Below are 57,139 nucleotides of genomic sequence, written 5' to 3'. Positions count from 1 at the left end.
GCAACTACAACATTATCTCCAATTGTAACACCTGGATTAATAATTGCTCGACCACCTAACCAAACATTATCACCAATTGTTACAGGTTTACCAAACTCTACTCCACTTGCACGTTCAATTGGATCTAGAGGATGAGTTGCAGTATAAATATGTACACCAGGTGCCATAAAACAATTTTCACCTATATTAACTGGACAAACATCTAAAATAACGCAATCGAAGTTAGCATAAAAATTTTGGCCAACATGAATATTGTATCCATAATCACAACGGAAAGTAGGTTCAATATACAAGCTTTCACCTGTTGATCCGAATAATTGTTTCAAGATTGACTCTCTCTTCCTGCTTTCAGTCTCAGTAGTCGTATTAAACTCACGTGTTAAACGCCTTGCGATTTCACGCTCTTTTACTAGCTCTGCATCACCAGCAAGATACAATTCACCATTTATCATTTTTTCTTTTTCAGTCATTACAGTAACTCCCTTCATTAAACAATATGTATACTATCACCAAAGTTTACTACTTCTTATTTCTAATTCACAACAGATAACATAAGATAATAAAAGATTTCTCTAACTATCTACTCAAGTTGCTTGCTTGTATAATTATGATCATTGAAGGAAGTTAAAGAATGAAGTAGAATAAAAAAATCTATCAATCTATTTCTTAAGGAGGTTTCATATTGGATTTAACTATTTATCTATCTTTTATTGGCGTATCTTTATTACTCATCATCGCACCAGGACCTGACAACATATTCGTTATGGCACAAAGTATTTCATATGGAAAAAAAGAAGGTATAGCCACAGCATTCGGACTCTGTTCTGGTGTGACAATTCATACATTGGCCGCTTCAATTGGACTTTCTGCTATTTTATATCAATCCAATATCGCCTTTTCCATCTTAAAATACTTAGGTGCATTTTATTTACTATACTTAGCATACCAAGCATTTCGATCAAGTAATGAAGTTGGTGAATTCGCAAAACCTAAAAAACAAACTTTACCAGCACTTTACCGTCGTGGATTTTTAATGAATGTACTAAACCCAAAAGTTTCATTATTTTTCCTAGCATTCTTACCACAATTCATTGAAAAGAATGGGATATCAGTCCGACTACAAATGATCGTCCTAGGATTAACATTTATGATCCTGACACTAATCGTCTTCTCAATCATTGCCATATTCGCAGGAAGCTTAGGCGAAAAACTACTACAAAACGAAAAATCATCCCGCATCATCAACCTATCCCAAGGAGCCATCTTCACAGGAATAGGACTAAAACTGTTTTTTATGGATAAATAGAAAAGTGGAAGGCGTTCGCTCTGCCCCGACAAGCATAAGACAAAGACCAATAAAGGTGCTTTTTACCTTTAATGGGCTTTGGCTTATGACTCGAGGGGCAAACGCCTGGAACTAGACATACTGAAAAGTGGAGGCGACTGTTCAGCTCCGACAAGCATAAGACGAGGACCGGTAAAGGTTGCTCTTTAACCTTTATTGGGCCTTGGCTTATGACCTCGAGGAGCTAGGAGCCGAAACTAGACATACTGAAAAGTGGAAGGCGTTCGCCCTGCCCCGACAAAAAAAGAGTATCCTTAGATACTCTTTTTTGCTAATTAATTTTCAATTCTCCATCTTTTATCATATTCATTTGTTTTAACAGGATATAGACAATATAAGATACGATACCTGGAACTAAAATATATGTAACAATCATTGGTATGATACTTGCCGTCCCGTGGGTTGATAGTAAATTCATTGGTGCTACTAATGCGCATAATCCTAGACCGGCAATTTCTTTTGGCGCTTCAATATGAAATAGAAATGCAGATACTGGACCCGCAACAGCACTTGCTACCATTGTTGGTATGAGTATTTTAAGATTTCGTGTTACATTAGGAAGTTGTAGCTTAGGCGTTATGATTAATAAACCGAGAATACTTCCAGGTTCATTTTCCCTTGCTGAAATCACAGCTAACCCTACAAACTGTGCTGCTGTTCCTGCTAAGGCTGCTCCTCCTGCAATGCCATCTAAATTTAGCGCAATGGCTAATGCAGCTGAAGAAGCAGGAGATACGATTAGAATCCCCCAAACAACTGCTAGTACGATTGATGAAACGATTGGATATCCTTCAGTTGATTCTTTAATAAAATTCCCTGCAGTGACTAATATTGGAGAAATCCATTTGGATAAGGATAAACCAACTAAACCTGCTATAAGAATTGAAAATAATGGAACTATCATCAAATCTAATTTCGTTCTTCCTTGTATTAACTTCCCAATATAAATTGCAACTAATGCAGCAAGTAGAGCACCTATTGGTTCACCCATTTTAATGGTCATTGCTGTATCAACCATTGCTAATGCACCTGATCCAATTAACGCTGCAGCCATAGCTGAAAAGATGATTAAAGTATTTGCCCCTAGCAGAACTGCAATACCTGCCCCAATTGCTGGAGCCATTAAAAGCTTTGTTGATAAACCGATGATGGCAAACGATTCAATATGAAAAATCTTACCAATACTTTCAATTAAAGAACCAATCCCAATCATCACAAAGACTGCATGGGCAATACCTTCGGACGCCTTAAAAATGCTATTTCTCACTTGTCCACTCATAATATACCTACCTTTTATTAGAAACTATTTATAGTATTTGCATATTTTAACGAAAATTATGAATGAAGTTAAAAGAAATCATAATTTTCGTTGCTTTGCTTCCATATAAAAAACGCCCAATTTGTTTTGGACGTTCAAGTTTATAGATCATCTATAAAAACTAAGAGATTCAGACTGATTGAAAACGATTGTCTTTCGAGGCGCGAAGCCGGATGAGGAGCGGAGTTACCTTTGACGGTAATGAGCACCGCAAGCAGGCGAAGCAACGAAGAAAGCGAGCGTTTGTCAACAGTCTGAAACGCCCAATTTGTATGTATTGGACGTTCCAAGAATTTTTAATTATAACAAACATTAAGACATTTTTAAACTTTCTTCAGCTATAAATAGTTGATTCAATACCTCTTTAGAAGAAGTACCACCTTCACTAATTCTTGCTTCCATGACTGTTTTTGGATGCAAAGCATCATAAATATCTGACTCAAATACATTGTTAATTTGTTTGTATTCTTTGATGGTTAATTCCCCAAGAAATTTCTGTTCTTCTATTGCATAAAGCACTGTTTTTCCGACAATTTCATGAGCTTGTCGAAATGGAATATTTTTTCGTACTAAGTAATCTGCAAGATCAGTTGCATTAGAGTAATCCTTTTGTACAGCCTCATACATCTTGCTTTCATTTACTTTCATTGATTCAATAATGCCCGATAGTAGTTGTAAAGATCCTTCAACCGTATAAACTGTATCAAACATACCTTCTTTATCTTCCTGCATATCTTTGTTATAAGCTAACGGTAACGCTTTTAAGACCGTCAATAAGCCCATCAAGCTTCCATATACTCGCCCTGTCTTTCCACGTAATAATTCGGGAACATCAGGATTTTTCTTTTGAGGCATGATACTAGAACCGGTACAAAACGCATCATCAAGCTCAACAAATTGGAATTCTTGACTAGACCAAATAACAAGTTCCTCTGATAATCTAGAAATATGTGACATTAATAGAGCTGAATGCGAAAGGAACTCTACAATGAAATCACGATCACTAACAGCATCTAAACTGTTTAAATAAATATCAGAGAACCCTAGTAAATCAGCAGTTCGCTTACGATTAATTGGAAATGTTGTACCGGCTAAAGCTCCCGCTCCTAAAGGTGATATATTGATGCGTTTTAAACTATCTTTATAACGCCCCTTATCTCGTTCAAGCATCCAAAAATATGCTAGAAGATGATGTGCAAATGATACTGGTTGAGCACGTTGAAGATGAGTATATCCAGGCATAATTGTATGCACATGCTGTTTAGCCTTTTTTACAATGATAGATTGCACGTTTTCGATTAACCCGATAATCAACTCAGTTTTATTTCGTAAGTATAAATGCATATCTGTCGCAACTTGATCATTTCGACTACGACCAGTATGCAATTTCCCTCCAACAGGTCCGATTTCCTCAATTAACATACTCTCAATATTCATGTGTATATCTTCATTCTCAACACTAAATTGTACTTCGTTATTTTCAATTTTAACTAATAATTTATTTAATCCTTTAATAATTAACTCAGCATCGCTCTGATCAATAATTCCACATTCCCCAAGCATCGTAGCGTGTGCAATACTTCCTGCAATATCTTCACTTGCCATGACTTGATCAAATTGAATTGAAGCTGTAAATTCTTCTACTAACTTATTTGTATCCTTTGTAAAACGTCCACCCCAAAGCTTTGACATGATGGCCTCCCTAAAACGATTATTTTACGAAAACTGTTTTTTGATTTGTTACTTCACTAAATACTTTTGTCGGTAAGCCCCAAAGCTTAATAAAACCGATTGCTGCTTGATGATCAAAAAGATCTCCTTTTGAATATGTTGCAAGTTCTTCATTATATAAACTGTAATCTGACTTTCTACCAACTACGTTATGATTTCCTTTATACAATTTAACGCGTACAGTACCAGTAACAGTTTCTTGAGTTGTATTAATAAATGCATCTAATGCCTGCATTAAAGGTGAATACCATAAACCATCGTAAAGTGATTTTGAAAACTGTTGTTCAATATTAACTTTAAAATTTGTTACTTCACGAGGTAGTGTAAGAAACTCTAACTCTTTATGGGCATTAATTAAAATAAGAGCAGCTGGATTTTCATAGACTTCACGAGATTTTATTCCTACTAATCTATTTTCGATATGATCGATTCTTCCAACCCCATGCTTTCCACCTATATGATTTAACTCTTCAATTAAACTTACTAAATCTAATGAATGACCGTTTAACGCAACTGGCTTCCCTTTTACAAATTCAATCTCCACATATTCGGGTGAATCTGATGATTGCTCTATACTATTCGTCCATGCAAAAGCTTCCTCTGGCGCTTCATTCCATGGATTTTCAAGTACACCTGCCTCACATGCTCTTCCCCAAATATTTGCATCAATTGAAAAAGGATTGTCTAAATCTACTGGAATTGGCACGCCATTTTCATTTGCATATTCAATTTCTTCGTCTCGAGTCATTCCCCATTCTCTTACTGGTGCAACGACCTTTAATGTTGGGTCTAAAGCCATTACAGAAACTTCAAATCGCACTTGATCATTACCTTTACCAGTACATCCATGTGCTACTGCTACTGCCCCCTCTTGTTTTGCAACATCCACTAATAACTTGGCGATTAATGGTCTAGATAACGCAGAAGATAAAGGATACTTCCCTTCATATAATGCATTCGCTTTTAATGCTGGTAACAGATAATCTGACGCAAAAAGTTCTTTTGCATCAATCATATAGGATTTAATAGCACCTAAATCTAATGCTTTTTGTCGTACGAATTCCACATCTTTTCCTTCTCCTAAATCTAAACATAGGGCAATTACATCGTACTGGTATTTATCTTGTAACCATTTAATACATACTGAAGTATCTAATCCACCTGAATATGCTAAAACTATTTTTTCTTTTTCCATTTTTCTTTTCCCCCTAAAATGTAATTACAAGTCTGTTCCCATTAAAGCAACCAATATCGCCTTTTGAGCATGTAAACGATTTTCAGCTTCATCAAATACGACAGAATGCTTTCCATCAATTACTGAAGCCGTTACTTCTTCACCCCTATGGGCTGGAAGGCAATGCATAAATAAATAATCATTTTTTGCATTCTCCAAAAGTTGATCATTAACTTGATATGAACTAAAAATCTTCAGTCGCTTTTCTGTTTCTTCTTCTTGACCCATACTGGTCCAAACATCTGTAACAACAACATCTGCATCTTTTACGCCATCCACTGGATTATTCACTACCTCTATTAAACTTCCATTCGTTTTTGCCACATGCTTCATAGACTGCAAAACCACTTTATTCGGTTCATATCCAGGAGGACAGGAAATCGTCAAATGAATTCCTAATTTGGCTGAGCCTTCAATTAATGAATGACATACATTGTTATTACCATCTCCGATATAACTAATCTTCAAGCCTTTTAATCTACCTTTATGTTCTAAAATTGTTAATAAATCAGCCATAATTTGTGCCGGATGATGTAAATCTGTTAACCCATTGATTACCGGTATAGAAGCATGCTCAGCAAATTCTGCGACCATCTCATGAGAATATGCTCTAATCATCACACCATCAACATAGCGCGACATAACTTTAGCAGTATCATGCACACTTTCGCCTCTACCAATCTGTAAATCTTTACTGCTCATAAATATTGCATCTCCGCCTAATTGCTTCATTGCAATTTCAAATGACAATCGTGTTCTAGTAGAACTTTTTTCAAAAATCATCCCTAACACTTTATTTTTTAAATAAGGCATTAATTTTCCAGACTTTTGCATGTTTTTAAATTCTAATGCTTTCTCAATCAGGAATAATAATTCACTAGAAGAAAACTGACTGATTGTAAGAAAATCTTTATCCTTAAAATTAGACCAATCTACTGGACTATAATTATTTTTTGATATACTCCACGAAGACTTTTGTTTAAAGCTATTCTTTTTAACATGTGTTTCTGCTAAAGCCTTATTCATCTAACCATCTCCCCTTATTGGAATCTCACCTGATTTATATAATGTATAATTATACTTAACTATTAATAATTATACAATTTATTTTTTACCTATTTTTTCATTTTTTTCAAAAGGATTCTTTCGAATAAATTAAAAAACCTTTTAAAACAAAGGATTCATACAGTAATCACACGATTTCAAAAGCATATTTTACAAATAAAAAAAGATGGGTTGGTAAACACTTTTTGTGTTCCAACCCATCCAAATTAATATTTATTCATTTATTAAGAAAAGACTTGAGCATCCACAGCATTTTTTCAATTTCAGCGATTTTACCTAAAAATAAGTCTGCTGTCTCTTCATCATTACTTTCTTCAGCTACAGAAATAACATCTCTAGATTCTTGTACTATTTTTTCATAATCTTTAATTAAGTCTGCAACCATTTCTTCTGCTGAAAATGTATGATTACCTTCTTTGATTGTCGCTGTTTCTAAATATTCACGAATCGTAGCAATAGGCTTTGCACCAATCGTTAATATTCGTTCACCCAATTCGTCTACCATGACCTTTGCTTCGTCATAATACAATTCAAATTTTTCATGTAAAGTAAAAAAGTTTGGGCCTTTAACGTACCAATGATAATTATGTAGTTTCACGTAAAGTACATTCCAGTTAGCAAGTTGCTGATTTAATAGTCCTTCTAGATTTGCCAATCCATTCACACTCCAATGCAGTTTGATATTCAAATATTTGTTAAAATACATAGAAATTTTCCCCAATATGGCAATAGAATATTCCTATTTGGCCCAAGACTGATCAAGTGTTTTTCGGAATAGCTTATTTAAATGTTCTATATCCATTGTATTTGATTCATTAATACCCTTTACATAATTCTCAAAATATGTAAGCTTGTCTTCAATAAAATCATTTAATACTTTTTTTCTAGGTTCTAAATCTAGCTCTTCACCTTGTTTCTTACGCTCTAATAACGCCATTACTTCCGTTAAAAATAATTCATCCAACCCATCGATTTTTAATAATTCATCAAATAAAATCGGTGGAATTTCTTGAAATGTTTCAATCCACATACATGCTAGTAATGGACGTAATACATAAAAGTATTTCTTAATTTTCACTTCTTCATGCTGCAAATAATCTCGGTAATTTCCTCTTGCCATATGAAGATAATGGTAAATACATGCTTTCTTAGAAAGAATCTCATTTCCAATACTTCGTAAATCCTCTGAAAGTGTGAGTTGATCATAATAAACAATTGGCGATCTAAGCCACTCTAGTAATGCAGGATTTGACTTTGCAAATAATTGTAATGCTTTCCGAACGTCCCAACCACTAATATCAAGCATCTCATTTATCGGATACTCAATAACATCTCGCTTTTGATCAATACTTACATACCAATCCTTTTCATGTACATATACAAACCTAACATCAAAATCACTATCTTTGGAAGGAAATCCCCATGCTCTACTACCTGATTCAACAGCAAATAAAACCTTCACATTATGTTCAACTTCTATTTGTTTCAGTTTTTCTAATATTAATTTCTTCATCAGCTGGTCTCCTCCTAATATTCACAAAACTCAAATAATACATGCTATATTATTAGTAATATAATACGATTGGATGTGAGTTCACTTGGAAAACTATATTTATGTGTTAAAGCCAACCCGTTCAACCTTTTTACACGATTCAACCGAAGCAGAAAGAGGTATTGTTTCAGAGCATTTTTTATATCTCCAAAATTTAAACAATGAAAAAACAGTTTTATTAGCCGGTAGAACAGAACAAGCAGAATTTGGCATTGTCATTTTACATACAGAAAACAGAGAACAAGCTGAAGAAATCATGAATAACGACCCTGCAGTTAAATTAAAAGTAATGACAGCAGAATTATATCCATTTATGATTGCATTATCATAAAGAAAAAAAAGAGCCCTCATCTACTTGAAGGCTCTTTCATGTTCGTTTATTTATTTGAACAACTGATCCATTTTCTCGTTAAACTTCAAAATTAAAGATAATCTTTTCAAGCTCTTCAAAGCTTTGTGCATTCTTTGCAGATTCAGATTTTTGTTGATAGTAGGAAATATTGCTAAAGCGATGAAGTAATAAATATGTCAGTAATTCCTTTTGAAATCCATCGTTTAACTCTTCAGGTTTATAACCGTAGCTTTCTAAAAACATTCGATTTAAGCCTTTGTTCGGATAAAACATAAATGCGATTGGACCGAGTAAATCATATGTTGAATTACCTACAAAACAATCAGCAAAATCAATTAAACCAGTAAATTTCCACATACCATTTTCTTTATTCATGATTAAGTTAAACGGCGTATACTCACCTGTTAATAAGACAAGTTGATTTGAGCTCTTTAACGTTTCTAATTTGACATATTCAGACAGTTGATTTTGAAAATGTTCATTTAATTCATTCTGTTTATGATGTTTGGCTAAATTTTCATACTGCGCATTCATAAAATGATTCCAGGCAGTTTGTTCATTATTATCACTAGTAATAGTTGCTGAATGAACCTCTTTGATCAGTTCCCCTAAATCTTTAGCGATTTGTGCTTTTTCCTCAATAGATAAGATATCAAAAATATCAATTAATAAAGTACCTTTGAGTTCGGTCATGATGATGTAATTCCAACCCTCAAATTGTCCGGTTGAATGTATTTTTGGAATTTCTACAGAAAGTTGTTGTTGATTTAAATGTTCTAGTACTGCCTTTTCTTTTATAAATTCATCATTCACATATGCAGGGAATAGTTTAATGACTAGCTTTCCGTCGACACTAAAAACAATATTTCCACCATATGTAAATCGTGTTAGATTGTTATATTCTAATTTTTCATTACTTGCTATTTTTTTTATTTTACCTTCCCAATAACAATTCTTATCCTTCATGATTCGATATTTCTCTTTTGTAATTTTATTTAAATAAGTCATTTGATTCCCCTTTTAAAAAACATTAAGCAGATAAATTTTGGTCTATAACAGTCTTTCTTTTGATGTTTAAAACAAATAATGTCGCAATGATACAGAAAATACCCGCAGCAAAAAAGATTGATTGATATGCATTAAACCATGAATAAGCAAGGCCACCACCATATGCTGCCGCACCAGCACCTAATTGATGTGCCGAATAAATCCAGCCATAGATGACACCAACTTTATCCTTTCCAAAATGATCTGTCGCTAATTTAATGGTAGGTGGTACTGTAGCAATCCAGTCAAGACCATAAAATATTGCAAAAGCGGCTAAATAGAAGACAGAATTTGTAGATAAAGCAAACGGTAACACAAGTAAGGACAAGCCTCTTAAACCATAGTACCAAAATAGTAACCACCGATTGTCGAGTCGATCTGAGAAATAACCTGAAAGTGTTGTACCTATAATATTAAAAATCCCCATAAATGCTAATAAACTTGCCGCCGTAACTTCTTTATAACCATAGCCGATACAAAGTGAGATAAAATGTGTTCCAATTAATCCACTTGTTGAAAATCCACAGATAAAAAAGCTACCAGCTAGTAACCAAAATACTTTAGATTTCACGCCAAGTTTTAAACCATCAAATGCTGCTTTAATTGGGTTAACAGGATTGATGTTTAATTGGTTACGTACTTTTGCACCAAGCGGTAATACACCTACATCTGCAGGATCATTCTTCATAAAGATCCAAATACATAAATAGATAAATAGACCAAATACAAAAATTGTTAATATAGCACTTCTCCATGAAAAGTTTCCTACCACATATGCTAACAATGGTAAAAATATAAGTTGCCCCGCTGCTGAACTTGATGTTAAAAGTCCTAGAGCTAAACCACGTTTTTCTTCAAACCAAGTTGTTGCAACATATGTATTAAGTACTGTTAAAAACGCACCTGCACTCAAGCCAATTATTACACCCCATATGATATATAAATGCCAAATTTTGGTCATGAAAGTTGTTAACAATAAAGCTAATAATAATGTTCCCATTCCAATTAACAATACTTTTCGAACAGTAAATTTTTGAAATAGCCCTGCAACAAATGGACCTGAAAATCCTACAAGGGTAATACAGATGGCGAATGCACCAGATATAGACGCTCTACTCCAACCGAATTCTTCCTCGAAAGGAATCATCATCACACCTGACATGGTATTCGTTACTGCCGCTACAATTACAGATAAAAAAGTAACAATGAGAATGATCCACGCGTAATGAACTTTTTTTGTATTCAAAATCATTCCTCCTCTTCTTTCTAAACCTTAGCAGTACTCTCTAGTCGCAAAATCGTTCTTAACTCTTCGACTGTACCAACAACGTATCTAGCTTTAACCTCTTCTAATTCTTCCTTTGATCCGTAGCCATACGTTACACCGATTGATTCAATCCCGTTCAAATTTGCTCCAATAATGTCATGAGAGCGATCGCCCACCATTACAACTTCCCCATCTGAAAATTGCAAATACTTTTGATAAATCCATTCAATGATCTCTTTTTTATCGATTCTAGAACCATCAAGATTGCTTCCAACAATTTCAGTAAAATAATGATCTAATTGAAAAAACTTCAAAATTTCCTTCGCAAATACAGTCGGCTTGGAAGTCGCTACAAATAGCTTTTTTCCAGTTTCTTTTAATTCATGTAACAATTGAGGGATCCCACTATAAACTTTATTTTCAATCATACCATTTTCCGTAAAATACTCGCGATAAAAATGCACTGCTCTAGTTACATCCTCTTCATTCATCCCACATACTTCAGAAAATGAATGTTGTATAGGTGGCCCGATAAATGTTAAAAGCTCTAATTCTTGTATTTCCTGTTGCCCCATTTTTCGTAATGCATACTTGATTGAATTTATGATCCCTTCTTTTGGGTCTGTTAGTGTTCCATCTAAATCAAAAAGTATATATTCATAGTTTTTCATATCCTTTTCCTCCTTTAGCTTAAAAAAGTTCAAAAAGAAACGCTAGCAATTAGAGCTAACGCATAACATTTATTTATTAGGTTTCCATTCATCTTTTAACATACTGTATATCGCTAAATCATAAGAGCTTCCTCTTATTTGTTGAGCCTCACGTAGAATCCCTTCCTCTTTAAAACCGAGGCGTTGTGGGATTGCTCGACTCTTTTGATTCTCAACTGCTGCTCTAATGACAACGCGATTTAGATTTAATTCATCAAAACAATATGAAACTAAATACTCCACAACACGAGTCATAATCCCTTTACCTTGCATCGTATTGCTTAACCAATACCCTATTTCTGTTGCTTTATTTGTTTGATCAATATAATGTAATCCAACCATCCCAATTAATTCGTTTTGATAAAAGATACCTGTTTCAAAACCATTATTGTCAGCAAACTTCTGCAACCACATTGGTATAATTGTTTTTTGATATTCTTCTATGGATGGGATTGTTTCTGCCCATATCAACCATTCTTTTAATGCAGTTTGATTTTTTATAAGAGACTCTACAAGCGTTTCTGCATATTTTGGTGTTAATAAATTGATAGAAAGATTTGCATCAATTTGAATCTTAAACATTTGCGTTCCCCCTAGATTCTATAAATAATACTTTAAAAAGTCCTATACATTCCAACTGATTTTGGCGAAGTATAATTGAATCCAAATTTCTCATATAATTTATCAGCTGGTACATCAGCTATTAAGCTAACATAAGCACCTTTTGGGACCTGGGTTTCTAGAAAATTAGTTAGCTCAGTCATGATTCTTTTACCAAGTCCTTGACCTTGGTACACGGGATCTACAGCAATATCTACGATTTGATAAAAACAGCCACCGTCTCCAATGATTCTTCCCATGCCGATTAATGTAGATTGATTTCTAATCGTCACAGCATAAATTGAATTTCTTAATCCAATCTCAGAAGCTTTTATATCCTTTGGACTTAACCCCGCCAATACTCTCATAGCTACATATTCCTCTGCACTTGGAACTTCATTCATTACTTCATAATTAATTGACATTTTAATCACCTATTCTCTATATTGATTTTACTTAATTCTCGATGATCTTGCATAATTCCTCTTGTGTTTTTAAACATATTTCGCATCAATATTTTTGCTTATGAAACTTAATGTACTCAGCACAAAGTAAGGAAGAAAGATAAAGGTTCAATTCAAATGAATCATATTCATTTCTCTTTTCTTCATTCTTACCGTTTAATTCCTTGTTCTCTCAATCTATTTTACCAAAAGATAACCTCAAAAAACTTGCAAAGGATGCTAATTACATAGTATATTTTGCACAATGTTATAATGACTTTACTTGCTCTATTTAACAATGAAAATTAATTCTAGGAGTATACATGATGCAAAATTGGATTACTGAAACAATGGAATCTTTTGGATATTTGGGGATTTTTCTTTTAATTGCACTTGAAAATTTATTTCCTCCAATACCTTCTGAGGTCATTCTAACCTTTGGTGGTTTTATGACAACAACTTCAACTTTAACGAAAACAGGGGTTATTTTCTTTTCAACATTAGGCTCTGTATTTGGTGCAATATTACTTTTTGGTATTGGCACATTACTTGATGTACAAAAACTCGAAAAAATTGTGGGAAAATGGGGACATATTCTCCGATTAACAAAAAAAGATATTCATAAAGCTAATGAATGGTTTACAAAATATGGCGTATGGACTGTATTTTTCTGTAGACTGATTCCGCTCATTCGTAGTTTAATCTCAATTCCAGCGGGCATGTCACGTATGAATTTTTGGATCTTTTTACTGTTTACTACGCTTGGTTCACTAATATGGAACACAATTTTAGTAACTGTTGGAGCCTCAGTTGGCTCATCATGGGAAAAAATCGTATCGTATATGGATGTGTATTCAAATATCATCTATGCACTCTTAGCAGTAGGATTGGGTATATTGATATTTATCTTTATTAAGAAAAGAAGACGTTCTGCTTAACAAATAAAAAGACCAAATCTAACAACCATCGTTAGATTTGGTCTTTTTTTATTTCATTCTTAATATTCTCATTGAATTTAAAACTGCTAATACTGTTACACCTACATCAGAAATAACAGCTTCCCACATTGTTGCGATTCCAATGACACCTAATAATAAGAAAAAGCCTTTTACTGCAAGTGCAAACATAATATTTTGCCAAACGATTGTTCTAGTTCGCTTTGCAATTTTTATTGCGTCCACAATTTTAGATGGTTCATCTGACATTAATACAACATCTGCAGCCTCTATTGCTGCATCTGAGCCTAATCCACCCATTGCAATACCAACATCAGCTCTAGCTAATACTGGTGCATCATTAATACCATCACCAACAAATGCAATTTTTTCATTTTTTGCTTTCTTACTTTCCAGCTTTTCTAGTTGTTCTACTTTTTGATGTGGAAGTAATTCAGCATACATTTCATCAATACCAACCAAATTGCCTACTTTATTTGCAACCGACTTAGAATCTCCAGTAAGCATAATTGTTTTTAGAACACCAATTTGTTTAAGTCCTGATATTGCTTTCTTCGCATCTACCTTCAATTGATCCGATATAATGATTGAACCGATAAACTGATTGTTTTTAGCAAGGTAAATTGTTGTTCCTGCCTCTTTATTTGGAATATATAAAATATGATTACTTTCCATCAACTTTACATTCCCAGCAAGTATTTCATCAGTATGATAAGTAACCGAAATACCATGACCCGCTATTTCTTGATAATTTGATAGTTTCTCAGCTACAATTTCTTTTCCATATGCATTTCGAATGGACAGTGCTATAGGATGATTAGAAAAGAACTCTGCATAGGCTGCTATTTCAAGTAATTCTTCCTTAGATTTTCCGTTCGCTGGTAAGATTGAACTAACTTGAAATTGCCCTTTTGTTAAAGTTCCAGTTTTGTCAAATACAATATATTTCACATCATTTAATGCCTCTAAATAATTGCTTCCTTTTACTAATACACCTGCTTTTGAAGCTGCTCCAATTCCTCCGAAAAACCCTAACGGTATTGAAACAACTAACGCACATGGACATGAAATAACTAAAAAGATTAAAGCTTTATATACCCAATCATATAATGATTCACCTGAAAAGATAAACGGTGGAATAACTGCGATCATTGCCGCTGTAATAACGACAATTGGTGTATAAACCTTTGCAAATTTTGTGATAAAGTTTTCAGTTGGTGCTTTTTTGTTTGTCGCATTTTGAACTAACTCTAAGATTTTTGAAACAGTAGATTCCTTAAATTCTTTTGTCACTTCAATTTCTAAAACACCTTGCAAATTAATAAATCCACTTAAGACTTCATCACCTTCAGCTACTTCTCTTGGTAGTGACTCACCCGTTAATGCAGAAGTATCGACATTCGTAGAGCCTGAACGAACAAGACCATCTAATGGAATTCTTTCCCCTGGTTTTACTACAATCGTATCTCCTATTTTTACTTCTTCTGGAGATACTTTTCTTGTGTGGTGACCAACCTTTACATTTGCATAATCTGGTCGAATATCCATTAATTTTGAAATTGATTTACGAGATCGATTAACAGCTATACTTTGGAAAAGCTCACCTAATTGATAGAACAACATAACGGCAACTGCTTCTGGATATTCTCCAATAATAAAAGCACCAATAGTCGCAACACCCATTAAGAAATTCTCATCAAAAACCTGCCCCTTAAAAATATTTCGAATGGCTTTAATGACAACATCTACACCAGCAATAAAATAAGCAGCTACAAAAAGTACGATCGTGAATAGGTCAGGTAGGTTTAGTAATTGAGCAAGAAGTAGAAGTGCCCCACCAACACAAAGCTTCATGATCAATTTTTTCGTTTCAGGATTCATCGTTGATTTTTCATTCTTAGTAGCTTTTGATTCAACTTCTTCTTTTGTTAACGGATTTATATGCGGTTCTAAATTTCGAATTTTATTTTTCGCTTCATTTACCACTACATCCTGTTGCTCCACACTTGAAGTAATTGTCATCGTTAATGTTGCAAAATTGACTGAAACAGCATCTACACCCTTGATTGTGGAAACGCCTTTCTCTATTTTCATTGCACAATTTGCACAATCTAAACCTTCTAATTTTAATTCACTATTTGTTTGTTTTTGCCCCGTACTCAATACCTCCAACCCCTCTCCAAAGCAAAAACTTTTATTTAATCCTCTAAAATATGTTCAAGTGCTTGATTGAAAATCTCTGTTACATGGCTATCTGCTAAAGAATAATAAACTACTTTTCCTTCTTTACGATTTTTTACTAAATGCGCTTGTTTTAATACACGTAATTGATGTGAAATAGAAGATTGCGTCATGTCTAGCAAATAAGCTAAATCACAAACACACATTTCAGACTGACTAAGTGCATGTAAAATTCTTGTTCTAGTTTTATCACCTAAAACTTTAAATAAATCAGCCACACCAGTTAGTACTTCTATATTTAACATCTTCTCTTTTACAGTCAGTATCGTATCCTCATGCATAACAGTTTGAGGACAACTTTCATCACAAATCTCATCCTTCTTTTTCTTTTCCTCGATCATTTCTATTCCTCCTATGAATACATGAGCAATCATTCATATGTTTTCTATACATTTATTATATGAGCATCCGTTCATATATGTCAAAAAAATTTTTAGAAAATTTCAGAAAAAATAATTTGGAGGCTTAAGACTTTAGCCCCTACTCCAATGAAAGCGAGCAACCTGGAGCGAAACACACAAACACTCCTCTTAAAACAGGGTTCTGTTAATATTAATTGTTGATTTTAGGTAAGAATAGAGAATAGTCAGTTCGAGAGTACTTGGAATGGAAGGTGCGAAGACTCCTATGGGAGATGCGGGAAACTTGAGACCCCGGAGGCTTGCCGAGGAGGCTCAAGTCACGCCCCATGGAAAGCGAAGTACCTGGAATGGAAATCAACACTCTTTTTTAACAGAGCCTAAAACAAAAAAAGTGACCTTATGTTTTCACATAAAAGTCACTATTTCTTTTTTAAGAAGGCATCGGCGTATCAGTTGGTTTCGCATAACCGTCTTTATATTTATCATCTATATACTTTCGAATTTCTAAATTCGTTTTACCTTTTTGTTTTAATGTTGCTGATTCTAATGCAATTTCCAAACAGTTAACACAAGTTGTCGCATGACTATCCCATACAACTGAACCATCAGCTTTTACCTCATTAATAAAACAATCTAAATTACTTTTATGTCCAACACTTTCTCCACACCCACAATAGCATGGAATATTTTTTAATAAATCAATGTTTTGTGCGGCAAGCAGATAGATTTGTTGCATCTGCTGCTCTTTAACTGCTAAAAAACTAGGCAATGTTTCCTTATTCTTCGTTTGCTCACGAATATCACTCATTTGACTATGCTCTTCATGACTCTCGTGACCTTTATGACTTGTTTCATTATTAACTTCTGTTTTATGACTACTGCAACCTGCTAAAAGAAGCGAAATAGATAAAGCTGAAAAAACATTTACTATTACTTTTCGATTCATTTCTTTCCTCCAATAATAATTATCTAACTTGATTGTATTGTTTATTGGAAAGAAAGACAAATGCTTGATCAAAATTTTACTTAATTAGTAATTACGGTCTCGATCAACGAAATCCTTATCGTCTGCATACATAATATATTCAAATAAATCATCCTCAACTATGTAGTCATTACCATTTACAGACTCTTCCGGAAATACTTCTTTTCCATTCTTATCATATGTTGTCATCGAGATAGACAAGGTAGACGGATAACCATGTTCTTGTAAAAAGAATAAATTTTGTTTCGTTCCTGCTTCAGCTTCAAGTTTTTGGATTTTACTCCATTTACTAGGATATTTAAAAAATCCGTAAGTTTTTTTATGAAGACTGATTCTCTGCTCCAGAAATATCTCGGGTGCGTAATATACATTTCCATTAGACATCATATAATTTCTTTCTCTAATAAGTCGAAACTTCATTTCATTCACTTGATCAACAGGATTATAATTCCAAAACATGACATATGAAGACGGATCGTTAGGCTTTATTTTCCATAAACGTGGTGTTCCAGCTTTATCAATGATATTAACTATCTTCCATTTATGATGTTGCCATTTCCAAAAACTAACCCCATAACCATTTTCTTTAGAAATATAAGGCACAAATACATGTTTTTGATCAATAAATATAATATCTTGAATCTCTTTCGCATACTCACCTTCATATGTATTACTTATGATTTTCTTTAACCTTGTTTCAGAATAAAATACCGTTGGCTTTGAAAGATAAAACCAATAGATGACTATGAATGCAATTAAAAGTAATGATAAACCAAAAATTATTTTTTTATTTTTTAACATGATTATTTCCTCCTTTAACAGGTGAAATAATGTTTGTATCACTTCTAAAGTAATAATGTTTATATTTAGTTGTAATGAATATTCCTTTTCCATCCTTCTCAATATAAATAATGGTTTTTAAATTACTGCCGAACTTTGGTTTTGTACCAACCAAAATATATGGAAACCTTTCAATAGGTTTCATTTTTGTTTCATATTGGAAAGTACCTGCATACCATTTTTCATCCTTGAATAATTCATTAATTTTAAAAGTATCTACTGATTGAAATAATTTCGAGTTTTCCAATTCCACGTCACTAACTTTAGGAATTGTCCGTATAATCTTAGGTTGTTTTATTTCAGATATAAAAGTTTTAAGTTCGTCTTTCGGGTAAATGAGAAGATCTATTGGATAAATTAAAAAACTAGTAAATATAAAAATAAACTTTATATAAAAACCTGCCCAGGCAAAACTACGGTACTTTTCCCAGCCAATCTTTCCAAATCTTTTTTTACAAATCCAGTATAATAACCATACACCGATTGGTAAGATTGGAATTTGAATAAATGAATGAAAGATATTTAAATTAATCGAAAACAGAATACCACCTATAAAAGCAATCAAAATCACTTTCCATAATGTTATTTTGTCTTTTTTTCGTTTATATAGCGAATAGATAATAAGTCCAAATATTAAATAGTTTAATAGACTGACCACGATGGAAGGAACATGCTGGAAAAAATCATACTGATATTGTACGTTCATAGTTTTCTCCTATTCATTTGACCATAGTTTATCAATTAATTACTTATTGTCTTTCTGATATGTTCTGACGAAATCACCTATTTCCTCGTCAAACTCTTCATTGATTAATTCAAATCCATTATTCTCTATTATTTTTACTGAAAAATGATTTCTAGTTTCTACATTTGCGATCACTGTATCGATATTTCTTTCTTCAAAACAGTAGATTAATAGTCGTTTTGTTAACTCCGAACCATAACCATATCCCCAGTGTTCTTCTTGCAATCTATAGCCGATTTCACACTTTTTTTCTTCATTTTTAATCACGGCACATGTACCAATAAACTCTTTGCTCTTAGTAAGGCAAACAGCTAATACTAAGAAATCAATTTGATTTTCATCGTATGAAGTTACTATTTTATTTAATTCTTTTTCAGTTTCTTCTAAAGATTTCGGACGATTTGTTATATATTTCATTACATTTGGATTTGATTGTAGCTTATGTAATTGTTCTAAATCCTCCAAGTTAAGCATGCGTATACTTAGTCGTTCTGATTGTAAAATCATAAAAAACGCCCCCGTCGTTTGATTTAACTATCATTTATTATACTTTTAACATATACAAGTTTTCTTTTTAACGCCCAATTTCCCCTTTAATTCAACCTTTTCAATATAGTCTGTTGCTATTGGTACTTTACACGCAGTATTTCCAACATCGACATGAACCTTCCCAATACTCTTTCCAACTAACATAGCTTCTACATTTAAACTAGGAACGAAGCTACCTACTGCTATAACAAAGGCATTCATTGTATAGCGAACTCGATTTTTCGAATTATGTATATTTTTTTCAATATATTTTAACAGTTCTCTTACTTCAACTTTGTCAATATTCTCATCAGGCGCGATTGATAAATAATGAGAATATGTACTCCAACCACAATCCTCAATTAATTCTTCTTCTGATTTCATCCATTTTCGTGCAAGTTCCAAAGCATATGAGCTTTCTGCAGCCACAGCCCCAACAGTACTTTCAGCAATCATATACCAATAAGCACCTTCTGCCCATTTTTGTAGTTGATCTTTTGTCATTAGTTTTGGATTAATTGATAATCCTGCTAAATACATTGCATCAGAATTACCAGTATCATATAGAGATAGTGCAAGTTCTTGATCTTTTTTCACGTATTTTACTATTTTTTTTAAATCACCAATTTTCACACCATAAAATGGTTCTCTTGCACCATGCCTAACAAACGTATTTTTTGTTTGCTCTGTACCCATCTCTTTTAATGATTTCATTATCTCATCTAAGTTCATGCAGTACCCTCCTGCCTATTTAATCATTATATGTTTGTCCCGTATCATCGTTGTCTAAAATGTATCGTATCATACATCTCTTTGAAAGGAAGTACGTAATGAAATATATTGCTTCGACTATGCTTATTTTTCTCTTAATTTTATCCTCATGTTCTATTCATTCTATGGAAACTATCTCCAAGAGAACTGAAATCGGTAATAGCCAAGAATGGACTTATACAGGTTCAACTGGTCCTAATAACTGGGGAAATCTGAAAGAAGAATACGCCATGTGCTCAAAAGGCAAAGAGCAATCGCCAATTAATATAGTATCAAGAACGCAAAAATCACTCCCCCTAGGGATAAACTATCATTCTGGAAAATTTAAAATAGAAATTAAAAAAACGACAATTAAATTAATTCCAGAAAATAATACAAATACGATAAATATTCAAGGAACAAATTACGAACTTAAGCAACTTCATTTCCATACACCATCAGAACATTTAATAAATGGGCATCAATCTGATATGGAAATTCATTTTGTTCATGAAGATCGAAATCATTCTTACGCAGTAATTGGCATTTTTGTAGACAAAGGTACACAAAATAAAGTGTTTCAGAAAATAGTAAACACACTAAAAGAAGATAAAAGTTTAAAAGAAACAATTTCATTAAATATTCAATCATTCATTCCAGTTAATAGTAAAAAAATATCTTATAACGGCTCTTTAACTACTCCACCATGTACGGAAGGATTAAAATGGATTGTATTTGAAAAACCAATTCAATTTTCAAATCAACAAATTGCATTTTATCGAAAATATTCTTACCCAACTAACCGACCTGTCCAGCCTTTAAATAACCGGACATTGTTTGAATCATGGTAAATAAAAAGAGTTAACCTATATAGGTTAACTCTTTTTGTTTTACCATTCTGCTTTTTCATCTCTATGAATGACTTCTAATTTACCAGTATGAGGATCAATAACTAAACCATGAACTTCAATATTGTCAGGAATTAATGGATGGTTTTTGATGATAGAAACGCTATGTCCTACACTCTCATATACATCTGTAAATCCAGATAACCATTTATCTAAATCTATTCCAGATGAATTTAAAATATCTAAATTTTCCTCTTTAATACCTGATTCAATCATTCTTTTCTTTATTCTCGTTGGATCCGTATTACCCATACCGCACTCATGATGACCAATGACTAATACTTCTTTTGCACCTAGTTCATAAATTGATACTAAAATACTTCTCATAACAGATCCAAATGGATGGCTGATTACAGCACCCGCCGTCTTAATCATTTTCACATCACCATTTCTTAGATCAAGGGCCTTTGGTAATAACTCAACTAAGCGAGTATCCATGCAAGTTACAACAACAACTTCTTTATCTGGAAACTTACCTGATAAATATGGTTCATACTCCTTATTTTCTACAAATCTTTTGTTAAATTCTAGTATTTTATTTAACATTTGTTTCCCTCCAAATTAACTTAAGAGAATTTATTTATATTACTATTTTGAAGGAAAAGTGAAAAAGATACAACTAATCCGCTTTGCTTCAATAGTATTATCCTATTATACAAATTAAATTTATACATTTAAACCATTCAATAATTAATTTTCTTTAATCCGAAACCTTATTTTTTGAATCTTTAAAAATATAATGTACACTATATTTAGTCTTAATTAGGAGGGAATATGAATGAAAACTTCGCAATTTATCACATTACATAATGGCGTAAAAATGCCTCAATTAGGTTTTGGTGTTTGGAGAGTTTCTCCTGAAGATGGTGTAGATGCAGTTCGAACAGCAATTGAAGTTGGCTATCGACATATCGATACAGCTGCTGTCTACAAAAATGAAGAGCAAGTAGGAGAGGCAATACGTCAATCAGGTATTGCTAGAGAAGAACTATTTATTACAACGAAAGTTTGGAATGCCGATCAAGGTTTTGATACAACATTAAAAGCATATGAAGATAGCCTAAAAAAGCTGGGACTAGACTATGTAGATTTATATTTAGTTCATTGGCCGGTTAAGGATAAATATTTAGAAACGTATAAAGCACTTGAAAAACTATATGATGAGAAATTAGTACCAGCGATTGGTGTTTCAAATTTCCATATACATCATTTGGAAGATATAGCAGCACATCGAAATATTAAACCAATGGTTGACCAAGTTGAACTTCACCCTATGCTACAACAAAATGAACTACGTGACTATTGTTTAAAAAACGGGATTGCTATTGAAGCTTGGAGTCCATTAATGCAAGGAGGCGAAGCACTAACGAATCCAGTTATTAGTGAACTAGCCGAAAAGCACGGTAAAACACCTGCTCAAGTCGTTCTTCGTTGGCATTTACAACGAGACGTTATTGCAATACCTAAATCAATCACTCCTTCTCGTATTCAAGAAAACTTTGACGTTTTTAACTTTGAACTGTCATCTGATGATATGAATTCTATTGCATCACTTAACGCAAGTAAGCGTGTAGGACCAGACCCAGATAATTTTGATTTTTAAATTATAAGTTGTTGGCATTATATAAATTAAAAAAAGCACTGCATTACGCAGTGCTTTTTTCATTTTTATAACATTTGATTTGCGATCTTGACTATATCTTTTTTGTGCTGTTCAGACGAAATATTCTTGTTGATGTAACTAACTGTATAATTGATTCCTTCTTTTTCAAAGAACAATGTATTTCCGATAAGTTTAGCAACAACATCTTTTGCTAATTGAACATCTTCCGTCGTACCGATATGCTCCGCCTGGAAATTTTCTACACCGATTAGCAAGATAATCTCCTCTGATTGATCTTTAGCTGTTGTCATAAAACTAACTCTTACATTTTTCCCATCTTGATGAAAATCCTCAATTGACGTAATTTTAAGAGGGACTGCATCAAACGGAAGATCCTTTGGAATTTTCACCTTAAACGGAAGTGCATCTAATCCTTCTTCTAATTAGTTCGCGTTATATCTGACTGGAAGAGATTTTAATTGTTCTTCTGTATGATTTCCCGTTGGTTCAACTTTTTTAATTGGGATGTATCTAACAAATCGTTTTGAACATTTTTACAACCAAATAGTAAGACAATCAAAAGCATTTGAACTAACCAAATTTTTTTCATCTCATCACGTCCTACTGAATGATTTTTACGTGTGTTTTACTAGAGTGGATATTTAAATATTTATGCTAAATAAATCTCTATACGTTCCTTTCCTCCCCCGATGTTATTTCTTTTCAGCCTGATCCTCCCTATTTCACCTGTTGATTTTATATGGGTTCCGCCACATGCAACCTTTCCAAATCCTTCTATTTCCCAGTATCTTCGTTGTTTTTCTTTGTCACTAAAGTCACTCTTAATTGGTTTATTTGCATCTATTAAATTATGTGCTTTTGTTTCTAATAATGAAAAAGTTTCGGTGATATTTCCATTCCAATAAAAATCAATTCTTGCTTTGTCACTTGTAATATTAGCTCCAATTTTTTCGGGCTGATCATAGTTTTGATACATCATTTCAAGTATAATTTCAGCTGCAAAATGAAGCTTCATAATCTTATATCTTTTTTCCCAATCAATTTCTACGATTACTTCTTGCCCTTTATATAAATTATGATTCTCGGGTAGTGTATATAAAATCTCTAGTGCTTCTTTTTTTGCGTCGATTAGTTCAAAGCCTCCAATTTTACCAGAATCTGATTGCTGACCTCCAGAAAATGCATAAATAATTGTTTGGTCTAATGTAATCGTTTGTCCTACAACGCTTGTAACAATTGCAGTAGTATATGATAAATAGGGATCTTCCCAGAATAGTTTTTTTACAGTCATTTGAATTCTCCTTTATCACTTCATTTAAAAGAACTTCTTTGTTTGACTATTCCATGTAACCTATCATATTTCCTTTATCAAACTAATAAACACAAGATATACTTAGTGAAGAACTTACTTATGAAGGAGAAAATATGTTTCTTTCAATTGATTATTTAATAAATGGAAACCCTAGGCAACAAAAGGCTTATCATACTTTATCACGACTTAATATCATGGAAGATTTAAGAGAATTTAATCCCATACTTTGTGGAACAATACCGATTGGAATTGATATAAAGGATTCAGATTTAGATATTATTATAGAAGTACGAGATTTTCAGTATTTCGAAAACATGATTAGAAATTTATATGGTCTAAAATATAACTTTAAAATATCACATTCAATTATCAGAGATATTCCTGTCATAACAGTTAACTTCAATTTTGAAGAATTTGAAATTGAAATATTTGGTCAAGCAACACCAGTTCAAAAACAAAATGCATATATTCATATGGTCATTGAGCATTTGATTATGGAGCAGTTTCCAAATATAAGAAGCGAAGTAATTCATCTTAAAGAACAGGGATATAAAACCGAGCCTGCTTTTTGTAAAATTTTAGGTTTAGAAGGTGATCCGTATGATTCTTTAATTGAGTATGGTAAAAAGATGTTTAATGTAAAATAAGAAGGCATAACTAAAATAACCACACCTCTTTTAATAATTTTCTCATAAATAACTTTTCAGTAACTGTCTAATATTTTTCATTTAAAAAAACTCTCTATCAATTATAAAATTGATAGAGAGTTCCCTAAATTAAATAGAAGTCAATTCCGAGCTTTTCAGTAACTCAATTCTTACTTTTGATAAGCCCTCTTTTTCATCAATATATGTAGTAAGTTTCCAGTTTGAAGCTAAAGTGTTTTTAACAGTTTCTACAGCTTCTTTTGAAAGAATGATACCTTCAATTGCAGTTCCTTTGTCATCATAATCCTTTTCTACTTCGATTCCATATTTAAGTCTTAATAAGGTCATTAATGACCCTTTTGTTAAAAACTTGATGTGGTAACCTTCATTAAGTATTCTTTGGAAATCATCTTCACTTTGTTTAAATAGATTTACTAACGCCTCCCAATCTGGCATACCTTTACCAAATTGGTTAAGAAATTCATAATTTTCTTCCTTTAGTTTGTTAATTAATTGGCTATTTTCAACACCTTCACTACGAAGTCTTTCGATCATAATTGCGTAATTAATTGCGATTCTTACTTGGCTCATATAATCTTCTCCTCTCAAATTTAAAGAATTTTCATTTTATTCAACTGTACCATAAACAGTATGTAGAAACTATGTATATGTATTACTATATTTACACATAAAAAAAGACTTGTTCGTAAACAAGTCTTATTCGAAACGATATACAGCAAGTGTAATTATAGCAGTTGTCCCTTCGCCATATTCACTTGTAATTTCCAGACCTCCACCATAGTCATCAATTAGGTTTTTAGCTATTGAAAGTCCTAATCCATTCCCACCGTTTGCTCTGCTTCTTGCTTTATCTGCTCTATAAAATCGATCGAAAATATGTTTTAGATCTTCTTCAGAAATACCAATCCCATTATCTGTAACACGGATTTGAACGTGTTGATCACTTTGATTTACTAGGATGTTGATTCTCGTTTCATCCTTACTATATTTCACAGCATTATCGAATAAAATAATTAAGACTTGCATTAAATGTTCTCGAGTAATATTTGCTTGATCAATATTGTCATTTTCTTGAACATAATCAATCTTCATATCCTCATGTAACAATCGATAGTTATTTATTATCTCATGAACAACCTCTAAGACATTACATGGTTCAAATTTTACAATCTCTTCATTACCTTTTTCAAGTTTAGATAACTGTAAAAGTTCATTCGTTAAGATAATCATTCGATTTGTTTCATTAATACACGTATTCAAGGAATCTTCTAGAACTTTTTCATCCTTTTTACCCCAACGATTAACAAGAGATAAGTGACCGTGAATAATTGCCAAAGGCGTTCTCAACTCATGCGAAGCATCTTCTACAAATCGTTTTTGTCTTGTAATTGATGCTTCTAACTCGTCCATCATTTTATTAAAGATTAAACCTAATTCTGACAATTCGTCATTAATTTCACCAACAAAGACTCGCTCTTTTAGTTGGTTATTTTTAATTTTCAACATTGTATGATTTAAATTTTTAATTGGCTTTAATAATTTTTTAGATAAGAACCAACCGCTTATTATACTTAAAATCAGTGAAAAGATCGTACCAAAAATTAGAATAAAGAAGGATTCCTTCACAAACTTTGAAAAGATTTCAACGTTTATTGCTACTTCTAATATTCCATGAAACTTTCCATAATGCAGTGCTTTACTTGCAATCAATATCTCTTGATTGTGCAATCTATATTGTCTAAATTGACCAACACTATTTTTATCAATATCTATTTTTGGCATTTTTTGTGAAACGGTATAAATCACTTTTCCGTTAGTATCTAATAATCGGATCATTTCATTATTTTGAATGATTTTTTCGAAATAATGTCTAGTATCCATAATGAAGGTTTCATTTGATTGTTTTTTATTATATTCTTCGTCCATATAAGCTACAGTTTCAGTTAATCGTTTTTCAATTCTGTGGTGTTGTTGATTGATAATTGAAACCTGTATTAGGAATAGTTGAATAATATTACATAATGTAAAAATGAAAACCATAAGCAAAACGATTGTAATCGTTATTTTCCATCTAATAGAAAGCTTATTGAACAAACTGAATTTCACCTCTACATTCTCATTACATACCCTGTACCTCTTACAGTGTGTATATACGTATTGTTCTTATCATCTAGTTTTGTTCTTAAATAACTAATATAAACATCTACAACATTTGTTTCAATTGTTGAGCCATAACCCCATACTGTTTCTAGTAAAATTTCTCTAGTTAAAACTCTGTTTACATTACTCATTAACAGATATAGTAAATCAAACTCTTTTTTCGTTAAATCAATAATTGCATCTTCTTTTTTTACAACTCTTGCAGCAGAATCTAAAGATAAATCTTTAAATTTTAAACAATGTATTTTTGTTGAACGATCAATTCTTCTAAAAATTGCACGCATATGAGCAAGAAGTTCTTCAATGACAAATGGTTTTGAAATATAATCGTCAGCTCCACTATCAAGACCAGAAATACGATCAAATACACTATCACGTGCAGTAATCATTATGATTGGTGTATCTTTGTGAGCTCGTATTCTTCTACAAACTTCTATTCCACTTAAATTTGGAAGCATCAAATCAAGTAAAATTAAATCATACTCATTCTCTATTGCTTGGTTTAATCCTTCTCTTCCATCATTTGAAATATGAACTTCATTTCCCTCATACTCCAATTCTAATCTAATAAAATTCGCTAACTCTTTTTCATCTTCTATAATTAATATTTTTTTCATTTATTTTATCCCTCATTTTTTTTATAATAACACTTATAAAATCATTCTTTGTCTTTAATAAGCATATCTGTAAAAAATGAAAACGAACTTATATATTTTTTAAAATTTCATTAGAAATTCATTAGAAATTTTTAATGTAACTGAACAATCTAGTTTATGTAACAATTTACATTCTACTCATTTTATCATTATTTCATAATGATAATAGATTCCATATATGATGATTTCTTTAAAATAAACAAAAAAAGACTTTAGCATGTAGCTAAAGTCTTTCTATTATCTTTCAAAATTTGCAAACTCAACTGGGATATTTAGTTCATTTTCTGCAGTACCATCTTTAGCACTCGCAACATAAATCGTTAATACACCATTTGGGCTTGATGGTTGGTTATGACTTATCTTTATTTTAAAGTTACCCCAATCTGGAGCCCCTTTATCTGCCATAACACTTCCTTCAGCTAATACGTTATGCCCATCTTCCAAACGATACTTAAACATCGCTTCAAATACACTCGCTGTTCCTTCTACTTCAAAAACATTATTTACCGTTTCTTCTCTAACGATTGAAGTAACTTTAAAAACTTCATTTTCAGCTAAGATTTGATCCTCAACTGCTGGTTTCTTATCCTTATCTTCCACCGTTACCTTCCCATCCTTTTTACCATTGTCATTTGTTTGACAACCTGATATACAAAGAATGCTTACAATTGCCAAACTAATAAACAAATGTTTTTTCATTGCGTAGCCCCCCTAAGTATCTTATTAAAAACTAATTAAAATTGTTCTATGACTTATTCTTTATTTTTGATAGGTTTCTTTGATTTGTAACATATGCCATTTTTGTTTCCAATTTTTCTGAAGTAATCGTGCTTCAAATATTTCAATTGCCCCTCTACTATTTAAGAAATGTGGTGAAGGTTTTATGATTCCATTAATGGCATCATCTACTCCACATGGCGCTGTTAAAATAATCTCATCCATCTCATTTAACTTTACGCCAAGTGCTGTTGCAGTTTCTGGAAACTTTGATATAGCATCAACACATGATTGATAAGGTTTAATATTATTTTTCAAATGCATTCTTGCTTCATTTTTAACCGACCAAGGAATATCCATTCTTAAGTCCTTTAATATTTCTTCATATTTCTTTTCAATTGATTCATCTAAATTTGCTGGATCAAAATAAATAACATCAATATCTTCAAGTCTTGTTCTTTCTTCAAATCCGTGTAAATTGTCCCAAATTTTAGATCGCACAAAACCTGCACAAATCCACCAGTCAGGTAGTTGTAACGTTTTTGCAGTATTTAAAATGTCCATCATCCACACGTCTTCTTTAATTAACTTCATAATATCTTCTTCGGTTTTACAATCCATTCTAAACTCCTTTTTAACATGTCAAACTTCATTCTTTTTATAATTGATAGGAAGCACATAAAGTTCAAAGTGATTTGTCTTAAAGAGCAAAACACTTTGAACTTAAAATAGAATATCGGAAAGTTGAATAACAATTGGTATAGTGACACTACTAATGATTGTAGAAGAAATCACTGTTTGTGCCGCAAAACTAGCGTGTGGTCCTTTAAAGGATAATAATGCACTATTTCTCGAGCTTGGAAAAGCACTTCCAATAAATAACGCTTTTGCAATAATACCCTCAAATCCAAAGATTAGTATGATTCCATATGCTAATAATGGAGCACCAATTAATCTTAGAAAATTGCTAAGTCCTAAATTAGCCCAATCAATATCATTACCAGATTCCGCTAATTGAGCACCTAAAGTTATTAATGCAAATGGTGCAAAAGCAGCTGTAATCGGATCAAAAACTGAAACAATCCCATCAGACAATTCCACGTGAGATAACTGGAGGATAAACCCTAACACCACACTATATAAGATTGGAAGTTTTAACATTTTTATGATTGCTTCCTTCATCTTTACAGTTGCTTCTGCATTATAAATTCCAACAGTAAATGTCATGATATTTTGAAACAGGACGATTAAGACTCCAATACTCATTGCAAATGGATCATTTTTAAATACTAAAGCATTAACTGGCAGGCCTAGATTGCCGGAATTATTTAATGCAATACTATTGGCAAACGCCCCTCTCATACTTGGCTCAATGCCTCTTATTCTACAAGCTATTAATGAAACAAAAGACATTAAGGCGTACTGTATTATCAAAAATAGCAGAATGCTACCTGCTACTTCACCAGATAAAGGACTACTATACATTTTCATAAAAACAGCAACAGGTAAAAATAAATAGACTAATAGAGTCGTTAATGTGCTTAAGTGCAATTTGAATATTTTGTTAAATGTATACCCTAATATGACATAAAAAAATAATGGTACCATGACTTCTAATAATAGATGAATAAACACTTTTTACGCCTTCTCTCATTTACTTCATTGTAAAACGTATGTTGTTTTGATATAGCTATATATTGTCAAAAAGGTTGAAGTGCAAGTAGCAATTTAGATAACATCCAGGATTTGTTTTTGATGGTGTAAATCGTGTTCAATAAAACCGCCCAAATACTGTAGAATTGTTAAATTACGATAAAATGGTGTTTGAAGTTTTTGAACATCAATATTCTCAATACACTCAATCAATTTTTGACGATTCACTGCAAATTCATTTAAAATCGTTTCTTTTGAATGATTTCTAGCATATTCAGCAGCAGTAGTATTAAACTTTTCTACAATAGGGCTAATTGGAAAATCCTCATTTTCAATGGCTAATCGATGTTCAATAATGTATAAATCCCACGCACTCAAATGAGAGATTATTTCAGCAACAGTCCATTTATTTTCTGCAATTGGTTTTCGCCATTTTTCTTCTGACAGTTCATTTAATGAATGAACCCATAAGCTCACATGACGATTGTGCTTTAATAGTTCTTCTTTTGTAATTGGCATCCTTTTTTCCCCCATTTAATTCTCTCTCTTATACTTTAATGGAAGCAGTTCATGAATTTTCACTTTGATAATTTCACCTTTATCTTCAATAATCACAAAGCAATTTGGTGAGTAATCAGAAATTAGTTCTCTGCACATTCCGCACGGACTTACTACTTTTATCTCTCTATTTACTTCATCTGAATATGGATGTCTTACCGCTACGATCGTATCAAATCCTTTGTTCCCATCAGAGATTGCCTTTCCAATCGTAATGGCTTCAGCACAAACTGATACTCTACCGATATATGCCTCTATATGTACTGCAGAAACAACCTTTCCTGATTTTATACGAATTGCAGCTCCTACATGATGCCTATCATCTTCATATAACGAAATGATTTTTTCTTTTGCAGCCTCTATTAATTCAAAATCTTCCTGTGTTAGTTGATACTTTTCCATCGAATATCCTTCTTTCATTGCAAGATATGGTGTTTGATAATAATTTTTGGTTACTTTTATTTATGGAAGTTAACTCCTTATTTATTTCTTCATTATGGAAAACAGTCCTCTTTTTCATATCGGTTATAGAGGATTTCATTTTACGAAAAACGAATTACATCTTGTTAGGATATAGGAGGAATAATGATGATTTTTCAAAATGGTCAATTAAAGGTAAGGCTTATCAATGAAAATGACATACCATTTTTAGTTAAATGGCTATCAGATCAAAATGTTCTTCAATATTATGAAGGCAGAGATAACCCATTTAATGAGGAAAAAGTTCGTTCTGTTTTTTTAAGCAAAGATGAGTCGGTCACAATGTGTATTGTTGAATATGGGGACAAAGAAATTGGATATATTCAATATTATGAATTAGTTGATGAAGGTAAAGTAGAGTATGGGTATGAGAATACATCTGAAAAACTTTATGGAATGGATCAATTTATCGGAGAGGTAGATTATTGGAATAAAGGAATTGGTAGCCAACTTGTCACAGCAATGATTGATTATTTAACAAAGAAACTAAATGCTGACAAAATCGTTATGGATCCTCAAACATGGAATGAACGGGCAATTGCTTGTTATATGAAGTGTGGCTTTAAAAAAGTAAAAATTCTTCCAAAACATGAATTTCATGAAGGTGAATTTAGAGACTGTTATGTAATGGAATATTGTAGATGATAAAAACATTAATAAAAAGAGAATGCGTTGATTTCCACTCCAGGATGCTCGCTTTCCATGGGGCGTGAGCTGAAGCCTCCTCGGCAAGCCTGCGGGGTCTCAGCCTTCCCGCATCTCCCATAGGAGTCGAGCACCTTCCGTTTCAATCATTATGTTTTAATGTGAGGACTCTAAGAGCTTTTTTATCTGTTCCTTCTTTATTAATAAGCCTTACCTTTACTGTTTGATATAAAAACGAAAAAGGTCATATCCTTAGTTTTCACTAGAATATGACCTTTTTTATTATCTTCTAAATCCACCTTCTGAGTGTAGGATTTGACCTGTGATCCATTCACCATCGTCACTGACTAAAAATTTAATCAATCTTGCCACATCTGTGGGCTCCCCTATTCTCCCTAATGGAAATGACGGAAGAATATGATTTTTGATTTCATCAGTCATCCAACCCGTATTGGTTGGACCTGGATTTATAGCATTTACTGTAATGCCTAAATTTGCGACTTCAGCTGATAAGGTGATTGTTAATGCATCAATTGCACCCTTTGTTGTTGCATAGGCAAGTTCTCCTGGCATCGGTCCTTTAAATTGGCCAGATGTTAGATTGATAATTCTACCACCATTTTTATATTTAAAATGTCTAGCAAATAAGATACTTAATAATGTTGTAGCACGAATATTTATATCATAATGATTGTTTAAGTCTTGTGCAGTTAAATTAGAAAAATCATTATTTGTAGAATAAGCTGCATTATTAATTAAAATACTTGGATAACCAAGTTCATTTATTACTTGCTGAAATAGTTGATTCGGCGCATCTTCATTTGATAAATCAATTTCAAGTGATGCAACTCTTACACCTTTTGCGCTGCATTCATCTTTTAGTAATTGAGGTTCATCATGCTCGATTCCCCAAGGCATTTCTTGATCGTATGATGTCCAATAGGTAAAAAATATATCATAACCTTCATCAGCTAATTGACGGCAAATGGCTGCACCAATCCCATTTAATCTACTAGCACCAGTAATAATCGCTATTTTATTTTGATTCATTCGTTTCTCCTCAAGATTCTTCTATTTTATTGGGTAAAGACTTGCTTTAATGGCTGATCGGCAGGTCCTTCAAGAACCTCACCATAAATTGAAAATCTAGATCCATGACAAGGACAATCCCATGATTTTTCTCCATTATTCCATTCAACTTCACAGCCTAAATGGGTACAGGTTGTATCAACACAATGAACCTTTCCATTTACATCTTTATACGCTCCCACACGTTTCCCATCAAGCGATACAACAGATCCTTCATCATTATATAATTCTTCTATTTTTCTAGAAACTGGCTCTAGTTTCCCTTCAATTAAATGTTTAGCCACATCAATATTTTGCATCAAGAAATGCTTAATGCTAGGGTTAGCTTGAAATCTAGAAGGAGAGAATAATTCTGCATTTGGAGCGTCCTTTTCTAAAATTAAATTACTAATTAATTTGGCAGAAACAGTACCATTTGTCATTCCCCACTTACGGAAGCCAGTGGCAACATAAATATTATGATGATTTTCTGAATATCGACCAATGTAAGGAACATTATCTAAAGTCACTAAGTCTTGTGTTGACCATCTATATTTCACATCATCAATACCAAAGACTTCATCACCAAATTGTTTCAAATTCTCATAAAAACTCATTGTACGAGTTTCTACGCCTGTTTTATGACCTTCTCCTCCAATCAACACTAATTCTTCATTATTATATTGTATTGTTCTTAGTGATCTTTTTGGATCTTCTGCACTTAAATACATTCCTTTAGGGAAAGGTGATTTAAGTTTAGCTGCTAAAACGTATGAACGGTCTGCATGCATTTTTGCAAAAAACAATTTCATACCATCATAGAAAGGAAAATGAGATGCACTAACTACATGCTTACATTTAATTCTCTTTCCACTTTGCGTAATGACTTGTGCTATTTTGCCAGGTTCTACATCAATTGCAACAGTTTCCTCATATACACGTAATCCTATTTCAATAGATTCCTTTAACATGTGAATTAAATATTTTAATGGATGGAACTGTGCTTGATTTTTCATTGATATTGAAAACTTAGATTGTAAAGGTAAAGCTGTACTTTCAGAACTAGCCGAGTCGATTCCTAGTAAATCATAAGCTTTTAATTCTTTATGTAAATTATTTACATATTGATCTGAATTTGTATAAATAATAGCATCCCGAATCTCTAAATTACAGTCTATTTGATTATCAGTACTGTATTTTTTTACAAAATCCATGGCATCTTTTGAGGATTCATAATAGATTCTTGCCTTCTCTAGTCCAAAATTTTGAATTAACTCATCATAGATTAAATCATGTTGAGCCGTTACTTTTGCAGTCGTATGACCAGTCGTGCCATTCAAAATTTTATTAGCGTCTAGAATTGCAACCTTCATCCCTGCTTGAGTTAAAAAGTAGGCAGTTGAAATCCCGGTAATTCCTGCACCAACAATAACAACATCAAACTCTTCATCTTCTGTATATGGTTGGAAGGAAGGGACATTTAAACCACTTCTCCACATAGGCTTAGAATGTTTCGGTAAGCCATTGTAGTCAATTTTTTCGTTCATGTAATAACCTCCATAATTAGTATATGGCTATTATTACCAAACTGAAGTCACTTCATTAATAAACATATAACTTAGTAATAAACACTATTAATTGGTTATAATGAAACTGTCTTTATGAAAATTTAAAAGTTTAATAAACCATTAATTTGGTAAGGAGGAATACAAATGCCATATCGAATAAAAGATACGCTAATTTCTGAATCTGATTTGAAACAAAGAGTAAAACAAATTGCCGAAGAAATAGAAAGGGATTTTAACAATGAATCTGTTGTAATGATTGTTGTACTAAAAGGTTCTTTTGTTTTTGCAGCTGATTTAATTAGAGAAATGAATAGTGATATTAATGTAGATTTTATTTCCGTCTCAAGCTATAGTGACCAAACAGAATCTACTGGTAAAGTGAAACTATTAAAGGACCTTGACTCAAATATTACAAACAAAAATGTAGTTGTAATTGAGGACATCATTGATAGCGGGTTAACATTGCATTTCTTAAAGGATCATCTCCAATTACATAAACCACGAAACATTAAGATTTGTACTTTATTGGACAAGCCTGAACGAAGAAAAATTGACTTGCCTGTTGATTATGTCGGATTCGTCATTCCTGATGAATTCATCGTTGGCTATGGAATTGACTATGCACAAAAATATAGAAACCTCCCATATATAGCGACAGTAGAGGAGTACTAGGCGGTATTCAAATTAAGAATTAGGATCGTTTGTTAGAATTCGAACGATCCTTTTTTATGACAAGTATTGTTAACTAACCGATTCCTATCTATTAAATCTAAAATGATTTTCTATTCCTCTGGGAATGTCAGTTCTATTTTTTTCACTTCTTCTGCTGACTTCCAAGCACTAATTAAAAAGCTGATAAACGTACACTTATGAATAAATCCATTAATTTCATTTTATTTAAACGTCACTAATAGATTTTCTTAATTCCTTTTAACTCTCGAACTTCATCTTCTAATATACTGATTCTCTTATTCAGTTTATAAAACATCGGGAGAAATAAAATGACTAACACCACAGACATAATAATCCACATTTGATATATCTCCTTTTTCTTTTGAATTCTTTAATATACCTTCAATTTAAAAACTTTTTTCTTAAACTATTTTCTGAAATATTCTTGATTTGGATTGAAATAAACACAGAAGTTGATTACAACGGAAGGTGCGAGACTCCTGTGGGAGATGCGGGAAGGTTGAGACCCCGCAGGGCACCGAGGAGGCTCAGCTCACGCCCCACTAAAAAGGGAGCATCCTGGAGTTGTCACCAACTAACGCATTCATAAATGGCTACAACGGTTACCAAAACATTCCTTTTCATTAAGTATTTATCGATGCTTTTTTCAGTAAAAACAAAATTGATATTTCCATATAGAGTAGGGAAAAATATTCAAAATTTGAATAAAGAGGTGAACAAATGCAGAAAAAAATATTCATCATCATGATGACATTTGTTTATTTACTTTTTCCAAATCTAACCCATGCAGATACTGACAACACTTCTTTAAAGATTGTTTATGTAAAAGATGGGTATTTATGGACAAAAATAAATAACAAAGATCAAAAAATTACAAGTAAACCAGCAGTTTATCATTACCCTCCCCAGTGGTCATTTGACGGACAATTTATTTTATATCAAAAAGAAATTACTCAGAGTTCAACGGATTCATATCCGACTCAATCTGAAATTTGGGTTTATAACTTAAAAACAAAAAAACATACTTTGATTTTTAATGATGGATCAAATCCAAAATGGTCTCCTACTAAAAATATCGTTGCCTTCTTAGATGGTGGGGTATTAAATGTTTCTGACTTTAAACAATTCTATAATATAGCACTTGGTGTAGATGATTTTAATTGGTTCCCGGATGGTAAGAACTTTATAGCATCATCAAGTGCCTCTCTTCACCCTGATGGTTGGACGAACCCTATTCTATATAAAATACCTTTACCAAATGATTTAAAAAATCATAAAATGTTAACCGAAAATGTAAATCAGTTTTTTGTCATTCCAAAGGATTTAAAAAAAGGAAATGTAAGTATCCCTTCGATTAATGCAAGTAGTTTTGAATTTTCACCAAATCAAAAATGGATATCCTTTATAGTTAGTCCAACAGCTTCGTGGTCCATGGATAGTAATTTTCTTTGTATTATTTCAGCCGATGGAAAAATCTTTGAAATACAAGATGAAGTCATTTTTCAAGTTGATGAGCCAAAATGGGCATATCAGAAGAATATATTAGGTTATATTGCCGGTGGCGGAAGATTAGTCGCTGGTTTTAAAGATAAAGACTTAAAAGTTACAGAAATGCCTGCGTTTACTTCTACAAATTTAACGCCACCTAATTTTGCAGAATTAGGATTTACATGGTGTAATGATTCTACATTAATTGTGTCACGTGTCGTTGAAAGCGAGTGGTCCAATGATCCTAAAAAGAGACCAAAACCTGCTTTATTTCTTGTAAATATTCATGAACCAAACCAATTGAAAATTACAAATCCGACTAAAAATTTAGGAGACTATAGCCCAGTCTATTCCACTTCTTTAAATAAAATTACCTGGGTAAGAAAGAGCGATTTAGAAATTGAAGGCGATTTATGGATGGCTGATTTGAATGGTAAAAATCCTAAAATACTAATCAAAAAAGTTGGATTATATTCGATTTTTAATAAATAGGTTCAATTTTTAGTGCCTCTATATGGAGTATAAATCAATATTATCTGCTATAAGGTTAAAACAAAAAGGATGAAGAATATTCATCCTTTTTTAGTTGCATACCCTAAATTTGAGGCATCTACAAAAGACCCATTTCGTAAAATTGGTACGGTCTGATATTTATTCATTTGACTGCAATGTATCACGTCTGCTTCATATCCTTTTTCACGAAGTTCTCGACCACTTCCACATTCCCACACTAACTCACTTATACGATCTTTAGAATGTTCATATGCGCCGATACAAACTTCTGCTTCCGGTGATTTCGTTCCACTTAATTCAGATAATATTGCACCTGCACCTAAATAATCTTCAATTGATGGACGTAGACCGTCCTCGTTCTCTCTTATTTCATTCCAAAGTTCACCACATGGAATGACAGTGATATTAGCTTTTGTTTCATGTTTTAATCGTTTTGCAATCCTTGCAACTGCTGAATAGTTTAGTAAAGATCCAATTAATAAAGCAGGTACTTTTGTCGCAATCCAGGAGCAAAATGCACCATTTAGCGAGCTTAAAACGTATTTTTGATTTGCATGCTGTTCATTGAATGAAACTGGAGATAGAGTTGGTCTACCAATGATTGCTGCTTCTTTTCTTCCGAGTATGTAATCCGCTCCTAGATTTTTGGCATATAAATGTCCATCTAAATTTGGCGGGTAAGGATAAATAATTGCTCCTTTATTTACAGCTGAAACGACTGTCGAAGAAAAACTTAGTACATCTACTACAATTGTAATATCGCATCGCTCGGCAGCCTCTCTTGCACCACGTTTTCCCCATTCTACACGACATTCAAAAGGAGATTGATCAAACATAGTTTCACCTCTAATTATCTTCATCGATAGGTAACTTCGTCAAAACCCATTTTTGAACTTGAACTATTTTTTGTAACCATTGGTTGGTCTGGATAATAGAGTACTAAATTTCTATAGATTATTTCATATTTACTATTTTTAAAATATTTTTCTAATTCAAATACATTCATTTTTGTTTGATTAATATAGATATCTTTATCTTTTGGTTTTTCCTTCGTAAAACCATAAGCAAGCTTACCATTCACATAATGTATTCCTGCACCATCCCCAGCATATAAATGTTCTACATTATATAAAGTAGCTTTATATTTATGAAACATCGATGAGGTTTTATAAACGTACATACTATGAGGAATATCTGTGATACATATTAAATAAGAGCTATTTGGTATTTTGACTAGCTGATAATTTTCTTGTTTTAGATTGGTTGTATTAACCTTTATAGCAGCTGTTACTGCTTCTTTTTTTGTTTCATAATAGTTTGTAAAATAGTAGGGGTTAGTAATTACCACAATGATACATACGAATAGAACAATTAATTTTTTCCCCATATATTTTCCTTTCGTTACAAATCATTTCATTAAAGGAATCCATAAAATTTATATAATGTTAAATTTGCTTAAATGATTACAATTGATTTTCAATCATCAATGAGTAGGAACGGAAATCTTTTTCAAGTTCATAGCCATTTTTTTCATAAAGTGCTTGTGCCGCAAAATTGTCGTTTGCTGTTTGAAGATCTAATGATTTAGCGCTTGTCTCAATCGCAAATTGTTTGGCAGTATCTAAAAGGTATTGAGCAACCCCTTTGTTTCTCGCAGTTTTTGAAACGAATAAGTCATTTAAAATCCATAATCTTTTCATTGAAACGGATGAAAACGAAGGATACAGTTGGGTAAACCCTAAAAATTCGCCTTCTTCTTCGACGACTAAAATAACTGATTCATTATTTTCCATTCTTTCTGATATAAATGCTTCTGCTGCTTCAATATTACTTTCTTGTTTGTAAAAAACACGATATTGATCAAATAATTTTGCAACTTCTTTTACCTCTGATGTTTTTGCTTGAAAAACTCTCATTTCCTTCACCCCTAAATCTAATCATTTTTCCTATATATCTATCATTTATATACTTAACATACAGAAATACTACTAATGAATACTTCGATAAATGACAGAAGAATCCTTTTCAAAGCTCCACTAATCTAGACCAGGCACTCCACTATATTAATTATTTGAACACTGGAAACAATAATGGATATATTTTATTTATTAAATTTATTTTTATTAGTTTTCATATGATTTAACTTATAATAAGATTAAATTGAAAAATAATGGTATTACTTCCATTATTATGTATTTTTTATCATTATTTTGTGAAGTTTTCTACAAACACACATATTCATTAGTTAGGGGAGCTGTAAATGAGTAATAAAGCTTTAATCATTATTGATTATACAAATGATTTTGTGGCAGATGATGGTTCATTAACATGTGGGAAACCTGCACAAGAAATTGAACAAAATATCATTCAAATAACAAATAACTTTCTGAAACAAGATGATTATGTTGTTTTTGCTGTTGATGTTCATGATTTGGATGACCATTTTCACCCTGAAACAAAATTATTTCCTCCGCATAATATTCGCCACACAAATGGAAGAAATTTATTTGGAGGATTACAGGATGTATTTGAGGTGTCCAAAGGCCTTTCTAACGTACATTGGATGGATAAAACGAGGTATTCTTCTTTTGCAGGTACTGATCTTGATATTAAGCTAAGAGAGCGTAATATTAGTGAACTTCATTTAATCGGAGTATGTACAGATATTTGTGTATTACATACAGCAGTTGATGCTTATAATAAGGGTTATAAATTGGTCATTCATAGTGATGCTGTAGCTAGTTTTAATGCAGCAGGTCATGAGTGGGCTTTAAGTCACTTTAAAAACACTTTAGGGGCGGAAATACGATGAATACAAATTTTCATGATGATAGCCTTGCATTACATACAGATTTATACCAAATTAATATGGCCGAAACTTATTGGGGAGACAATATTCACAATAGAAAAGCAGTCTTTGAATTATACTTTCGAAAACTTCCATTTGGAAATGGCTATGCTATTTTTGCTGGTTTAGAAAAAATCATTAACTATCTTCAGAACTTTACATTCAGTCAAACAGATTTAGAATATCTTAAAAATGAACTAGGTTATGAAGCTGAATTTCTTGAGTATTTATCTACAGTGAAATTTACTGGAACGATTAAGGCTCTTCTTGAAGGAGAATTGGTTTTTTCAAATGAACCTATATTACGAATTGAAGCACCACTTCTTGAAGCTCAATTAATTGAAACTGCTTTATTAAATATCGTTAATTACCAAACTTTAATCGCAACAAAAGCTTCACGTATTAAACATATTGTTGGTGAAGATACACTAATGGAATTTGGTACTAGGCGTGCACAAGAGTTTGATGCAGCCATTTGGGGAGCTAGAGCTGCGTTTATTGGCGGCTTTCATGCTACTAGTAATGTAAGAGCAGGTAAATTATTTAATATTCCTGTTTCAGGTACACATGCTCACGCGCTAGTTCAAGCATATCGAGATGAGTATATTGCATTTAAGAAATACGCAGATCGACATTATCATTGTACTTTTTTAGTTGATACTTACGATACGCTTAAAAGTGGAGTTCCTAATGCCATAAAAGTTGCTAAAGAGTTAGGAGATAAAATTAACTTTGCAGCAATTAGATTAGATAGTGGTGACTTAGCCTATTTATCTAAAGAAGCACGAAAAATGCTTGATGAAGCTGGCTTTACAAACACTAAAATTATTGCTTCGAATGATTTAGATGAATATACGATTTTAAATTTAAAATCTCAAGGAGCTAAAATTGACTCTTGGGGTATTGGAACAAAACTAATTACAGCATATGATCAACCTGCTTTAGGAGCTGTTTATAAATTAGTCAGTATTGAAGATGAAAATGGACAAATGGTTGATACAATTAAAATCTCTCAAAATCCAGAAAAAGTAACGACACCTGGATTTAAAAAACTGTATCGGATCATTAACACAATTAATCATCATGCTGAAGCAGATTATATTGCATTAGATGATGAAAATCCAGAGTCTGAAGAAAAAATTAAATTATTTCATCCAATCCATACATATATCAGTAAGTTTGTGACACATTTTGAAGCCAGAGAGCTTCATCATGAAATCTTTAAGAATGGTGAATTGGTCTATACAATTCCAGATATCAAAGATGTTCAAGCATTTGCTGAAGAAAACCTATCTTTACTTTGGGAAGAATATAAACGTGCATTGAATCCTGAAGAATATCCAGTAGATTTAAGTGAAAAATGTTGGAATAACAAAATGGAGAAAATAGCGGAAGCTAGGAGAAAGACTGAGGAATTAAAGAATGGCTAAGATTGGAATATATGGTAGCTCATTTGACCCTATCACAAATGTTCATTTATGGACTGCAAGTACAATTGCCCATCGTTGTAAGTTAGATAAAGTCATTTTCTTACCTTGCTCATCAAAACGTCGGGATAAGCAATTACATAATACAGATGAACATCGTTGGAATATGTTGAATTTAGCTATAAAAAACAACCCAAAATTCATAGCTGATAATTACGAAATGAATAAGGAAGCTTGGGAAGTTTTTACTTATTATACGATGAATCATTTTAAATCTACATTCCAAGATGATGAAGTTTATTTCATCATGGGTGCTGATCTATTAGAAGATATTGCAGATGGCAAATGGAAATACGGTGACCAGTTAGTATCTGAAAATAAATTTATTGTAATGGCCCGTGATGGAATTGATATGCTTAAAACAATTTCACGTTCCCCTCTTTTAAGAAATAATGATAATGGTACAAGATTTCATCTGATAGATAAAGGTTTAGCAATGGAGATTAGTTCCACCTATATTCGTGAAGAATTCGCAAAAGGCGGAGAACCTAGATATTTATTGCCTGAAGAATGTTATGCATATATTAAGAAACACAATTTATATCAACAAAAGGAGAATGAAGATTGAATACATTGCAAAAAGAAATTGTTGAAGAAATGAAAGTAAAGCCTGTGATTGATCCGAAAGAAGAGATCAGAATTAGCATCGATTTTCTCAAAAACTATTTAAAGAAACATCCCTTTTTAAATGGATTTGTTTTAGGAATTTCAGGTGGTCAAGACTCTACTTTAACTGGTAAACTTGCACAGCTTGCAATTAATGAATTAAATGAAGAACAATCAGAAAAGAAATATATATTTGTTGCTGTTAGACTTCCATACGGAGTTCAGATGGATGAAGACGATTGTCAACTCGCACTTCAATTTATTCAACCGACAGAAACGTATACAGTGAATGTCAAAGCAGCTGTTGATGCTAGTGTAGCAACATTAAAATCAGTTGGTATTGAATTAACGGACTTTGCAAAAGGGAATGAAAAAGCTCGTGAGCGTATGAAAGTTCAATATAGTATCGCTGCGATGAAAGGCTGTGTCGTTTTAGGAACTGACCATTCAGCTGAAGCAATTACTGGATTTTATACTAAATATGGTGATGGAGGCGCAGACCTTACACCAATATTCCGTCTTAATAAAAGACAAGGTAAAATGCTATTAAAAGAATTAAATTGCCCTCCAAAATTATATGAAAAGATTCCGACTGCTGATTTAGAAGAAGATCGACCACAATTGGCAGATGAAGTAGCATTAGGTGTTACTTATGATGATATTGATGATTACTTAGAGGGTAAAGAAATCAATGCTGATTCCCAATCTAAAATTGAAGCGTGGTTTAATAAATCAAGACATAAAAGACAAATGCCTTACACCGTATTTGATCAATTTTGAATTACACCCCCAAAAAAGCTGCCATATAATTTGGCAGCTTTTTTTCGTTTGATTTAAGCTTGTGTTACAAAGCTTTTAGATTCTTTTTTGGAAAAATATAAACATTGATCTGCAACAGCCATTAATTTTGATATGTCTACTTTATTTGTGTCAACGATTCCACAAGATATATTAACTATTGTGTTCTGATCTAGTCTGATTTCTTCACATTTAGCAATTAACTCATTAACGGTATCGGCAGTTTCTTCTACGCTACTATCGGTAAATAATACACCAAATTCATCTCCACCAAATCTAAATGCATACGCATTATTTGGTATACTGTTTTGGAGAATCTCACCTACTCGAATTAATACTTCGTCCCCTTTTTCATGTCCGAATTGATCATTTATTTTTTTAAATTTATCTATATCAAACATTAAAAAGGTATGAACAGTATGGTTACTATTTAGTTGAGCGATCATTTTATTCCAGAAATAACGATTATATAAACCTGTTAAGGAATCTTTTATGATAAAAGTTTCAAGATCAACAACATAAGAAAGGAATTTTGCCAGTCTTGTTAGTATATTAATTGTCTTTTGATCAAAAAGAAATGGTTCTTTGTTTTGGGCACAAACAGTTCCAAATACAATGCCATTTTTTAAGATGATAGGTACTCCAGCATACGAACACATTTTATTGGTAATTGTAGCATTGAGAAATTTTACTCGTTCGTCTACTAAGCTGTTTACAATAAGAACTGGTTCTTTCCCTTGAAGAGTGTACTGACAATACGTCTCCTCAATAGGCATAATAATTCCTTCGTCTAGCCAAATTTTATTTTTTACTTTTAAAACCTTTAAGATTTTCTCGTCAATAAAGCTAACAAAAAACTCATGTTTTCCAATTAAATCATTTGCCATTTGCAAAATATCATTTGCAACATCTTCAAAATTAAATGCATCTTCCACTGGATATCTCTTCATTCATCTTTCTCCTGAGTTATATATCATTTCTTAATACTTATTGTATCAAAATTTTCTTAATAGAAAGACAACTAATATCATCAAAATACAAATTTTCTTTCGGTAATTTTGGATATGATATTTAAAATTGGAGATGGTATTAATACAGCTACATTAGAAAGGAATGAAATGATACTATGTGGGCTTTATTTATTATACTTTTAGTATTATGGCTACTAGGATTTTTTGTTTTCCATATAACTGGTTGGTTAATACATCTTGTGTTAATTATCGCAATTATCGTATTCCTGGTTCGCCTATTTAAACGAAAAACATAAATATATTTCTGGTACTTGAGCTTGTTTATCACAAGCTCTCTTTTTTTGTTTTTTTATTTTACTTAAGCAAATATTCTCTTCTATCTATCAATGGCAATGAATAAACTGCTATGAATATGATTAAATTCTAAAGGGGAATAATTATGCCAGATGTTAGTCAGGAAAGTCCTTTAACAATGGAGCAAATGCTTCAAACGATTCGAACAGGATTACCTAAAACATTGGTACCTAAAAATATAACCGTTGTCGGAGCAGGAATTTCTGGATTAGTAACGGCGTCTTTGTTAAAAGAAGCCGGACATAACGTCACTATATTAGAAGCAAATAATCGTGTTGGTGGACGAATATTTACAAATCGATCATCTTTTTATAGCGGACAATATGTTGAGCTTGGTGCAATGAGAATTCCTTCAATTCATTTACTCGTACTTGAATATATTAAAAAGTTCAACTTACCAATTGAAGAATTCATAAATAGTACTCCAAATGATATTATTTACGTCAATGGCGTTCGAACAATCCAATCAATATACGAAGAAAATCCAGATTTATTAGAGTTTCCAACTACCCAAAATGAAAAAGGAAAAACTGCTGATGCCTTAGCCAAGTACGCTATGGAACCAGTAACTAGTTTTATCGAAAAAAATCCAAAACAAAATTGGGATATCATTATTAAAGAATTTGATCGTTACTCTATGGAGTATTATTTAAAATATAATCCATTTGGTAGAAGATTATCCGTTGGCGCGATTGATATGATCAAGGTTATGCTTGGACTAGAGGGATTTCCAGAGCTTTCATTTACTGCACTTCTTCGAGAAGTCATGATTTTATTTACTGAAGGACTTAAGTTTTATGAAATTAAGGGAGGAAACGACCAGCTTCCAGCTTCCTTTCTTCCACAATTAAGCGAAAATCTTTACTTCAATCAAAAGATGCGAAGAATTGAACAAACTGACTCTCAAGTAACTATTCATACTATAGATACAAATACATCACAACGTTATACAACAACATCAGACCTCGCCATTATTACAATTCCATTTTCATTATTAAACTTTGTCGAAGTTACCCCACACGATTTATTTTCATATAACAAATACAAAGCAATTAGACAGTTACACTATGTAGCATCTACAAAAATAGCATTACAATTTAGAACAAGATTTTGGGAAAAAGAAGGATTCGTTGGCGGAAAAATGATTTCTGACTTACCGGTACGTTATGCTTACTTTCCTAGTCAATCAGTTGGTACAGAAAGCCCTGGTGTAATTTTAGCAAGCTATACTTGGGAAGACAATGCAACACTTTGGGATAGCTTGACTGAACAGGAGAAAATTGCTGACTCACTCGAAAATCTCGCCTATATATATGGTCCAAAAATATATGATGAGTATCTTACTGGAACAAGTTTTAGCTGGGCAGAAAACCCTTTTTCTGGTGGTGCATTTGCGATATTCAAGCCAGATCAACAGACAGAAATTGCCCCTTACATTCAAACACCTCAAGGAAGCGTACACTTTGCAGGAGATCATACATCAACAACACCGGGCTGGATACAAGGAGCTATTGAGTCAGGCATTAGAGTAGCATATGAAGTAAATGATTTACCTAAGTTATCGGATAGTCACGAAACAGAAAATGAAGCAAAATAAATAAAACAAGCCTGTGCTATTAAAATACAGGCTTGTTTTTTATAGATAGCTCATCCTATTTTCAGATATCCTACTGTCGGTACAAATGAATATCCTTGATTCATAATCATATTCGTTAATTCTGCTGTATCATTTTCTTTTAATTGATGAAATAAATGATATTGAACTTGTATATTTTTCTTCCCTTTTAGGATCGCATTTAAGTATGCTAATTCAATATCTAAACTTGGAATTCTGTATGTAAGATTAGTTGTTAACCTATTCGTAATTAATTGTTGAAATTGTACATCAGCTTCATCCGCTATTATGTTTCCACTCTTAATCTCATTCATATAATTGGATTGTTTAGTTGAAAGTTCATTAACCACATATTCAATTTCTTTTTTCGATAATGTCCTTGTATCTCTTATTGGCAGAGACGGTTTATCAGAAGGTTCTTTACTAAATAACTGCCTTAAATACTGAATCATCTTTACTATCCTTTCTTTCATTCATCATTTTTTATTATTTGAATTACGTTCATTACCTCGTTTAAAATTACCCGTAACTTTTGCTAAAATTAATTGTACCTCTTTTTCATTAGCTGCAGAATTTAATTTAGCTATAATTCGCTCAGCCTCTTTACCCTTTAAAGTCGTTACGGATTTTCCACACCAATCAATAAATACAGTATTGTTTTTTGTAACTCGATATGTAAAAATTTCCTCATCTAACCGATTTCTTTTATCGATATTGTCCAAATGAAATCCCCTTTTATTTATATGTATTACAATTCAACAAGACTACCCTTTTGTAGTTCCTTACTTCTTCTAAAACGCTCTAAAATATTAACTTATTGTTTCTCGATCATCTTTACTATTAGGTTGTGATATAACTAAAAACTCAATTTCCTCATCAGAATGATTAAACATTTGATGCGGAATTTGTGGAGCTAATTCAATACCTTCATTTTGTGATAAATCAAATATTTCTCCATTTACTTCAATTGTTGCTAATCCTTTTAATACAAAGAAAAATTGTCTAGATTTATGATGATAATGTCTTACTTCTTGTGTATTTGGTGGCATTCTCTCATGAATAACGCTAATATCATTATTTTTAACGAGTTGCCAGCCATCACAATTTTCGCCCCAAATATAGTGTTCTGCATTTATTTTACTGATTTTCATTCATTTAGCCCCTACCCGATACTATGAATATTCTATTACAATACTTACATTCGGTACTGTTTTAGTTTATTCCTTGCAAGCTAGCGAACAAAACACTATTTTTTGACAAAAAACATTTTCTCTTTATTTCTCCCAAATTTCAATCCATCTTCCTTCAGGGTCAGCAATCCATACGAAGGTGCCATATTCACTTACTTCCGGCTCTTTAAGGAGTGTCACACCAAGTTTATTGAAATGCTCAAGCCACTCGTTCATATTTTCTACTTGAAAGTTTAACATCACTGACTGTTCTTTCGGAAAATACTCGCTTTCTTGCCTAAATAACGAAAATATTGTTTCATTGTCCGCATCTGGTTTTACTATCGTACCATTCCAATCTCCCATTGAAATACCTAAAACCTCGTTATACCAATTCTTCAAAGTTTGTGCGTCTTGTGTTCTCCAAAATATTCCACCGAAACCTTTTATTCTCATTTCGCAATCCCTCCAATTTAGAATAATGTATAAATTTTCCACTTAGCTTAATCATATCAAAATGTGTCCTTATTTAAGATACTTATTTTCCTATGAAAGTATTAAGCTTTTTTAGTAATTACGTATTTTTCATTAAAAAAGTTAAAAAAATACAGATTCAGTGTTGTGAATCTGCTTTGTTACGTTTAACTTCTTGGCTCCTATCGTATATACGATAAAAAGAGTAGATCATTAAAATGTCTACTCCCAATTTTATCAATCATTATCTTTCACAAGCGAAACCGTCTTGGTCACGGTCCATCTTTGATTCATAAGCTGTATTACTTTGAGGAACCCCGTTAGGATACACTTTTCTTAAATCAGTACAGTTTGCAAATTTTTGTATTTGGTTGTTAGTAGATTTTGGTGTTGTTCCTGATTTGTTGCTCCATAAACCAACTTTTTGTCTTTGTGCATTTGCCTGTAAATCTCTTAATTCAGCTTCATAAGAATATGTGCCATAGTCATAAAACTTTTCAACATATCCTTTTTTAATGATTTCTCTTTGTAATAACTTACCATCTACCCAAATCCAAGCAAGCGTTCGATCATATTTATCCTTCTTAGGACCATCATATTGTAATTGAATCTCGTTAGCATTTTTTAAAAGATTACAAGTATATGATGCAGCTTCCTTACCATAAGGTTCAATTGTTCTCGTACTTTCAGGCGTATCAATATAAAGAAACCTAGTTGTTCCTACTTTTGTAAATGTTGCCGTATCTCCGTCTATGCATTTTGTTAGCTCAACAGTAACTTGTTCCCCTGCCGTAGCTTGAACTGTCTTGTTCTCCTGACTACAACCGGAAATACCAAGTATTGTTATAAATATGATGATAAACATGTTCTTCATGATGTTCCCCCATTTAATACATAGTCCACTTATTTTAACAAGAAAAAGTAAGAATGTAAGTGTTATGAGGGTAAATTTTCTATTTTCGAATGATTTTTCTTTATTTATTAGGTTTAATAGAAAAAGTGATTGGTTTTAACTATATAAAGACCTCCATAAATAAAAGGTTACATAAGCCTCCCAACCGACCCAATTTTTAGCGAGTTCTTTGATTTCTTCGATTGACGGTTTTTTGTTTAACCCAAGCTGAATTTTTAGTGCATTATGTATTCCAACATCAGCAATTGGAAAAGCTGATCGTTCCTTTAAACACTTCATTAACACATAGTCAGCAGTCCAATTTCCAATTCCACGGATACTGATTAATTGTTTACATTTCTGTTGATAATCTCCACAGTCCATTAAAATTGCTTTTGACAGTTTGCCTTCTGACATTAATTTGGCAATCCCAATTACATATTCTGCCTTCCTTTGAGTAAATTGAAGACTTGTTAAATCAGAGATTTCTAATTTTGCAATCACATCCGGATTTGGAAAAAGAAAGTATACTTGATCGTTCCATTTAAATTGTTCCCCATATTTTTCTGTAAATCTTCTTTTCAATGTATAAGCGAACGTTAAATTAATTTGCTGACCCATAATAGCCCAACATAATGCCTCAAACAAGTCTGGTATGCCGATCAAACGAAGCCCATAATATTTTTCAATCAATGAATCCAACAGATCATCCTGTTTTGCAAGTTCATAAAAACGAGTTAAATCCTGATCTAAGTCAAATAAATCCCAAATATAGTTGGATGCTTGTATTTTTATTTCTTCATTAGAAGGTTGATTTTGAAATTCGATAAGTAGATTTCCATTTTCTTCGTAAACCTTAATTAAAACCATCTCGTTATTTATTTTCATTAACTTAATGAAGGAATGATCTATTACACTATGCAAAACCTCATTATTTGATCTGCCTAAAAAGATTAAACACTCATTAAAACTAAAATCTTCAGGTGGCTTAATGATGACAATATTTTCTCGTTCATCAAAAAAAATATTGTTTTTTGCTCTCTTGTTTTCCGTATTCATGTCATTCACCTTCTGTCCTTCTTTTGTATTAAAGACAAAATCATAAAGAGACACTACTGCCTCATAGTAATGTCTCTTATAGATAATCTTTATTTTTTGTATACTACTTTTCATTACAGATTAACTGTTTTTTTACTTCGATGCGCTACATGTTTTTTTTGTGATAAATAACTATGCAGGATCATTCCTACCATAATAACCAACATACCCACCCAAGATATAATAGAAGGAATTTGTGCAGAAAGTAAGAGAATTTCACCCGCAACAGCAAATAATACTTCCATTGATTGAGTTGCTTCAACCGCTCCTAATTTTTGCATATCTCCCTTAACAAGTTCTGTTGCCTGGAAAAATAGCGTAGTGGCAATTACACCAGAGGAAACAGCAACTATTAAAGATTGAATCGTTTGCTCTCTACTTGGTAGTCCCTCTGTACCTATTCCATATACAGATAAACCAATCCATATTGGTAGACTAGCGATTGTCATACCTAATACTCTCTGATAAACATCTAATTTCCCATTACAAAGTTCCATCATTTTACGATTCCCTAGTGGGTATGCAAAAGAAGCAATGATAACTGGTACGATTCCAAATAAAACTGTCTTGATTGAAAGTTTAGTAGCTAATTCTACTTGCATCATTACGATACCTAATAATATAAGTAAAGACATGCCTAATCCTTTAAATGGTATTTTCATTCTAATCTTCTTTATTCCATTAGGCGTATTAATTGTCATAAAGAATAATGGTGCAAGAAGTGAACCAGATATGATTGTAATTTGCCATGAGCTTGCAATTAACCAACCAGGTGAGTATACCGCTGCAAAGCAAATTGGTGCATAAAATAATCCAAATCCAATAGAAGACCATAAAATCCAACTACCAAAATGTTTTTTCATATGTTCAAACAAATCTTTACTATTTTTTCGTAGGAAAACAATTATCAATAAAAAAGGTACCATAAAAAAGTAACGTAATGAAGCGCTCCAGATCCAACTACCGCCTGATAATTCCATTGAACGATTTAAAATAAACGTAATCGAGAAAAAAAATGCCGATAATATCCCTAGTACAACTGGTCTCATGACCTCACCTCAATCTATCAGTGACTTCAGATTTTTAAATTGATTTCATTGTAACATCTTCATCTATGTATATGCACTCCACCAATCCACCAATCCATTCCGATTAAATCGAATCGACTGCTTTTCCCTTTTAATACATCTAAACCATTTTGTGTAATTTCCAATGTCGCAGTAGAGACTGGATGTTCAAAATTAGGCAAATTTGAATCTGATGTTATTAATGGGTATTTTCCAAGCATTAATTCGTTTAATAATGAAGCAAAATAAAAATCACTAAGTCCATCATTTAATCTGGCACTAGATACCTTGTTAAATAGTTGATTAATCTGAAGCTTGCCATCACTAATAAGTGATAAAGCTAAGTGTTCTACTTCATTTAATCCTGTCTCAGTAGAGGGAAAATAGCTTACATGTGAAATCATCGCTTGTTTAAGAAATGGAAGTTCATGTTTTTGATTTTGAATCCACTTTTTCAAATCTTTTGGGTCATTTGATTGATAAGCTTTCCATACTGATTTAGCTTCTTCAATCTGTTTGGTTGTTACAGTTTTCTTTTGAGGTAAAAGATCGATTAATTGATTTGTTGTTAATTGACCTAGTCCATGAAAAGGTTCAATACCCGGATACCGATCTATACTTACTAACGAAATATCTTGAAAACCTAATGAAGATAGCTCTGTCAAAAGATAAATCATCATAATTTGATCATACCGATCATGCTCAAACCAAAGTACAACTTCTTCCTTATTTGACAATTCTTTTAGAAGATTATATTGATCCATACAATTCTTCACAAAAAATGATGATGGAATCTTACATTTTTGTTCGAAGAAACTTGCTCTATTTTGATATAGCTCCTCATTTGACCACATTAAGTTAAAAGGGCCAACATCATACATCTCTCGCCAAACAATTACTTTTTCTAAATTTATTAGTTTGTTTCCAACTACATCCCCATTCACAATATGAATCAAATTACTCCACCCTCTACTAGAATTTTCATGACCCCGTTTAATTATATTTAGTTTTCAAATGACTAAATTCTATTTCTCCATTTCAAGCCCTTATTCCTTGTACAAGTGAATAAAAAACCTTTTCATACAAAAAACCATCTTAGCAAAGATGGTTTAGTGTGTAGACAAAGTATATAAACTTAGATTCGTATTAGTCTCTTTTTTGTTTTTTTCTAGAAGATGACTTTTCTACACCAGTTTCACTAGTAGTTGTACCTTGACCTTGAACATGCGATGACCCAAGTCCAATTCTAGAAGGATCTTTTTTCGTTTTTCCCATTTCACACACCTCCATTTTTACTTTTTCTATTATGAAACATCTTTATTCTAAGAATATTTTTCCTAAAAATAGTAAATCTTATATTTCTGAGGAGGTGTTTACGAATGGCAAAAATTGGAGTAGAGCAATCTTTAACAAATGTACAACAAGTATTGCGTGAAAAAGGTCATGAGGTTATTGAATTAAAACAGGAATCTGATGCAAATGGTTGTGATTGCTGCGTTGTTACTGGTCTTGATTCAAACGTAATGGGCATGCAAAATGTATCAACACAAGGATCTGTTATTGAAGCTAGCGGACTTACAGCCGAGGAAGTTTGTCAACAAGTTGAAAGTAGATTTCAATAATACTGTAAACTACCAGCCATATTAAAAAGTATGAAGAAATATTCCAATTAAAGGGTAAGCAAAATTTTAATAGAAATTTTGCTTACCCTTTATAAATTTTTTCTATTTATTTTTCTTCTCATTTGCTATCTTACGATTATTTCTAAGTTTTTAATAAGAATATTCTATTAATTATGTCTTGTTTTTAAGCTTTATATTAATAAACAAAAGTCTATAATTTCTAAAACATATTCCAATTAATTGGAAACGGATACAACATTGTATTTAGAACGAATTCCTATTTTTCTTTAGTAGGTCTAAGCATTATTTTAAAAATATGCATGATCATTCTTTTTATCATTTGCCTGAAAATACAGTTTTTTAACGTGTTCTAGAATTATTATTCTACATTTTTTGTGCTAAATATTTAGAAAAATTTTAATTATAGAACTTTTATTTTTTTCAAGATTTTTTACCATTTAGTGTGTATTATATGAAATTGTGTTATTAACTATGTTTTGGGGGATCGATAAAAAATATGACCGTAAATAAAAGTTATGAAAATTTGCTTAAAAGTATGAACTATTCTTCACTTGAAAAAGAAAAAGAAAGCATTATCAAAATACTTTCTCATAAAGAGACCTTGGATCAAGATTTCTATAGCTTAATAAAAAAGCTAGAGCTAATTTACCAAATCACATTACATAAATTTCAAAACAATGTTCATAAGAAATACTCCTAGACCCTACAACTCTAATCAATCAGATTTTCTCCTACCATATACATCCTTATAAAATAAAACTAATGCTCTCATCAGAAACAACAACTAACCCACAATTGAAACTGCTTTAAAAATTCACATTCGGATTATTTTTTTTGACTTTTTTTAATGTTATTTTTTGGAAATGTTTCTAAATAGTAAAAATTCAAAATTTATCATCCGAAATAAAGGTAACAGCTATATATTTCACTTCGGAGAAAAGGAACGAGAAAACATGTTAAATATTAAAATTCGCACAAAGTTATTATTATTTTTAGCTATTCTCATCGTCGTACCAAGTGCAGTAATCGGAATTTCTTCTTTTATTAGCGCTAAAAACAAAGTAAAGGAAAATTTAGTACGTAGTGCATCAGAAAATGTTTCATTAATCAATGATAACATTTCAAGTACTATTTCAAGTGAATATAGATTAATTGAATTATTATCTAAAAAAATTAATAAAGAGAGCTACCAAGAAACCAACTTACCTTCATTAATAAGTGAATTTCAAAATGTAATTGACACTCATGAGGAAGTAAGTGCTTCTTACGTTGGAACTGAAGATGGGAACATTTTTATTTCTCCAAAGGTCGATCTTCCAGCGGGATACGATCCAAGAACAAGGGATTGGTACAAAGAGGCAAAAGGAAGTAATGGAGAAGTTATTATTACAAGTCCTTACGAGGATGCAGCTTCAAAATCAATCATTGTGACAATTGCAAGAGCCTTACCAGATGGTAGTGGCGTTATCGCTTTTGATATAACATTAGATAAATTAAAAGAATTAGTATTAAATGTAAACATCGGTAAAACTGGATATCCAGCAATGCTTGATACAAATAATAAAGTTGTTATTCACCCTACTATTAAAGCCGGTGATTCATTACCTAAAAATGTAACAGCTGGAATCGAAAAGAACTCTAAAGGACAATTTGATTATACTTATAAGGGTTCAAAAAAATACTTAGTTTACAATACAAATTCTTTAACTGGTTGGAAAGTACTAGGTACGATGGAACAAAAAGAATTTTTGGATGAAGCAATGCCAATTCTTTTTACTACAGGTATCATTGTATTAGTATTCTTAGTAATTGGGGCATTAATTAGTTTCTACATCATTCGTATTATCATGAAACCGATTAATGAATTATTACATGTAACAGAAAAAGTAAGTAATGGTGATTTAACTGCTAAAGTACAGGTAAGATCTAAAGATGAGTTCGGTGTGCTTGGTAAAGCATTTAATCAAATGATTGAATCATTAATTCAATTAATTTCAAAATTAAATTTAACTTCAAACAAACTTGCAGAGTCATCAGAGCATTTAGCGATTACGATTACTCAAGTTAGTGAAATTACTTCAAATGTAAATAGTTCTATGGAACAAATGGCAGCTGGAGCAGAAGTTCAAATGACAAGTACGAATGAATCTTCAATCGCTACAGAGGAAATTGCTTCAGGTGTTCAATATGTTGCAGAAAAACTTTCTGAAGCTAGTGAATCTTCTACAGAAGCAACGCTAAATGTGGATGAAGGAAATGTATTCATCCAACAAGGTATAACTGAAATGAAAAATATTCATGATACAGTTAAAGATAATTCAAAATTAGTACAACAATTAGGTAAAAAGTCTTCTGAAATTAACGTTATTATTGATGTTATTAAAGGAATTTCTGAACAAACCAACTTACTAGCTTTAAATGCATCGATTGAAGCTGCTAGAGCTGGAGAATATGGAAAAGGTTTCTCTGTAGTAGCGCAGGAAATACGTAAGTTAGCTGAAGCTTCGAAACGCTCAACAAGTGAAATTTCAGAGATCCTGTCTTCTATTCAAGGTGAAACTTCAACTTTAATGAACGCTATGGAATTAGAAGAAAAACAAACCCTTAAAGGTCTTGAAGCAATTACCCAAACAGGTGAAAGCTTTAATAAAATTTTACATTCAATTACTGAAGTAAATAAACAAATACAAGAAGTTTCTGCTACATCTGAACAGATTTCTGCTTCGACTGAAGAAATCTCTGCATCATTTAATGAAATTTCTAATATCGCAACTAGTTCATTCAATTCAACAAGATCAACTGTAACTGATACGAAAGAACAACTGAAAATGACAGAACAAACAAGTATTGCTGTTGGAGAATTAGCGAGACTGGCAATCGAACTTCAAGAAGAAATTGCAGCATTTAAAACGTCTGAATAAATAGTATAAAAAAACCTTATCGAGTTTATATCGATAAGGTTTTTTTATTTAGTACATCTACAAAAAGTAAGTATCAATCGTCTATATAATGTTAATCATAACAATAAAGGAGGTGTCTAAATAATGGCACAAGATGTACTTTGCGAAGTTAACAATTGTAAATTCTGGGCTTCTGGTAACAAATGTAGTGCAGATGCTATTTATGTTGTGAGTCATAAAGGGAAACAAGCATCAAATACTGAGGAAACAGATTGTAAAACATTTGCTCCAGAAGTTTAATGAAGACTTGGGTAACCGACTAGATGGTTACCCTTTCTTTATTATATAGTATTGATAATAACTATCATTTTCATTCAAATACTTTCCATTTAATTTATTTTTTTACATTTACTTTCCCTTAATTATTGATAAAAGTGGCTGAATACATAATGATTGCTGATTTACAGTTATTCCAAAAAGATCAAAGTTGTTTCAGATTTTTATTACATATACGAAAAATAAAGAACAAAAAAAGCCATTTTATAATGGCTCAGGAAAGATTACGATTGATTAATGGCTTTCATACCTTCTAAAATCACTTTTGCATCTGCATTTAAAAAGTCTAATGCATCTTTTCTTACTAATAACATTGAATTATCTGAAATAATTCTTTTTAATTCACGCAAATCAAATTTGTTTGCACTTGTATTGATAGCTTGAATAACCAACAATTCTCTTCTTGTTAATTGCTCATAACCATCATCTCTTCTGTTTGCTATAAAAGTTAATAATTCACGAGCATTACTATTCAAAAGCGTTTTATTTTCTCTAAGTATTTCAATGTTTTCTTCAATATACTTTCTTGCAATCGATAGTTCCAAACTTTCAACACTTTTGTTTATATTTGTAATTAATTCTTGTAGGATCAAATTCTTTCTCCCCTTTAAATGCTCTTATCTCTTATTTAATTTATCGGATTGATTAAGATATATTAAAGGTTAATACACATTCTTTATCATAAAACCTGAACTAATTTCTTCCTTAAACATAGTCTACATTTCAAAAAACGAATCTCGCTCGACCTTACATACTCTTAATGAATAAGACTCATACCATTCTTTTTTGCCACGTTCCTGGGCAATTTTATGCGTCATATGTTCCTTCCAACTTTTAATGGACTCAAGCGAATCCCAATAAGACACTGTTACCCCTAGTCCCTCGTCTCGTGCACTTTCAACACCTAAAAATCCATTTTGTTTACTCGCCAGTTCAACCATTTTATCAGACATCTTTCCATAACCATTATCACCTTTTGTTCTTTTAGAAACAAAAATGACTGCATAATAAGGTGGATTTGGTGTTTTTGCAAATGAACTCATAACCACTAATAACCTCCTTTAAAGATAATTTCGTTATCATAATCATATATGATTACCAGTGAATAGACATACTAAAAAATAAGCCATCATATATGATGGCTTATTAAAAAATTTATCTTTATGACAGACCTAGATCTTAAATCCTTTAACAGTATCCTGTAATTCCTCTGCCATTTTACTTAAAATATCTGCAGACGCAGCCATTTCTTCCATAGATGCATTTTGTTGCTCAGCTGCTGCTGCAACACTTTGAGATTGGCTCGAAGCTTCAACAGAAATCGTAGAAGTCATTTCTACAATTTGAATGATACTTTGAGAGCTTGCGTTAATTTCTTCAAAAATTGCAGATACTTCCTCCGTTTGCGAAGAAACTTCTTCGATCATTTTCACGATTTGTTTAAAGTTTTCACCTGACTCAGTTACAAGATTTATACCATCTTTAATTTCAGAAGAACCTTCTTCCATTGAAACAATAACTTTGTTAACTTCAAATTGAATAATATCCACTAGCTGAGATATTTGTCCTGCTGCATTTCTTGATTGAGTTGCCAATTTCTTAACTTCATCTGCAACTACAGCAAACCCTTTTCCTTGCTCACCAGCTCTAGCAGCTTCAATTGCAGCATTTAAAGCCAGTAAATTTGTTTGCTCTGAAATCTCAGTAATGATCGTTACGATTTTACCAATTTCATCTGACTTTTCACCTAATGAGTTTACAATTTCAGACGTATGATTAACTGTTCGGTGAATCATGTTCATTTGATTTACTGTTTTATCTAAAACCTTATTTCCATATATAGCTTTTTCTGAAGTTGATTGTGAATTTTCAGCTACTGTTTGAATAGAGGAAGCAGCTTGTTCCATTCCAATTGAAATTTCTTTTACAACTGAATACGCTTCATGTGTACTTTTTTCTTGTTTTTCTGCACCATCAGCAATATATATTATAGAGCTTGTAATCTGTTCAGATGCTCGACTTGTCTCTTCAGCACTTGCTGAAAGTTCTTCAGATGTCGCAGCTACTAGCTGAGAGTTGTACATAACATTTTCTATTAA

General features: G+C 32.2%; 67 protein-coding genes (2 of these 67 only partly in view). 18 read left to right on the top strand and 49 right to left on the bottom strand.

What is annotated here, in order from left to right; all coding sequences use genetic code 11:
• Nucleotides 1–470, bottom strand: partial view of a maltose O-acetyltransferase gene (maa, locus tag CAB05_RS10980; RefSeq protein ID WP_280527176.1) — the 5' portion only. The gene continues 85 nt to the left of window position 1, outside the view; only the first 470 of its 555 coding nucleotides appear in the window; it begins with the start codon at nucleotides 468–470; its stop codon lies off the left edge, out of view.
• Between the two features lie 212 nt (nucleotides 471–682).
• Between maa and CAB05_RS10975 the strand changes: the two genes are divergently transcribed.
• Nucleotides 683–1,306 (top strand): LysE family translocator, encoded by a 624-nt coding sequence (locus CAB05_RS10975; RefSeq protein WP_087999878.1) that lies wholly within the window; start codon nucleotides 683–685, stop codon nucleotides 1,304–1,306.
• A 310-nt stretch (nucleotides 1,307–1,616) separates the two neighbouring features.
• Here the strand turns inward: CAB05_RS10975 and CAB05_RS10970 are convergent, their stop codons facing one another.
• From CAB05_RS10970 to CAB05_RS10945, 6 genes are all read right to left on the bottom strand, one after another.
• Nucleotides 1,617–2,624, bottom strand: coding sequence for a PTS sugar transporter subunit IIC (locus CAB05_RS10970; protein ID WP_087999877.1), 1,008 nt, complete (start codon nucleotides 2,622–2,624; stop codon nucleotides 1,617–1,619).
• Between the two features lie 351 nt (nucleotides 2,625–2,975).
• Nucleotides 2,976–4,355, bottom strand: coding sequence for an argininosuccinate lyase (gene argH / locus CAB05_RS10965; protein WP_087999876.1), 1,380 nt, complete (start codon nucleotides 4,353–4,355; stop codon nucleotides 2,976–2,978).
• Nucleotides 4,356–4,374: 19 nt separating this feature from the next.
• The gene (locus CAB05_RS10960) at nucleotides 4,375–5,589 is read right to left on the bottom strand and encodes an argininosuccinate synthase (RefSeq protein ID WP_087999875.1); all 1,215 of its coding nucleotides are present in this window, start codon (nucleotides 5,587–5,589) and stop codon (nucleotides 4,375–4,377) included.
• A 24-nt stretch (nucleotides 5,590–5,613) separates the two neighbouring features.
• Nucleotides 5,614–6,654, bottom strand: coding sequence for an ornithine carbamoyltransferase (gene argF / locus CAB05_RS10955; RefSeq protein WP_087999874.1), 1,041 nt, complete (start codon nucleotides 6,652–6,654; stop codon nucleotides 5,614–5,616).
• A 256-nt stretch (nucleotides 6,655–6,910) separates the two neighbouring features.
• Entirely contained in the window at nucleotides 6,911–7,357 is a 447-nt protein-coding gene (locus CAB05_RS10950; RefSeq protein ID WP_235821457.1) for a Dps family protein, read from the bottom strand.
• A gap of 75 nt (nucleotides 7,358–7,432) precedes the next feature.
• Entirely contained in the window at nucleotides 7,433–8,206 is a 774-nt protein-coding gene (locus tag CAB05_RS10945) for a nucleotidyltransferase domain-containing protein (RefSeq protein WP_087999872.1), read from the bottom strand.
• Between the two features lie 85 nt (nucleotides 8,207–8,291).
• Here CAB05_RS10945 and CAB05_RS10940 point away from each other — a divergent pair, with 85 nt between their 5' ends.
• Nucleotides 8,292–8,576 carry a YciI family protein gene (locus CAB05_RS10940; RefSeq protein WP_087999871.1) on the top strand — a complete coding sequence of 95 codons (285 nt, stop codon included), beginning with the start codon at nucleotides 8,292–8,294 and terminating at the stop codon, nucleotides 8,574–8,576.
• A 78-nt stretch (nucleotides 8,577–8,654) separates the two neighbouring features.
• Here the strand turns inward: CAB05_RS10940 and CAB05_RS10935 are convergent, their stop codons facing one another.
• From CAB05_RS10935 to CAB05_RS10915, 5 genes are all read right to left on the bottom strand, one after another.
• Nucleotides 8,655–9,605 (bottom strand): aminoglycoside phosphotransferase family protein, encoded by a 951-nt coding sequence (locus tag CAB05_RS10935; protein ID WP_087999870.1) that lies wholly within the window; start codon nucleotides 9,603–9,605, stop codon nucleotides 8,655–8,657.
• Nucleotides 9,606–9,627: 22 nt separating this feature from the next.
• Complete coding sequence (locus tag CAB05_RS10930; RefSeq protein WP_087999869.1) at nucleotides 9,628–10,896, bottom strand: MFS transporter; 1,269 nt, start codon at nucleotides 10,894–10,896, stop codon at nucleotides 9,628–9,630.
• 14 nt (nucleotides 10,897–10,910) lie between these two features.
• The gene (locus CAB05_RS10925; protein WP_087999868.1) at nucleotides 10,911–11,582 is read right to left on the bottom strand and encodes an HAD family hydrolase; all 672 of its coding nucleotides are present in this window, start codon (nucleotides 11,580–11,582) and stop codon (nucleotides 10,911–10,913) included.
• 69 nt (nucleotides 11,583–11,651) lie between these two features.
• Nucleotides 11,652–12,203: a GNAT family N-acetyltransferase gene (locus CAB05_RS10920; protein ID WP_087999867.1), complete on the bottom strand. Its 552-nt coding sequence runs from the start codon at nucleotides 12,201–12,203 to the stop codon at nucleotides 11,652–11,654.
• Between the two features lie 32 nt (nucleotides 12,204–12,235).
• Nucleotides 12,236–12,646 (bottom strand): GNAT family N-acetyltransferase, encoded by a 411-nt coding sequence (locus CAB05_RS10915; RefSeq protein ID WP_087999866.1) that lies wholly within the window; start codon nucleotides 12,644–12,646, stop codon nucleotides 12,236–12,238.
• A gap of 344 nt (nucleotides 12,647–12,990) precedes the next feature.
• On the opposite strand from CAB05_RS10915, the gene CAB05_RS10910 reads away from it, so the two are divergent.
• Nucleotides 12,991–13,602, top strand: a complete 612-nt coding sequence (locus tag CAB05_RS10910; RefSeq protein WP_087999865.1) for a DedA family protein — start codon at nucleotides 12,991–12,993, stop codon at nucleotides 13,600–13,602.
• Nucleotides 13,603–13,650: 48 nt separating this feature from the next.
• Here the strand turns inward: CAB05_RS10910 and CAB05_RS10905 are convergent, their stop codons facing one another.
• From CAB05_RS10905 to CAB05_RS10870, 7 genes are all read right to left on the bottom strand, one after another.
• Nucleotides 13,651–15,783, bottom strand: coding sequence for a heavy metal translocating P-type ATPase (locus CAB05_RS10905; protein WP_268876397.1), 2,133 nt, complete (start codon nucleotides 15,781–15,783; stop codon nucleotides 13,651–13,653).
• 35 nt (nucleotides 15,784–15,818) lie between these two features.
• Nucleotides 15,819–16,202, bottom strand: a complete 384-nt coding sequence (locus CAB05_RS10900) for an ArsR/SmtB family transcription factor (RefSeq protein WP_087999864.1) — start codon at nucleotides 16,200–16,202, stop codon at nucleotides 15,819–15,821.
• A gap of 451 nt (nucleotides 16,203–16,653) precedes the next feature.
• A complete protein-coding gene (locus CAB05_RS10890; RefSeq protein WP_087999862.1) occupies nucleotides 16,654–17,169 on the bottom strand; it encodes a PCYCGC motif-containing (lipo)protein in 516 nt (171 codons plus the stop codon).
• An 84-nt stretch (nucleotides 17,170–17,253) separates the two neighbouring features.
• Nucleotides 17,254–18,009 carry a hypothetical protein gene (locus CAB05_RS10885; RefSeq protein ID WP_087999861.1) on the bottom strand — a complete coding sequence of 252 codons (756 nt, stop codon included), beginning with the start codon at nucleotides 18,007–18,009 and terminating at the stop codon, nucleotides 17,254–17,256.
• Nucleotides 17,996–18,754: a hypothetical protein gene (locus CAB05_RS10880; RefSeq protein WP_087999860.1), complete on the bottom strand. Its 759-nt coding sequence runs from the start codon at nucleotides 18,752–18,754 to the stop codon at nucleotides 17,996–17,998. The genes CAB05_RS10885 and CAB05_RS10880 overlap by 14 nt, the downstream gene beginning before the upstream one ends.
• 39 nt (nucleotides 18,755–18,793) lie before the next feature.
• The gene (locus CAB05_RS10875; protein ID WP_087999859.1) at nucleotides 18,794–19,300 is read right to left on the bottom strand and encodes a GNAT family N-acetyltransferase; all 507 of its coding nucleotides are present in this window, start codon (nucleotides 19,298–19,300) and stop codon (nucleotides 18,794–18,796) included.
• Between the two features lie 45 nt (nucleotides 19,301–19,345).
• Nucleotides 19,346–20,053 (bottom strand): DNA alkylation repair protein, encoded by a 708-nt coding sequence (locus CAB05_RS10870; protein WP_087999858.1) that lies wholly within the window; start codon nucleotides 20,051–20,053, stop codon nucleotides 19,346–19,348.
• A gap of 164 nt (nucleotides 20,054–20,217) precedes the next feature.
• Here CAB05_RS10870 and CAB05_RS10865 point away from each other — a divergent pair, with 164 nt between their 5' ends.
• Entirely contained in the window at nucleotides 20,218–20,922 is a 705-nt protein-coding gene (locus tag CAB05_RS10865; protein WP_217348563.1) for a carbonic anhydrase, read from the top strand.
• A gap of 39 nt (nucleotides 20,923–20,961) precedes the next feature.
• Here CAB05_RS10865 and CAB05_RS10860 read toward each other — a convergent pair whose 3' ends face one another.
• Nucleotides 20,962–21,525 carry a beta-class carbonic anhydrase gene (locus tag CAB05_RS10860; protein ID WP_087999856.1) on the bottom strand — a complete coding sequence of 188 codons (564 nt, stop codon included), beginning with the start codon at nucleotides 21,523–21,525 and terminating at the stop codon, nucleotides 20,962–20,964.
• A 232-nt stretch (nucleotides 21,526–21,757) separates the two neighbouring features.
• On the opposite strand from CAB05_RS10860, the gene CAB05_RS10855 reads away from it, so the two are divergent.
• Nucleotides 21,758–22,582 (top strand): aldo/keto reductase, encoded by an 825-nt coding sequence (locus tag CAB05_RS10855; protein ID WP_087999855.1) that lies wholly within the window; start codon nucleotides 21,758–21,760, stop codon nucleotides 22,580–22,582.
• Between the two features lie 65 nt (nucleotides 22,583–22,647).
• Here CAB05_RS10855 and CAB05_RS10850 read toward each other — a convergent pair whose 3' ends face one another.
• Together CAB05_RS10850 and CAB05_RS10845 are read right to left on the bottom strand one after the other, a co-directional pair.
• Nucleotides 22,648–22,992, bottom strand: coding sequence for a hypothetical protein (locus tag CAB05_RS10850; RefSeq protein ID WP_087999854.1), 345 nt, complete (start codon nucleotides 22,990–22,992; stop codon nucleotides 22,648–22,650).
• Between the two features lie 260 nt (nucleotides 22,993–23,252).
• Nucleotides 23,253–23,894: an alanyl-tRNA editing protein gene (locus CAB05_RS10845; protein ID WP_087999853.1), complete on the bottom strand. Its 642-nt coding sequence runs from the start codon at nucleotides 23,892–23,894 to the stop codon at nucleotides 23,253–23,255.
• Between the two features lie 134 nt (nucleotides 23,895–24,028).
• On the opposite strand from CAB05_RS10845, the gene CAB05_RS10840 reads away from it, so the two are divergent.
• Nucleotides 24,029–24,562, top strand: a complete 534-nt coding sequence (locus tag CAB05_RS10840) for a DUF4269 domain-containing protein (RefSeq protein WP_087999852.1) — start codon at nucleotides 24,029–24,031, stop codon at nucleotides 24,560–24,562.
• Between the two features lie 129 nt (nucleotides 24,563–24,691).
• Here CAB05_RS10840 and CAB05_RS10835 read toward each other — a convergent pair whose 3' ends face one another.
• From CAB05_RS10835 to CAB05_RS10800, 8 genes are all read right to left on the bottom strand, one after another.
• Nucleotides 24,692–25,153, bottom strand: coding sequence for a hypothetical protein (locus tag CAB05_RS10835; RefSeq protein WP_087999851.1), 462 nt, complete (start codon nucleotides 25,151–25,153; stop codon nucleotides 24,692–24,694).
• Between the two features lie 126 nt (nucleotides 25,154–25,279).
• The gene (locus CAB05_RS10830; protein WP_087999850.1) at nucleotides 25,280–26,677 is read right to left on the bottom strand and encodes a HAMP domain-containing sensor histidine kinase; all 1,398 of its coding nucleotides are present in this window, start codon (nucleotides 26,675–26,677) and stop codon (nucleotides 25,280–25,282) included.
• A gap of 14 nt (nucleotides 26,678–26,691) precedes the next feature.
• Nucleotides 26,692–27,360, bottom strand: a complete 669-nt coding sequence (locus CAB05_RS10825; protein ID WP_087999849.1) for a response regulator transcription factor — start codon at nucleotides 27,358–27,360, stop codon at nucleotides 26,692–26,694.
• Between the two features lie 276 nt (nucleotides 27,361–27,636).
• Nucleotides 27,637–28,098, bottom strand: coding sequence for a Gmad2 immunoglobulin-like domain-containing protein (locus CAB05_RS10820; RefSeq protein ID WP_087999848.1), 462 nt, complete (start codon nucleotides 28,096–28,098; stop codon nucleotides 27,637–27,639).
• Nucleotides 28,099–28,158: 60 nt separating this feature from the next.
• Nucleotides 28,159–28,737, bottom strand: coding sequence for a nucleotidyltransferase family protein (locus CAB05_RS10815; RefSeq protein WP_087999847.1), 579 nt, complete (start codon nucleotides 28,735–28,737; stop codon nucleotides 28,159–28,161).
• 102 nt (nucleotides 28,738–28,839) lie between these two features.
• Nucleotides 28,840–29,751 carry an AEC family transporter gene (locus CAB05_RS10810; RefSeq protein WP_087999846.1) on the bottom strand — a complete coding sequence of 304 codons (912 nt, stop codon included), beginning with the start codon at nucleotides 29,749–29,751 and terminating at the stop codon, nucleotides 28,840–28,842.
• Between the two features lie 93 nt (nucleotides 29,752–29,844).
• Nucleotides 29,845–30,288 (bottom strand): DinB family protein, encoded by a 444-nt coding sequence (locus tag CAB05_RS10805; protein WP_158093246.1) that lies wholly within the window; start codon nucleotides 30,286–30,288, stop codon nucleotides 29,845–29,847.
• 15 nt (nucleotides 30,289–30,303) lie between these two features.
• On the bottom strand, nucleotides 30,304–30,729 hold the full coding sequence (locus CAB05_RS10800; RefSeq protein ID WP_087999844.1) for a cytidine deaminase: 426 nt from the start codon (nucleotides 30,727–30,729) through the stop codon (nucleotides 30,304–30,306).
• 186 nt (nucleotides 30,730–30,915) lie between these two features.
• Here CAB05_RS10800 and CAB05_RS10795 point away from each other — a divergent pair, with 186 nt between their 5' ends.
• Nucleotides 30,916–31,452, top strand: coding sequence for a GNAT family N-acetyltransferase (locus tag CAB05_RS10795; protein ID WP_174567288.1), 537 nt, complete (start codon nucleotides 30,916–30,918; stop codon nucleotides 31,450–31,452).
• A 282-nt stretch (nucleotides 31,453–31,734) separates the two neighbouring features.
• On the opposite strand, the gene CAB05_RS10790 is transcribed toward CAB05_RS10795, so the two are convergent.
• Nucleotides 31,735–32,502 (bottom strand): SDR family oxidoreductase, encoded by a 768-nt coding sequence (locus tag CAB05_RS10790; RefSeq protein ID WP_087999842.1) that lies wholly within the window; start codon nucleotides 32,500–32,502, stop codon nucleotides 31,735–31,737.
• Nucleotides 32,503–32,528: 26 nt separating this feature from the next.
• A complete protein-coding gene (locus CAB05_RS10785) occupies nucleotides 32,529–34,067 on the bottom strand; it encodes an FAD-dependent oxidoreductase (RefSeq protein WP_371870383.1) in 1,539 nt (512 codons plus the stop codon).
• A gap of 165 nt (nucleotides 34,068–34,232) precedes the next feature.
• Here CAB05_RS10785 and hpt point away from each other — a divergent pair, with 165 nt between their 5' ends.
• Entirely contained in the window at nucleotides 34,233–34,760 is a 528-nt protein-coding gene (gene hpt, locus CAB05_RS10780) for a hypoxanthine phosphoribosyltransferase (RefSeq protein ID WP_087999841.1), read from the top strand.
• A gap of 235 nt (nucleotides 34,761–34,995) precedes the next feature.
• Here hpt and CAB05_RS22620 read toward each other — a convergent pair whose 3' ends face one another.
• Nucleotides 34,996–35,121 carry a Sec-independent protein translocase family protein gene (locus CAB05_RS22620; RefSeq protein WP_268876396.1) on the bottom strand — a complete coding sequence of 42 codons (126 nt, stop codon included), beginning with the start codon at nucleotides 35,119–35,121 and terminating at the stop codon, nucleotides 34,996–34,998.
• Nucleotides 35,122–35,501: 380 nt separating this feature from the next.
• Between CAB05_RS22620 and CAB05_RS10775 the strand changes: the two genes are divergently transcribed.
• Nucleotides 35,502–36,761: a TolB family protein gene (locus tag CAB05_RS10775; protein WP_087999840.1), complete on the top strand. Its 1,260-nt coding sequence runs from the start codon at nucleotides 35,502–35,504 to the stop codon at nucleotides 36,759–36,761.
• A gap of 80 nt (nucleotides 36,762–36,841) precedes the next feature.
• Here the strand turns inward: CAB05_RS10775 and CAB05_RS10770 are convergent, their stop codons facing one another.
• The 3 genes from CAB05_RS10770 to CAB05_RS10760 form a co-directional block, all read right to left on the bottom strand.
• Entirely contained in the window at nucleotides 36,842–37,642 is an 801-nt protein-coding gene (locus tag CAB05_RS10770) for a 2-phosphosulfolactate phosphatase (RefSeq protein WP_235821431.1), read from the bottom strand.
• Complete coding sequence (locus CAB05_RS10765) at nucleotides 37,639–38,169, bottom strand: hypothetical protein (protein WP_087999838.1); 531 nt, start codon at nucleotides 38,167–38,169, stop codon at nucleotides 37,639–37,641. The genes CAB05_RS10770 and CAB05_RS10765 overlap by 4 nt, the downstream gene beginning before the upstream one ends.
• A 76-nt stretch (nucleotides 38,170–38,245) precedes the next feature.
• The gene (locus CAB05_RS10760) at nucleotides 38,246–38,698 is read right to left on the bottom strand and encodes a GNAT family N-acetyltransferase (protein WP_087999837.1); all 453 of its coding nucleotides are present in this window, start codon (nucleotides 38,696–38,698) and stop codon (nucleotides 38,246–38,248) included.
• A gap of 344 nt (nucleotides 38,699–39,042) precedes the next feature.
• Here CAB05_RS10760 and CAB05_RS10755 point away from each other — a divergent pair, with 344 nt between their 5' ends.
• Genes CAB05_RS10755 through nadE form a run of 4 tightly spaced genes read left to right on the top strand, consistent with a single transcriptional unit; the run spans nucleotide 39,043 to nucleotide 42,503 of the window.
• Complete coding sequence (locus CAB05_RS10755) at nucleotides 39,043–39,594, top strand: cysteine hydrolase family protein (protein ID WP_087999836.1); 552 nt, start codon at nucleotides 39,043–39,045, stop codon at nucleotides 39,592–39,594.
• On the top strand, nucleotides 39,591–41,060 hold the full coding sequence (locus CAB05_RS10750; RefSeq protein WP_087999835.1) for a nicotinate phosphoribosyltransferase: 1,470 nt from the start codon (nucleotides 39,591–39,593) through the stop codon (nucleotides 41,058–41,060). Before CAB05_RS10755 ends, CAB05_RS10750 begins: the two co-directional genes overlap by 4 nt.
• On the top strand, nucleotides 41,053–41,685 hold the full coding sequence (nadD, locus tag CAB05_RS10745) for a nicotinate-nucleotide adenylyltransferase (protein ID WP_087999834.1): 633 nt from the start codon (nucleotides 41,053–41,055) through the stop codon (nucleotides 41,683–41,685). The genes CAB05_RS10750 and nadD overlap by 8 nt, the downstream gene beginning before the upstream one ends.
• Entirely contained in the window at nucleotides 41,682–42,503 is an 822-nt protein-coding gene (gene nadE / locus CAB05_RS10740) for an NAD(+) synthase (protein ID WP_087999833.1), read from the top strand. The genes nadD and nadE overlap by 4 nt, the downstream gene beginning before the upstream one ends.
• A 53-nt stretch (nucleotides 42,504–42,556) precedes the next feature.
• On the opposite strand, the gene CAB05_RS10735 is transcribed toward nadE, so the two are convergent.
• Entirely contained in the window at nucleotides 42,557–43,471 is a 915-nt protein-coding gene (locus tag CAB05_RS10735; protein ID WP_087999832.1) for a sensor domain-containing diguanylate cyclase, read from the bottom strand.
• Between the two features lie 176 nt (nucleotides 43,472–43,647).
• On the opposite strand from CAB05_RS10735, the gene CAB05_RS21870 reads away from it, so the two are divergent.
• A complete protein-coding gene (locus CAB05_RS21870; protein WP_142283084.1) occupies nucleotides 43,648–43,788 on the top strand; it encodes a lmo0937 family membrane protein in 141 nt (46 codons plus the stop codon).
• Between the two features lie 143 nt (nucleotides 43,789–43,931).
• Nucleotides 43,932–45,443: a flavin monoamine oxidase family protein gene (locus CAB05_RS10730; protein WP_235821430.1), complete on the top strand. Its 1,512-nt coding sequence runs from the start codon at nucleotides 43,932–43,934 to the stop codon at nucleotides 45,441–45,443.
• A gap of 50 nt (nucleotides 45,444–45,493) precedes the next feature.
• Here the strand turns inward: CAB05_RS10730 and CAB05_RS10725 are convergent, their stop codons facing one another.
• From CAB05_RS10725 to CAB05_RS10685, 9 genes are all read right to left on the bottom strand, one after another.
• The gene (locus CAB05_RS10725) at nucleotides 45,494–45,934 is read right to left on the bottom strand and encodes a hypothetical protein (RefSeq protein ID WP_158093245.1); all 441 of its coding nucleotides are present in this window, start codon (nucleotides 45,932–45,934) and stop codon (nucleotides 45,494–45,496) included.
• Between the two features lie 3 nt (nucleotides 45,935–45,937).
• Entirely contained in the window at nucleotides 45,938–46,183 is a 246-nt protein-coding gene (locus tag CAB05_RS10720; protein WP_087999830.1) for a hypothetical protein, read from the bottom strand.
• 87 nt (nucleotides 46,184–46,270) lie between these two features.
• The gene (locus tag CAB05_RS10715; protein ID WP_087999829.1) at nucleotides 46,271–46,612 is read right to left on the bottom strand and encodes a cupin domain-containing protein; all 342 of its coding nucleotides are present in this window, start codon (nucleotides 46,610–46,612) and stop codon (nucleotides 46,271–46,273) included.
• 123 nt (nucleotides 46,613–46,735) lie between these two features.
• On the bottom strand, nucleotides 46,736–47,086 hold the full coding sequence (locus CAB05_RS10710) for a VOC family protein (protein WP_087999828.1): 351 nt from the start codon (nucleotides 47,084–47,086) through the stop codon (nucleotides 46,736–46,738).
• Between the two features lie 262 nt (nucleotides 47,087–47,348).
• The gene (locus CAB05_RS10705) at nucleotides 47,349–47,978 is read right to left on the bottom strand and encodes a thermonuclease family protein (protein ID WP_087999827.1); all 630 of its coding nucleotides are present in this window, start codon (nucleotides 47,976–47,978) and stop codon (nucleotides 47,349–47,351) included.
• 135 nt (nucleotides 47,979–48,113) lie between these two features.
• Complete coding sequence (locus CAB05_RS10700; protein ID WP_328588934.1) at nucleotides 48,114–49,169, bottom strand: DNA-3-methyladenine glycosylase family protein; 1,056 nt, start codon at nucleotides 49,167–49,169, stop codon at nucleotides 48,114–48,116.
• Complete coding sequence (locus CAB05_RS10695; protein ID WP_087999826.1) at nucleotides 49,169–50,143, bottom strand: DMT family transporter; 975 nt, start codon at nucleotides 50,141–50,143, stop codon at nucleotides 49,169–49,171. The genes CAB05_RS10700 and CAB05_RS10695 overlap by 1 nt, the downstream gene beginning before the upstream one ends.
• A 59-nt stretch (nucleotides 50,144–50,202) precedes the next feature.
• Complete coding sequence (locus tag CAB05_RS10690) at nucleotides 50,203–51,117, bottom strand: DUF1835 domain-containing protein (RefSeq protein ID WP_087999825.1); 915 nt, start codon at nucleotides 51,115–51,117, stop codon at nucleotides 50,203–50,205.
• 190 nt (nucleotides 51,118–51,307) lie between these two features.
• The gene (locus CAB05_RS10685; RefSeq protein ID WP_087999824.1) at nucleotides 51,308–51,436 is read right to left on the bottom strand and encodes a YuzL family protein; all 129 of its coding nucleotides are present in this window, start codon (nucleotides 51,434–51,436) and stop codon (nucleotides 51,308–51,310) included.
• A gap of 104 nt (nucleotides 51,437–51,540) precedes the next feature.
• Here CAB05_RS10685 and CAB05_RS10680 point away from each other — a divergent pair, with 104 nt between their 5' ends.
• The 3 genes from CAB05_RS10680 (at nucleotide 51,541) to CAB05_RS10665 (ending at nucleotide 55,004) form a co-directional block, all read left to right on the top strand.
• Nucleotides 51,541–51,783 carry a YkuS family protein gene (locus tag CAB05_RS10680; RefSeq protein WP_087999823.1) on the top strand — a complete coding sequence of 81 codons (243 nt, stop codon included), beginning with the start codon at nucleotides 51,541–51,543 and terminating at the stop codon, nucleotides 51,781–51,783.
• A 974-nt stretch (nucleotides 51,784–52,757) separates the two neighbouring features.
• Nucleotides 52,758–54,725 (top strand): methyl-accepting chemotaxis protein, encoded by a 1,968-nt coding sequence (locus tag CAB05_RS10670; protein WP_158093244.1) that lies wholly within the window; start codon nucleotides 52,758–52,760, stop codon nucleotides 54,723–54,725.
• Between the two features lie 123 nt (nucleotides 54,726–54,848).
• Nucleotides 54,849–55,004 carry a DUF1540 domain-containing protein gene (locus CAB05_RS10665; RefSeq protein WP_087999820.1) on the top strand — a complete coding sequence of 52 codons (156 nt, stop codon included), beginning with the start codon at nucleotides 54,849–54,851 and terminating at the stop codon, nucleotides 55,002–55,004.
• Between the two features lie 260 nt (nucleotides 55,005–55,264).
• On the opposite strand, the gene CAB05_RS10660 is transcribed toward CAB05_RS10665, so the two are convergent.
• The 3 genes from CAB05_RS10660 to CAB05_RS10650 form a co-directional block, all read right to left on the bottom strand.
• Complete coding sequence (locus CAB05_RS10660) at nucleotides 55,265–55,633, bottom strand: hypothetical protein (protein WP_087999819.1); 369 nt, start codon at nucleotides 55,631–55,633, stop codon at nucleotides 55,265–55,267.
• 123 nt (nucleotides 55,634–55,756) lie between these two features.
• Nucleotides 55,757–56,083: an antibiotic biosynthesis monooxygenase family protein gene (locus CAB05_RS10655; RefSeq protein WP_088000401.1), complete on the bottom strand. Its 327-nt coding sequence runs from the start codon at nucleotides 56,081–56,083 to the stop codon at nucleotides 55,757–55,759.
• A gap of 129 nt (nucleotides 56,084–56,212) precedes the next feature.
• Nucleotides 56,213–57,139: the 3' portion of a methyl-accepting chemotaxis protein gene (locus tag CAB05_RS10650; protein ID WP_087999818.1), read on the bottom strand. It continues 774 nt past the right edge of the window; 927 of the gene's 1,701 nt are visible here — the last part of the coding sequence; its start codon lies beyond the right edge, outside the window; the stop codon is at nucleotides 56,213–56,215.

Origin of the sequence: Gottfriedia solisilvae, from assembly GCF_002128405.1 — a bacterium.
GTDB classification, from domain to species: Bacteria; Bacillota; Bacilli; order Bacillales; family Bacillaceae_G; genus Gottfriedia; species Gottfriedia solisilvae.
Note: the sequence above shows the minus strand (reverse complement) of the source record. Positions and strands in the feature narration are given on the sequence as shown.

Excerpts from the sequence above, each read along its gene's own strand:
- CAB05_RS10870 (WP_087999858.1), bottom strand. The coding sequence starts at position 20,053 with ATGAACTTAGATGAGATAATGAAATCATTAAAAGAGATGGGTACAGAG.
- CAB05_RS10710 (WP_087999828.1), bottom strand. The coding sequence starts at position 47,086 with ATGAGAATAAAAGGTTTCGGTGGAATATTTTGGAGAACACAAGACGCA.
- CAB05_RS10920 (WP_087999867.1), bottom strand. The coding sequence starts at position 12,203 with ATGTTTAAGATTCAAATTGATGCAAATCTTTCTATCAATTTATTAACA.
- CAB05_RS22620 (WP_268876396.1), bottom strand. The coding sequence starts at position 35,121 with ATGTGGATTATTATGTCTGTGGTGTTAGTCATTTTATTTCTCCCGATG.
- CAB05_RS10860 (WP_087999856.1), bottom strand. The coding sequence starts at position 21,525 with ATGTTAAATAAAATACTAGAATTTAACAAAAGATTTGTAGAAAATAAG.
- CAB05_RS10685 (WP_087999824.1), bottom strand. The coding sequence starts at position 51,436 with ATGGGAAAAACGAAAAAAGATCCTTCTAGAATTGGACTTGGGTCATCG.
- CAB05_RS10925 (WP_087999868.1), bottom strand. The coding sequence starts at position 11,582 with ATGAAAAACTATGAATATATACTTTTTGATTTAGATGGAACACTAACA.
- CAB05_RS10970 (WP_087999877.1), bottom strand. The coding sequence starts at position 2,624 with ATGAGTGGACAAGTGAGAAATAGCATTTTTAAGGCGTCCGAAGGTATT.
- CAB05_RS10845 (WP_087999853.1), bottom strand. The coding sequence starts at position 23,894 with ATGACTGTAAAAAAACTATTCTGGGAAGATCCCTATTTATCATATACT.
- CAB05_RS10840 (WP_087999852.1), top strand. The coding sequence starts at position 24,029 with ATGTTTCTTTCAATTGATTATTTAATAAATGGAAACCCTAGGCAACAA.
- CAB05_RS10935 (WP_087999870.1), bottom strand. The coding sequence starts at position 9,605 with ATGACTTATTTAAATAAAATTACAAAAGAGAAATATCGAATCATGAAG.
- CAB05_RS10890 (WP_087999862.1), bottom strand. The coding sequence starts at position 17,169 with ATGAATCGAAAAGTAATAGTAAATGTTTTTTCAGCTTTATCTATTTCG.
- CAB05_RS10725 (WP_158093245.1), bottom strand. The coding sequence starts at position 45,934 with ATGAAAGAAAGGATAGTAAAGATGATTCAGTATTTAAGGCAGTTATTT.
- CAB05_RS10875 (WP_087999859.1), bottom strand. The coding sequence starts at position 19,300 with ATGATTTTACAATCAGAACGACTAAGTATACGCATGCTTAACTTGGAG.
- nadD (WP_087999834.1), top strand. The coding sequence starts at position 41,053 with ATGGCTAAGATTGGAATATATGGTAGCTCATTTGACCCTATCACAAAT.
- CAB05_RS10835 (WP_087999851.1), bottom strand. The coding sequence starts at position 25,153 with ATGAGCCAAGTAAGAATCGCAATTAATTACGCAATTATGATCGAAAGA.
- CAB05_RS10915 (WP_087999866.1), bottom strand. The coding sequence starts at position 12,646 with ATGTCAATTAATTATGAAGTAATGAATGAAGTTCCAAGTGCAGAGGAA.
- CAB05_RS10770 (WP_235821431.1), bottom strand. The coding sequence starts at position 37,642 with ATGAAGATAATTAGAGGTGAAACTATGTTTGATCAATCTCCTTTTGAA.
- CAB05_RS10680 (WP_087999823.1), top strand. The coding sequence starts at position 51,541 with ATGGCAAAAATTGGAGTAGAGCAATCTTTAACAAATGTACAACAAGTA.
- CAB05_RS10775 (WP_087999840.1), top strand. The coding sequence starts at position 35,502 with ATGCAGAAAAAAATATTCATCATCATGATGACATTTGTTTATTTACTT.
- CAB05_RS10825 (WP_087999849.1), bottom strand. The coding sequence starts at position 27,360 with ATGAAAAAAATATTAATTATAGAAGATGAAAAAGAGTTAGCGAATTTT.
- CAB05_RS10930 (WP_087999869.1), bottom strand. The coding sequence starts at position 10,896 with ATGATTTTGAATACAAAAAAAGTTCATTACGCGTGGATCATTCTCATT.
- CAB05_RS10795 (WP_174567288.1), top strand. The coding sequence starts at position 30,916 with ATGATTTTTCAAAATGGTCAATTAAAGGTAAGGCTTATCAATGAAAAT.
- CAB05_RS10695 (WP_087999826.1), bottom strand. The coding sequence starts at position 50,143 with ATGAGACCAGTTGTACTAGGGATATTATCGGCATTTTTTTTCTCGATT.
- CAB05_RS10785 (WP_371870383.1), bottom strand. The coding sequence starts at position 34,067 with ATGAACGAAAAAATTGACTACAATGGCTTACCGAAACATTCTAAGCCT.
- CAB05_RS10760 (WP_087999837.1), bottom strand. The coding sequence starts at position 38,698 with ATGAGAGTTTTTCAAGCAAAAACATCAGAGGTAAAAGAAGTTGCAAAA.
- CAB05_RS10790 (WP_087999842.1), bottom strand. The coding sequence starts at position 32,502 with ATGAATCAAAATAAAATAGCGATTATTACTGGTGCTAGTAGATTAAAT.
- CAB05_RS10900 (WP_087999864.1), bottom strand. The coding sequence starts at position 16,202 with ATGATCGAGGAAAAGAAAAAGAAGGATGAGATTTGTGATGAAAGTTGT.
- CAB05_RS10960 (WP_087999875.1), bottom strand. The coding sequence starts at position 5,589 with ATGGAAAAAGAAAAAATAGTTTTAGCATATTCAGGTGGATTAGATACT.
- CAB05_RS10865 (WP_217348563.1), top strand. The coding sequence starts at position 20,218 with ATGGAAACTATCTCCAAGAGAACTGAAATCGGTAATAGCCAAGAATGG.
- CAB05_RS10945 (WP_087999872.1), bottom strand. The coding sequence starts at position 8,206 with ATGAAGAAATTAATATTAGAAAAACTGAAACAAATAGAAGTTGAACAT.
- CAB05_RS10820 (WP_087999848.1), bottom strand. The coding sequence starts at position 28,098 with ATGAAAAAACATTTGTTTATTAGTTTGGCAATTGTAAGCATTCTTTGT.
- argF (WP_087999874.1), bottom strand. The coding sequence starts at position 6,654 with ATGAATAAGGCTTTAGCAGAAACACATGTTAAAAAGAATAGCTTTAAA.
- CAB05_RS10665 (WP_087999820.1), top strand. The coding sequence starts at position 54,849 with ATGGCACAAGATGTACTTTGCGAAGTTAACAATTGTAAATTCTGGGCT.
- CAB05_RS10705 (WP_087999827.1), bottom strand. The coding sequence starts at position 47,978 with ATGAAGAACATGTTTATCATCATATTTATAACAATACTTGGTATTTCC.
- CAB05_RS10735 (WP_087999832.1), bottom strand. The coding sequence starts at position 43,471 with ATGAAGAGATATCCAGTGGAAGATGCATTTAATTTTGAAGATGTTGCA.
- CAB05_RS10800 (WP_087999844.1), bottom strand. The coding sequence starts at position 30,729 with ATGGAAAAGTATCAACTAACACAGGAAGATTTTGAATTAATAGAGGCT.
- CAB05_RS10815 (WP_087999847.1), bottom strand. The coding sequence starts at position 28,737 with ATGGATTGTAAAACCGAAGAAGATATTATGAAGTTAATTAAAGAAGAC.
- CAB05_RS10715 (WP_087999829.1), bottom strand. The coding sequence starts at position 46,612 with ATGAAAATCAGTAAAATAAATGCAGAACACTATATTTGGGGCGAAAAT.
- CAB05_RS10885 (WP_087999861.1), bottom strand. The coding sequence starts at position 18,009 with ATGTTAAAAAATAAAAAAATAATTTTTGGTTTATCATTACTTTTAATT.
- CAB05_RS10880 (WP_087999860.1), bottom strand. The coding sequence starts at position 18,754 with ATGAACGTACAATATCAGTATGATTTTTTCCAGCATGTTCCTTCCATC.
- argH (WP_087999876.1), bottom strand. The coding sequence starts at position 4,355 with ATGTCAAAGCTTTGGGGTGGACGTTTTACAAAGGATACAAATAAGTTA.
- CAB05_RS21870 (WP_142283084.1), top strand. The coding sequence starts at position 43,648 with ATGTGGGCTTTATTTATTATACTTTTAGTATTATGGCTACTAGGATTT.
- CAB05_RS10910 (WP_087999865.1), top strand. The coding sequence starts at position 12,991 with ATGCAAAATTGGATTACTGAAACAATGGAATCTTTTGGATATTTGGGG.
- CAB05_RS10755 (WP_087999836.1), top strand. The coding sequence starts at position 39,043 with ATGAGTAATAAAGCTTTAATCATTATTGATTATACAAATGATTTTGTG.
- CAB05_RS10700 (WP_328588934.1), bottom strand. The coding sequence starts at position 49,169 with ATGAAAAGTAGTATACAAAAAATAAAGATTATCTATAAGAGACATTAC.
- CAB05_RS10805 (WP_158093246.1), bottom strand. The coding sequence starts at position 30,288 with ATGCCAATTACAAAAGAAGAACTATTAAAGCACAATCGTCATGTGAGC.
- CAB05_RS10765 (WP_087999838.1), bottom strand. The coding sequence starts at position 38,169 with ATGGGGAAAAAATTAATTGTTCTATTCGTATGTATCATTGTGGTAATT.
- CAB05_RS10750 (WP_087999835.1), top strand. The coding sequence starts at position 39,591 with ATGAATACAAATTTTCATGATGATAGCCTTGCATTACATACAGATTTA.
- CAB05_RS10855 (WP_087999855.1), top strand. The coding sequence starts at position 21,758 with ATGAAAACTTCGCAATTTATCACATTACATAATGGCGTAAAAATGCCT.
- hpt (WP_087999841.1), top strand. The coding sequence starts at position 34,233 with ATGCCATATCGAATAAAAGATACGCTAATTTCTGAATCTGATTTGAAA.
- CAB05_RS10655 (WP_088000401.1), bottom strand. The coding sequence starts at position 56,083 with ATGAGTTCATTTGCAAAAACACCAAATCCACCTTATTATGCAGTCATT.
- CAB05_RS10730 (WP_235821430.1), top strand. The coding sequence starts at position 43,932 with ATGCCAGATGTTAGTCAGGAAAGTCCTTTAACAATGGAGCAAATGCTT.
- CAB05_RS10670 (WP_158093244.1), top strand. The coding sequence starts at position 52,758 with ATGTTAAATATTAAAATTCGCACAAAGTTATTATTATTTTTAGCTATT.